Origin of the sequence: Rhizobium sp. NPDC090279, from assembly GCF_044769665.1 — a bacterium.
Lineage (GTDB): Bacteria > Pseudomonadota > Alphaproteobacteria > Rhizobiales > Rhizobiaceae > Rhizobium.
Map to the genome: position 1 here is coordinate 1 of NZ_JBIVYI010000009.1, position 54918 is coordinate 54918.

Consider the following 54918-nt stretch of genomic DNA (forward strand, 5'->3'; position numbering starts at 1 on the left):
CCTGAGCGTCCGATCGACCAGCCGTTCCTGATGCCGATCGAAGACGTGTTCTCGATCTCCGGCCGTGGTACGGTTGTGACGGGCCGCGTCGAGCGTGGTATCGTCAAGGTTGGCGAAGAAGTCGAGATCGTCGGCATCCGCGCGACGTCGAAGACGACGGTGACCGGCGTTGAAATGTTCCGCAAGCTGCTCGATCAGGGCCAGGCAGGCGACAACATCGGCGCGCTGATCCGCGGTGTTAACCGTGACGGCGTCGAGCGTGGTCAGATCCTGTGCAAGCCGGGTTCTGTGAAGCCGCACAAGAAGTTCATGGCCGAAGCCTACATCCTGACGAAGGAAGAAGGCGGCCGTCATACGCCGTTCTTCACGAACTACCGTCCGCAGTTCTACTTCCGTACGACTGACGTGACCGGCATCGTGACGCTTCCGGAAGGCACGGAAATGGTTATGCCAGGCGACAACGTCACCGTTGCCGTTGAGCTGATCGTTCCGATCGCGATGGAAGAAAAGCTTCGCTTCGCAATTCGCGAAGGCGGCCGTACCGTCGGCGCAGGCATCGTTGCCTCCATCGTCGAGTAATTCGAAGGCGGCCGCTCCATCGGAGTGGCCGATTCGATGACAATAATATGAAGCAAGCGGTAGTAGCCGCTTGCTTATGACATGGAAATGTTGCAAATGGCGCGCGAGCGCGATTTGCGCGCTGCTTCGGATGACGGAGCGGCCAGTGAGATTAACAATAAAGGTGGGCCGAAAGGTCTAAAGAGTGGATAGGGATGCCGTAGCCGGCGTCCCTCTCGATCTTTGAAACCGGTGGTCCGCCTTAGGAAAAAGAACAATCCGTGCCCTTTCTGAGCGGCACGCGAGATAACAAAACACAAGGATAACGTCGAATGAACGGCCAAAATATCCGCATTCGCCTGAAGGCGTTCGATCACCGGATTCTCGATGCTTCCACGCGCGAGATCGTGTCGACGGCGAAGCGCACCGGTGCTAGCGTCCGGGGCCCCGTTCCGCTTCCGACCCGTATCGAGAAGTTCACGGTTAACCGGTCCCCGCACATCGACAAGAAGAGCCGCGAGCAGTTCGAGATGCGCACGCATAAGCGCCTTCTCGACATCGTTGACCCGACCCCGCAGACGGTAGACGCGCTGATGAAGCTCGATCTCGCCGCCGGTGTCGATGTTGAGATCAAGCTCTGAGACCTCTGGTCCTCGAGCTGAGTGAGAAGGATTGAACCGATGCGTTCAGGTGTGATTGCACAGAAGGTGGGAATGACCCGCGTCTATAACGACGCCGGCGAGCATGTCCCGGTAACCGTATTGCGTTTGGATGGCTGCCAGGTCGTAGCCCAGCGCACAGTTGAAAAGAATGGCTACACCGCAGTTCAGCTCGGTGCCGGCCAGGCTAAAGTTAAGAACACGACGAAGGCCCTGCGCGGTCATTTCGCCGTTGCAAGCGTTGAGCCGAAGGCCAAACTCGTTGAATTCCGTGTTACGGACGACAACCTGCTTGAAGTCGGCACCGAGCTGAAGGCTGCTCACTTCACGGCGGGCCAGCTCGTCGACGTGACCGGCACGACGATCGGTAAGGGCTTTGCCGGCGCCATCAAGCGCCACGGCTTCGGCGGTCTGCGCGCCACGCACGGTGTGTCGGTTTCGCACCGTTCGCACGGTTCGACCGGCTCGCGCCAGGACCCGGGCAAGGTGTTCAAGAACAAGAAGATGGCTGGTCACATGGGCCAGACGCGCGTGACGACGCAGAACCTTGAAGTGGTTTCGACCGATGAAGATCGCGGTCTGATCCTCGTCAAGGGCGCGGTTCCCGGCTCCAAGGGTGCCTGGATCATCGTGCGCGACGCCGTCAAGTCGGCAGCGAAGTAAGGGAGCCAAACCAATGGAATTGAACGTCAAGACCCTTGAGGGCAAAGACGCTGGGAAGGTTTCCCTTTCTGACGCGATTTTCGGCCTCGAGCCGCGTGAAGACATTCTTGCCCGCGTCATTCGCTGGCAGCTTGCCAAGAAGCAGCAGGGCACGCACCAGGCAAAGGGCCGCGCGGACGTATCGCGCACCGGTGCCAAGATGTACAAGCAGAAGGGTACGGGCCGCGCTCGTCACCACTCGGCTCGCGCTCCGCAGTTCCGCGGCGGTGGTAAGGCTCACGGCCCGGTCGCCCGTAGCCATGAGCATGATCTGCCGAAGAAGGTTCGCGCCCTCGGCCTGCGTCACGCTCTCTCGGCCAAGTTCAAGGCTGAAGACGTGATCGTCATCGACGATCTCGTCGCAACCGAAGCCAAGACCAAGACACTCGCTGGTGCTTTCGAGACGCTCGGCCTGACGAACGCTCTGTTCATCGGCGGCGCTGAACTCGACAGCAACTTCAAGCTCGCAGCCAAGAACATCCCGAATATCGATGTTCTGCCGGTTCAGGGCATCAACGTTTACGACATCCTGCGTCGCGGCAAGCTCGTGCTGTCCAAGGCTGCAGTTGAAGCTCTAGAGGAGCGATTCAAGTGACGGATCTTCGCCATTATGATGTGATCGTTTCTCCTGCGATCACCGAAAAGTCCACGCTGCTTTCGGACAATAACCAGGTTGTTTTCAACGTTGCCAAGAACGCGACGAAGCCGGAAATCAAGGCTGCCGTTGAAGCGCTCTTCGGCGTCAAGGTTACGGCCGTAAACACTCTGCTGCGCCTCGGCAAGACCAAGCGGTTCAAGGGTCTCGTCGGCAAGCAGAAGGACGTGAAGAAGGCTGTTGTGACGCTCGCCGAAGGCCAGTCGATCGACGTCTCCACCGGTCTCTGAGGAATAAGAAAATGGCATTGAAAACATTCAATCCGACGACCCCGAGCCAGCGTCAGCTGGTCATCGTCGATCGCTCCTCGCTCTACAAGGGCAAGCCGGTCAAGACGCTGACGGAAGGCCTGTCCTCCAAGGGCGGCCGCAACAACACCGGCCGCATCACCGTGCGTTTCCAGGGTGGTGGTCACAAGCGCACCTACCGTCTGGTCGATTTCAAGCGTCGCAAGTTCGACGTCGAAGCGACTGTCGAGCGCATCGAATACGATCCGAACCGTACCGCTTACATCGCTTTGGTGAAGTACACGGACGGCGAACTGGCCTATATCCTCGCTCCGCAGCGTCTCGCTTCCGGCGACAAGGTCATCGCTTCGGAAAAGGCTGTGGACGTGAAGCCTGGCAACACCATGCCGCTTCAGTTCATCCCGGTCGGCTCCATCATCCACAACGTGGAAATGAAGCCGGGCAAGGGCGGCCAGATCGCTCGTTCGGCTGGCTCCTACGCTCAGCTTGTCGGTCGTGACCAGGGCATGGCGATCCTTCGCCTGAATTCCGGCGAACAGCGCCTCGTGCATGGCACCTGCCTTGCAACGATCGGTGCGGTTTCGAACCCGGATCACGGCAACATCAACGATGGCAAGGCCGGTCGTTCGCGTTGGCGTGGCAAGAAGCCGCATAACCGCGGTGTTGTCATGAACCCGGTCGACCATCCGCACGGCGGTGGTGAAGGCCGCACCTCTGGTGGTCGCCATCCGGTGACCCCGTGGGGCAAGCCGACCAAGGGCAAGCGTACGCGGTCGAACAAGTCGACCGACAAGATGATTATGCGCTCGCGCCATCAGCGCAAGAAGTAAGAGAGGAAGTCTCAAGTGGCTCGTTCAGTATGGAAAGGTCCGTTTGTTGACGGCTATCTTCTCAAGAAGGCTGAGAAGGTGCGCGAAGGCGGACGTAGTGAAGTAATCAAGATGTGGAGCCGTCGCTCCACCATCATGCCGCAGTTCGTTGGTCTCACCTTCGGCGTCTACAACGGCAGCAAGCACATTCCGGTCAGCGTCAATGAAGACATGGTCGGACACAAGTTCGGCGAGTTCGCCCCGACCCGTACCTATTATGGTCACGGTGCGGACAAGAAGGCGAAGAGGAAGTAACAATGGGCAAGGCAAAAACCGAACGCCGGCTGAAGGACAATGAGGCGCAGGCAGTTGCGCGCACGCTCCGTGTCAGCCCGCAGAAGCTCAACCTGGTCGCGGCTACGATCCGCGGCAAGAAGGTTGATCGCGCGCTCGCAGAGCTTGAATTCTCCCGCAAGCGTATCGCTGGCGCCGTGAAGAAGACGCTCGAATCTGCGATCGCCAATGCAGAAAACAACCACGATCTCGACGTTGACTCGCTGGTCGTAGCGGAAGCTTACGTCGGCAAGTCGATCGTCATGAAGCGTTTCCACGCTCGTGGCCGCGGCCGTGCGTCTCGTATCGAGCGCCCGTTCGCACACCTGACGATCGTCGTTCGCGAAGTGGAAGCTCAAGGGGAGGCCGCATAATGGGTCAGAAAATCAATCCGATCGGTTTTCGCCTCGGCATCAACCGTACCTGGGATAGCCGCTGGTTTGCGGACAATGCCGAGTATGGCCAGCTTCTCCACGAAGACCTGAAGATGCGCAAGTTCGTCATGAACGAACTGAAGCAGGCTGGTATCTCCAAGGTGGTCATCGAGCGTCCGCACAAGAAGTGCCGCGTCACGATCCACTCGGCTCGTCCGGGCCTGATCATCGGCAAGAAGGGCGCTGACATCGACAAGCTCCGCAAGAAGCTGTCGGACATGACGAATTCCGAAACCCACCTCAACATCGTTGAAGTGCGCAAGCCGGAAATCGACGCGACGCTGGTTGCCCAGTCGATCGCTCAGCAGCTCGAGCGCCGTGTTGCTTTCCGTCGCGCCATGAAGCGCGCCGTTCAGTCCGCGATGCGTCTTGGCGCCGAAGGCATCAAGATCACCTGCGCCGGCCGTCTCGGCGGTGCGGAAATCGCTCGTACGGAATGGTACCGCGAAGGTCGCGTGCCGCTGCATACGCTGCGCGCCGACATCGACTACGGTACGGCTGAAGCAGAAACCGCTTTCGGCATCTGCGGCATCAAGGTTTGGATCTTCAAGGGCGAAATCCTTGAGCACGATCCGATGGCCTCCGAACGCCGCGCGCTCGAGGGCGACGCCCAGGGTCCGGCTAGCCGCGATCGCGATAGAGACCGTCGCCGCGACAACGCTTGATAGCGTACGTGGCAGATAAGTTCGGAGAATAAGAAAATGTTGCAGCCAAAGCGTACGAAGTACCGTAAGCAATTCAAGGGTCGCATCAAGGGCGTCGCCAAGGGTGGCTCTGATCTGGCTTTCGGTGAATTCGGTCTGAAGGCGCAGGAACCCAACCGCGTCAACGCTCGCGAGATCGAAGCGGCTCGCCGCGCGATCACGCGTTACATGAAGCGTGCCGGCCGTGTATGGATTCGGGTGTTCCCGGATGTTCCGGTCACCAAAAAGCCGACCGAAGTCCGTATGGGTAAAGGTAAGGGCTCTGTCGAATACTGGGCATGCAAGGTCAAGCCCGGCCGCATGATGTTCGAGATCGATGGCGTAAGCGAAGAAATCGCTCGTGAGGCTCTGCGCCTCGGGTCCGCCAAGCTCTCAGTCAAGACGCGCTTCGTGCAGCGCATTGCAGAGTAAGGAAGAAGCTCATGAAAGCCGCAGATGTTCGCGCCCTGAGCGCCGACCAACTCAAGGACGAGCTTGCCAAGCTGAAGAAGGAGCAGTTCAACCTGCGCTTTCAGAAGGCGACTGGCCAGCTTGAAAAGTCCTCGCGCATCAACGAAGTCCGCAAGGACATCGCTCGCGTAAAAACCATTGCCCGCCAGAAGGCGGCAGAAGCAAAGGCCTAAAGGAAAAATAACATGCCGAAGCGCATTCTGCAGGGCGTCGTGGTCAGCGACAAGAACGAGAAGACTGTAGTCGTCCGCGTTGAGCGTCGTTTCGCTCACCCGCTGCTCCAGAAGACCGTTCGTCGTTCCAAGAAGTACAAGGCTCACGACGAGAACAATCAGTACAAGGTCGGCGACGCCGTTTCCATCGAGGAATGCGCGCCGATCTCCAAGGACAAGACCTGGACGGTTGTTTCCGCCCAGACCAAGTAACAGAATTTCGCTCAGGCCCTTGCGCTTGGGCGAAATATCTGTATGAAGCACGAGCTTGGAAGCAGGACGCTCGAATTCGAGCGTTCTTTTGCTTTGTTGATGGCTGGTAAGGGTGACTCAAGCGGTCCCGGAACCCGGCAAAATCAGACAAGAGACTAGTCCATAAGCCGGGGTAGGGGGTCGATTGACCCAACCATTCCGGTAACAACAAGAAGGCGACCTGACATGATTCAGATGCAAACAAACCTCGACGTGGCGGATAATTCCGGCGCACGTCGTGTCATGTGCATCAAGGTGCTGGGCGGCTCGAAGCGCAAGTATGCTTCCATCGGCGACGTCATCGTCGTTTCGATCAAGGAAGCTATTCCGCGCGGCCGTGTGAAGAAAGGTGACGTGATGAAGGCGGTCGTCGTTCGTACCGCCAAGGACATCCGTCGTCCGGATGGCAGCGTCATCCGCTTCGATACCAACGCAGCAGTCCTCATCGACAACAAGAAAGAGCCGATCGGCACCCGTATCTTCGGACCGGTTCCGCGCGAACTTCGCGCCAAGAACCACATGAAGATCATCTCGCTGGCTCCAGAAGTACTGTAAGGAGCGGAGCGATGCAGAAGATCCGTAAAGGCGACAAGGTCGTCGTATTGACCGGTAAGGACAAGGGCCGTACCGGCGAAGTCGTTCAAGTGCTGCCGAAGGAAGACCGTGCGGTCGTTCGTGGCGTCAACGTCATCAAGCGCCATCAGCGCCAGACGCAGACCCAGGAAGCCGGCATCATCAGCAAGGAAGCCCCGCTTCACCTGTCCAACATTGCGATCGTCGACAAGGACGGCAAGCCGACCCGCGTCGGTTTCAAGGTTGTGGATGGCAAGAAGGTCCGTGTGGCCAAGACCTCGGGAGAAGTGATCGATGGCTGAGGCAAAGTACGAGCCGCGGCTCAAGAAGGAATACGTTGCTCGCATCCGTGCAGCCATGCAGGAGAAGTTCTCCTACGCTAACGAGATGCAGATCCCGAAGCTGGACAAGATCGTGATCAACATGGGCGTTGGCGAAGCTACGGCTGATTCGAAGAAGCCGACCGTTGCTGCTGCCGACCTCGCAGCGATCGCCGGCCAGAAGCCGGTTATCACACGCGCACGCAACTCCATCGCTGGCTTCAAGGTCCGCGAACAGATGCCGATTGGCGCCAAGGTCACCCTGCGTGGCGCCCGCATGTACGAGTTCCTGGATCGCCTAGTCAACATCGCGCTTCCGCGCGTTCGCGACTTCCGCGGCCTGAACCCGAAGAGCTTTGACGGTCGTGGCAATTTTGCCATGGGCATCAAGGAACACATTGTGTTCCCTGAGATCAACTACGACAAGGTTGATCAGATGTGGGGCATGGACATCATCGTTTGCACGACGGCGCCGACCGACGACGAAGCACGGGCTCTTTTGAAAGAGTTCAACTTCCCGTTCCGTCAATAACCGTAACGACGAGCGTAGAAAAGGAACCCTGATATGGCGAAGACAAGCGCAGTTGAAAAGAACAAGCGCCGCCGCAATACGGTTGCCAACCAGGCCGCGAAGCGGGCTGCTCTCAAGGCAATCATCATGAACCAGTCTCTTTCGATCGAAGACCGGTTCAAGGCCACCCTGAAGCTGGCATCGCTGCCGCGCGATGGATCGAAGACCCGTATTCGCAACCGTTGCGAAGTGTCTGGCCGTCCGCGCGCCTACTACCGCAAACTGCGCATGTCGCGTATCGCGCTGCGTGAACTCGGCAATCTCGGCAAGGTGCCGGGCATCGTCAAGTCCAGCTGGTAAGGAGCAGATTAGATGTCTATGACTGATCCTTTGGGCGATATGCTCACCCGCATCCGCAATGGCGCTTCGCGTCGCAAGTCGTCGGTTTCGACGCCTGCTTCCAAGCTCCGTGCACGCGTTCTCGATGTTCTCCAGGCTGAAGGCTACATCCGTGGCTACTCCGTCGTCGATTTCGGCAACGGCAAGTCCGAGCTCAACATCGAGCTGAAGTACTACGAAGGCTCGTCGGTGATCCGTGAGATCGGCCGCGTGTCCAAGCCGGGCCGCCGGGTTTATGTCTCGGTCAAGTCCATTCCGCAGGTCGCGAACGGTCTCGGCATCACCATCCTTTCGACTCCGAAGGGCGTGATGGCTGATCACCAGGCTCGTGAACAGAATGTTGGTGGCGAGGTTCTCTGCTCGGTCTTCTAAGATCGAACAGGGATCTCCTTCGAAACAGACAGGTTTGAAAAATGTCTCGTATCGGTAAGAAGCCCGTTCAGGTACCTGCAGGGATCACGGCCTCGGTTGATGGCCAAAAAGTGACCGCCAAGGGCCCCAAGGGCGAGCTGTTTTTCGTCGCTAACGACGAAATCGGTCTCAAGCTGGAAAATAATGCAATCGTCGTGACGCCGCTCAACGACTCCAAGGATGCTCGCGCAAAGTGGGGCATGTCCCGCACGATGATCGAGAACATCTTCAAGGGTGTTAAGGACGGCTACGAGCGCAAGCTCGAAATCAACGGCGTCGGCTATCGCGCGTCCATGCAGGGCAAGAACCTGCAGCTGGCGCTCGGCTTCAGCCACGACGTGGTTTACGAGCCGCCGCAGGGTATCTCGATCGCTGTGCCGAAGCCGACGGAAATCGTCGTCACCGGCATCAACAAGCAGCAGGTCGGCCAGGTTGCCGCGGAAATCCGCGAATACCGCGGTCCCGAGCCCTACAAGGGCAAGGGTGTTAAGTATGCTGACGAGCGGATCGTCCGCAAAGAAGGCAAGAAGAAGTAAGGATCACGCGAAATGGCTAGCAGGAAAGAAGCACTTGCGCGTCGCGCCAACCGCGTGCGCCGCCAAATCAAGTCGGTGGCCAATGGCCGTCCGCGCCTGTCGGTTCATCGCTCGTCGAAGAACATCTACGCCCAGGTCATCGATGACGTGGCTGGCAAGACGCTTGCGGCTGCCTCCACTCTCGACAAGGATCTGCGCGGTTCTCTGAAGACCGGTGCCGATACCGCCGCCGCAGCCCTGGTTGGCAAGCTCGTTGCAGAGCGCGCCTCCAAGGCAGGCGTGAAGGAAGTCGTGTTCGATCGCGGCGCCTTCATCTACCACGGCCGCATCAAGGCTCTCGCCGATGCGGCTCGCGAAGGCGGCTTGACCTTCTGATCAAGTTTCCGGCCGGTAGCCTGTAGGCGCCGGCCGGATTTCACCGGACCGCAAATCTCCTATTTGGAGGTTGATGCGGTCTTTGTTGTTTGCCGATTGCACCCGGAAAAGAAAAAGGAAGAGGACAATGGCACAGGAAAAGAGAGGCTCGCGGGATGACCGTCAGAGCCGTGAAGAGCGCGATAGCGAATTCGTCGACAAGCTGGTCGCGATCAACCGCGTCGCCAAGGTTGTTAAGGGTGGCCGTCGCTTCGGCTTCGCCGCTCTCGTCGTCGTTGGCGACCAGAAGGGCCGCGTAGGCTTCGGCCATGGCAAGGCACGCGAAGTGCCGGAAGCCATCCGCAAGGCAACCGAAAGCGCCAAGCGCGACATGATTTTCGTACCGCTGCGCGACGGCCGTACGCTGCATCACGACGTCCATGGCCGTCATGGCGCAGGCAAGGTTCTGCTGCGTTCGGCCAAGGTCGGTACCGGTATCATCGCCGGTGGTCCGATGCGCGCCGTTTTCGAAACGCTCGGCGTTCATGACGTTGTTGCCAAGTCGACCGGTTCGTCGAACCCGTACAACATGGTTCGCGCCACGTTCGACGCCCTGAAGCACCAGGTTCACCCGAAGGACATCGCAGCTCAGCGCGGCATCAAGTATGCCACTCTGCAGGCTCGTCGTACCGCTTCGGGCAACGCCTCCGAAGAATAAGGGAGTTTGACCTATGGCCAAGACGACCAAGAAGGCTGAAGCCAAGACCGTTACGGTCGAGCAGGTTGGCAGCCCGATCCGCCGTCCGGACGTTCAGCAGAAGACGCTGATCGGTCTCGGACTGAACAAGATGCACCGTCGCCGCACGCTGGAAGATACCCCGGCCGTTCGTGGCATGATCCGTGCTGTCCAGCATCTCGTTCGCGTTGTCGACGAGAAGTGAGCCGGAGGTAAATCGTTATGAAACTGAATGAGATCAAGGATAACGAAGGCTCGACCCACAGCCGCAAGCGCCTCGGCCGCGGCATCGGCTCCGGCTCCGGCAAGACCGGTGGCCGTGGTGTGAAGGGTCAGAAGTCCCGTTCGGGTGTTGCGATCAACGGCTTCGAAGGTGGTCAGATGCCCATCTATCGTCGCCTGCCGAAGCGCGGCTTCAACAACATCTTCGCCGCCGATTACGTTGTCGTATCGCTGGCTCGCATCCAGGCTGCCGTCGATGCCGGCAAGCTCGATGCCAAGAAGACTGTTGATGCTGCTGCCCTCAAGGCTGCCGGCGTAATTCGCCGCGTCAAGGATGGCGTTCGTGTCCTCTCCGACGGCGAACTGAAGGCAAAGATTGTGCTTGAAGTTGCAGGCGCTTCCAAGCCGGCGGTCGAAAAGATCGAAAAGGCTGGCGGCTCCATCAAGCTGCTCGCTTCTGCCGCAGAAGCTCCTGCCGCAGAATAATCTTATCAATGATCGCCCGAGGTGCTTCACTTCGGGCGATTTTTCTCCCATATGTGAGCCTCACGAACCTGAACGACGCAACAGTGTCTTTCCGGTTGACAACGGGAACCAAGGGTGAGGCGCCCGATTGCATGGCAATCCGTCCGAAGCCCGAATTTTGAACAATTTACTTACTGATTCCGGACCCGGCCGATTATGCCGGAATTGGTAATGCGGAGATTTGCATGGCTTCTGCAGCGGAACAACTGGCGTCCAATCTCAATTTCTCGACTTTTGCCAAGGCTGAGGATCTCAAGAAGCGCTTGTGGTTTACGCTCGGCGCGCTCCTCGTCTATAGACTCGGCACCCACATTCCGCTTCCCGGCCTCAATCCCGCCGCTTATGCCCAGGCTTTCCAGAATCAGTCGGGCGGCATTCTCGGCCTCTTCAACATGTTTTCCGGCGGCGCTGTTCAGCGCATGGCGATCTTCGCGCTCGGCATCATGCCCTATATCTCGGCCTCGATCATCGTTCAGCTGATGACGTCGGTCGTGCCTTCGCTTGAGAACCTGAAGAAGGAAGGCGAGCAGGGCCGTAAGATCATCAACCAGTACACCCGCTACGGTACGGTGCTGCTCGGCGCGTTGCAGGCCTATGGCATTGCGATCGGCCTGGAGCACGGCAACGGCGTCGTCATTGATCCGGGCTGGTTCTTCCGCATTTCCACCGTGATCACGCTGCTCGGCGGCACCATGTTCCTGATGTGGCTCGGCGAGCAGGTGACGTCGCGCGGTATCGGCAACGGTATCTCGCTGATCATCTTCGCCGGCATTGCTGCCGGTCTTCCGACGGCTCTTGCCGGCACGCTCGAACTCGGCCGCACCGGCGCGCTTTCGACGGGCCTGATTCTCGCCGTACTGGTCGTTGCCATCCTGGTCATCGCGCTCATCGTTTTCGTCGAGCGCGCCCAGCGCCGGCTGCTGATCCAGTATCCGAAGCGTCAGGTCGGCACGCGTATGTTCCAGGGCGATACGTCGCACCTGCCGCTGAAGCTCAACACCTCGGGCGTCATTCCGGCAATCTTCGCCTCCTCGCTGCTGCTGCTGCCGGCAACTGCCGCTGGTCTCGGCAACAACACGGCGCTTCCGACCTGGGTGACATCAATCGTTGCGGCACTTGGCCACGGCCAGCCTATCTACATGGTGCTCTACGCCGCGTTGATTGCCTTCTTCGCCTTCTTCTACACGGCTCTGGTCTTCAATCCGAAGGACACGGCCGACAATCTGAAGAAGCATGGCGGCTTCATTCCGGGTATCCGTCCGGGTGAGCGCACAGCGGAGTATATCGATTACGTGCTGACCCGCATCACGGTCATCGGCGCGATCTACCTTGTCTTCGTCTGCATTCTGCCCGAAATTCTCGTGTCCCAGACCGGTATTCCGCTGTCGCTGGGTGGCACTTCGCTTCTGATCGTGGTTAGCGTAACGCTGGATACGGTGGCGCAGATTCAGGGTCACCTGATCGCACAGCAATATGAAGGCCTGATCAAGAAATCGAAGCTGCGTGGAGGAAAGAGGGGGCGATGAGACTTATACTTTTAGGGCCGCCGGGAGCAGGTAAGGGGACCCAGGCCCAGCGCATTGTGGAAAAGCACGGCATTCCGCAGCTTTCCACAGGCGATATGCTGCGCGCGGCCGTTCAGGCCGGCACCGAAGTCGGCAAGCGCGCCAAGGCTGTTATGGACGCCGGCAAGCTCGTTTCTGATGAGATCGTCAACGCCATCGTTTCCGAGCGCATCGACCAGCCGGATTGCGCCAAGGGTTTCATTCTCGACGGTTTCCCGCGCACCTTGGTACAGGCTGATGCTACCGAGCGCATGCTCAATGCGAAGGGCCTGGAGCTCTCCGTCGTCATCGAGCTGAAGGTCGATGATGCAGAACTGATTCGCCGTGTCTCCGGCCGCTATTCCTGCTCGAACTGCGGTAGCGTCTATCACGACACGGACAAGGTTCCGGCAACGGCTGGTGTTTGCGACAAATGCGGTTCGACGCATTTCAAGCGCCGTCCGGACGACAATGCCGAAACCATGGCGACTCGTCTCCAAGTCTATTACAAAGAGACCTCGCCGCTGATCGGTTACTACTACGCGAAGGGCAAGCTGCAGAGTATCGACGGCATGGCCGATATCGAGCATGTGACCGACAGCATAGAGGCTATCCTGGCTAAGCTTTAGATAGCCTAAAATAAACTTGCCGGAGCGGTTGCTTTTTTGCGCTGATTCCGCTAAACACCGCGCCAACTCGCGACATGCTATGCGATCGGCGCGGATTTCCAACGGGAAGTCCGAGTACGGTCGTTTTGACATGTGGCGGACACAAATCGAACAAGCAGCTCCCGGGCTGCATAACAAGACCCTTTGCCAAGGCAAAAGGAATGCAAGGAGAACAGGCGTGGCTCGTATCGCTGGCGTCAACATCCCGACTGCAAAGCGCGTAGTTATTGCGCTTCGCTACATTCACGGGATCGGACCGAAGTTTGCACAGGAAATCTGCGAGAAGGTCGGTATCCCGGCCGAGCGTCGCGTCAACCAGTTGACGGATGCCGAAGTTCTGCAGATCCGCGAAACCATCGATCGCGATTATCAGGTCGAAGGCGACCTGCGTCGTGACACCTCGATGAACATCAAGCGTCTGATGGACCTGGGCAGCTACCGCGGCCTGCGTCATCGTCGCGGCCTGCCGGTTCGCGGCCAGCGTACCCACACCAATGCTCGTACCCGCAAGGGCCCGGCAAAGGCGATTGCTGGTAAGAAGAAGTAATTTCCGGGAAACCGGAATGGGGAGGCTGGCGGTCCGCCGGCCTCTTTTGAGTTTGGAGTGGGGCTCAACGAGCGTCACTCCGGTGTAGCCGCTGGCATTACGGCGGTGCAGAGATCCAAGAAAGGACTACCATGGCCAAGGAAGCCGTACGTGTTCGCCGTCGCGAACGCAAAAACATCTCGTCGGGCGTCGCACACGTCAACTCGACCTTCAACAACACGATGATCACTATCACCGACGCACAGGGCAACGCGATTGCCTGGTCGTCCGCTGGTGCCAAGGGCTTCAAGGGTTCGCGCAAGTCGACCCCGTTCGCTGCCCAGATCGCTGCCGAAGACTGCGCTAAGAAGGCTCAGGAACACGGCATGAAGTCGCTGGAAGTCGAAGTTTGCGGTCCGGGCTCCGGTCGTGAATCCGCTCTGCGCGCCCTCCAGGCTGCTGGTTTCATGATCACGTCGATCCGCGATGTGACCCCGATCCCGCACAATGGTTGCCGCCCGCGCAAGAAGCGTCGCGTCTGATCATCGCCACTCACGACACCGGCCGGGGTAGATGCGCCCGGCTCGGTGTTACTCAAGCTCGGTTGTCACGATTGGATGGTGGCAACGAACGGAAGGCAAAAACATGATTCAGAAAAACTGGCAGGAACTGATCAAGCCCAACAAGGTCGAGTTCACCTCGAGCGGCCGCACCAAGGCAACGCTCGTGGCCGAACCGCTGGAGCGTGGCTTTGGTCTCACCCTCGGCAACGCGCTGCGTCGCGTTCTGCTGTCTTCTCTGCGTGGCGCCGCTGTGACGGCCGTGCAGATCGACGGCGTGCTGCATGAGTTCTCCTCTATCCCGGGCGTCCGGGAAGACGTGACGGACATCGTGCTGAACATCAAGGAAATCGCCATCAAGATGGATGGCGATGACGCCAAGCGCATGGTTGTCCGCAAGCAGGGCCCGGGCGTGGTAACGGCTGGTGATATTCAGACGGTCGGCGATATCGAAATCCTCAACCCCGAGCATGTCATCTGCACGCTCGACGAGGGCGCCGAAATCCGCATGGAATTCACCGTCAACAACGGCAAGGGCTATGTCCCGGCCGAGCGCAATCGCGCGGAAGATGCTCCGATCGGCCTCATCCCGGTCGACAGCCTCTATTCGCCGGTCAAGAAGGTGTCCTACAAGGTTGAAAATACCCGTGAAGGACAGGTTCTCGACTACGACAAGCTGAGCATGTCGCTCGAAACCGATGGTTCGATCAGCGGTGAAGATGCTGTCGCGTTTGCGGCTCGCATCCTGCAGGATCAGCTTGGCGTGTTCGTCAACTTCGACGAGCCGCAGAAGGAAACCGAAGAGGAAGCAGTTACCGAACTCGCTTTCAACCCGGCGCTCCTCAAGAAGGTAGACGAACTGGAACTGTCCGTTCGCTCGGCAAACTGCCTGAAGAACGACAACATCGTCTACATCGGCGACCTCATTCAGAAGACCGAAGCAGAAATGCTCCGCACGCCGAATTTTGGTCGCAAGTCGCTGAACGAAATCAAGGAAGTTCTCGCTTCCATGGGCCTGCACCTCGGCATGGAAGTGCCGGCATGGCCGCCCGAGAACATCGAAGATCTCGCCAAGCGATACGAAGACCAATACTAACGTTTCAAACGGCAGGCGAACGATGCCTGCAAGTGAAGGAGAATAGCAATGCGCCACGGTAAAGCCGGCCGCAAGCTGAATAGAACCGCTAGCCATCGTAAGGCGATGTTCGCCAACATGGCAGCTTCGCTCATCACCCATGAGCAGATCGTCACCACGCTCCCGAAGGCGAAGGAAATTCGTCCGATCGTCGAGAAGCTGGTAACCCTCGGTAAGCGCGGCGACCTGCACGCTCGTCGTCAGGCCATCTCGCAGATCCGCGACGCTGTTGTCGTCGCCAAGCTGTTCGATGCGATTGCAACGCGCTACGCCACCCGCAACGGCGGCTACCTGCGTATCATGAAGGCCGGCTTCCGCCAGGGCGACAATGCCGCTCTCGCTGTTGTCGAGTTCGTCGATCGCGACGTCAATGCCAAGGGCGCGGCCGACAAGGCTCGCGTTGCCGCTGAAGAAGAAGCCGCAGCCGCTTAAGGCTAAACCTCGGATAGAACATAAAGGGCCGGATGAGCGATCATCCGGCCTTTTGGCGTTGCGGTTTGACCGGGCTGTAGAGCCGTACTCGTTCGCTAGAGGGATGACCATTGAACAGGCAGCAACAGTTCACGCGAAACAGAGCCCTTCTGCTTGCGGTGTTGCTGCTGACCATAGGCTGTGGCCTGTCGCTTCGACGGTTTGGATATGCTGCCGATCTTCCCTTTACGGTCGTGAAATATGGCGGTTCGATATTGTGGGGAGCGATGGTCTATTGGCTTCTCGCTGTGACATTTGCCGGTGTCAGAGGCCTGAGGATCGCCTCTGCCGCGCTGATCGTTGCCGTGGCCGTCGAGTTCTTCAGGCTATGGCATACGCCGACGCTGGACGCCTTTCGATTGACCACGGCCGGAGCCTTGTTGCTGGGAAGAGTGTTCTCGCTGTGGAATATCGTGGCCTATGCCGCTGGTATCGCGGCGGCGCTGGCGCTTGATCGTGTCTTGTCGCGAACCAAGCACGTGGTTTGATGCCTGCCATAAATTTGACAGCCAGGTCCTGCGCCAAAACGGCCGGACATCTATCATTCGGCTTGCCGCATCCTTGCCGCCAGAGTAGCACGGAGAGCGCAACTACAGGGTAAAGTCGAGTTCGTTGCGTTATGTGGGGCAGACTGGGGACCAGGGGGAGAAGAGATGGCGAGTCCGGAAAAAACGTCATTGCAGCCGCGCGCAGCACGTCTGGTGTTGGTGACGCCTGACGGCATGGTGGTTGGCTGTCTGCCGCCGATCCCTGTCGAAGTTCCCTGGTGGCAGGAGGTCCAGTCTGTCGTGCGTGCCGCGCGCGAACGCCATGGCATCGACGTCACGATCCTGCGCCTGCTGGAAGCAGCGCGCGACCGCGCGCCTGGTGGCGAAGTCACCTATCTGGCCGAGATCGCAGCGCCTGTGCCGGCAGAGCCTTGGGCCGGGAAGATAGAAGCCCATCCGCTGCGCCAGGCCTATGCTGAGCCCGGCGGTCCCGCCGCCGATCTCGATTGGGCAGTGCGGGTGCTTGCCGGGCACGGCCTGACACCCACCGTCAAGCCCGTCCAGGTTCGCACCTGGAATCTTTCCAGCGTCTGGCGCATCCCCATCGGTAGCCAATCGGCCTGGCTGAAAGTCGTGCCGCCGTTTCTGGCGCATGAAGGCCGCGTCATCACGGCGCTCGCCGGTCACGATGTTCCGACATTGTATGGTCACGATGAACACGGGCGCGTTCTAATTGAGGAAATCCCGGGCGACGACTTGTTTGAAGCCGCGCTGCCGCAACTACTCGCTATGGTCACGCTGCTTGTCGAGATACAGGCTTCGTGGATCGGCCGCGTCGAGGAACTGCGCGCGATGCGATTGCCAGATTGGAGCGGTCCGAGCTTGTGCTTCGAGATCGCCGAGGTCGTGCGACGGACAGGCGATGAATTGTCGGAAGACGAACGCGCGACGCTGCGGCGTTTCGTGGAAGATCTGCCGACGCTGTTTGCCGAGGTCGACGCCTGCGGTTTGCCGGATACGCTTGTCCATGGCGACTGCCATCCCGGCAATTTTCGCGGCACGGAGCGAGAGATTACATTGATCGATTGGGGCGACAGCGGCATTGGCCACCCCTTGCTCGACCAGTCCGCCTTCCTCGACGGGCTGCCGCCGGAATACATCGAGACGATCAAGGGTCACTGGAATCGCGAATGGTTGACGAGAGTGCCCGGTTCTGACCCTGCACGCGCTGCCGAACTGCTCGCGCCGATCGCCATGGCCAGACGCGCGGTGATCTATCAGCGTTTCCTCGACAATATCGAACCATCGGAGCGGATCTATCACCGCGACGATCCGGCCGGCTGGCTCCGCGACACGGTGGCGCTGCTGAAAAAATCGTATTGAACGCGAGGCCGCGTTCACATTACTCCGCGCCGTCCTCGCGCATGGCCCATCGTTGCACGCATAGCTGCATTTCGTATTTCAGATGGCGCTTTGAGTCATAATAATTTGAATCCTAATTAGTTTAGTGCTAATAGAATCCCATGAACTCGTCAAACGCCCTGCAACGCATATTCACCGCCAATCTGCTCACGACCGGCCGCCAGTGGCGCCGGGTCGTCGATATCACGCTGAGCTCTCATGGGATATCCGAGGCCGTGGCTGCGCCGCTGCTTTGGATCAGCCGCCTGGGCGGCGGTGTGCGGCAGGTGGTGCTCGCCACGTATGTCGGTATCGAAGGCCCGTCTCTGGTGCGCCTGCTCGATCAGCTCGAAAGCATGGATCTTGTCATCCGCAAGGATGATCCGACGGATCGGCGCGCGAAGGGCCTCTGGCTGACGCCGGAAGGCGAAAAGCTGGCCGCCCGCATGGAGGACGCCCTCGACGAGCTGCGCGGCAAGATCCTTGCCAATGTCGACCCTGCGGACATCGAAGCTGCGGTTCGCGTCCTGAAGGCTTTCGAGGAATTCGAAGCATCGAATGTGACCGAACTGGAGCCGGAGAAGGTCCTATGAGCATTCCATCCTGGCGTGAATGGTTGTTTTCGGTCAAAGCCTTCATTGCGGCGATCATGGCGCTGTTCATCGCGTTATCGCTGGATCTGCCGCGTCCCTATTGGGCGATGGCGGCCGTCTATGTGGTTGCCAATCCTCTTGCTGGCGCAACCAGTTCCAAGGGGCTTTATCGCGCGCTCGGCACGCTTATCGGTGCCACCGCGTCGGTCATTCTCATCCCGCTCTTCGTCAATGCGCCGGAACTGCTTTCCATTGTCGTCGCGCTCTGGACTGGAACTCTGCTGTTCCTGTCGATGCTCGACCGCACCTCGCGCAGCTATGTTTTCATGCTGGCCGGCTATACGTTGCCGCTGATCGCGCTGCCGACTGTCGGCTCGCCCGAAACGATTTTCGATGTGGCGCTTGCCCGTTCCGAGGAGATCATCATCGGCATCGTCTGCGCAAGCGTCGTCAGCGCGATCGTCTTTCCAAACAGCGTCGGCACTTTGCTCGGTCAGCGCATCGGCTCATGGCTGGATGATGCCGGAACCTGGGCGGATGAGATCCTGCGCGGCGAGGGCGCGTCTCCCGCGACGCCCCTGAAGCGCCAGAAGCTCGCCGCCGACGTTTCCGGCCTCGATCTCGTCATCAGCCAGCTCAAATATGATGCCGGCAGTCGCGACATCGTCAGGCATTCGCGCGAGCTGCGCGGCCGTCTGTTGATGTTGCTGCCGCTCTTCTCCTCCCTGGCCGACCGCCTGCACGCCCTGAAGGCCAGTGGCAAGCCGTTGCCGCAGGAGCTAGTCGTTGTTCTGAACGAGGTAGCCGATTGGCTCGGGCAGGGTGGTCGTGGCAAGGTCGATGAAACCGCTGAGGCCTTGTCGAGGAAGATCGAGGCGCTGCAGGAGAATGATCTCGACCTCGGTTGGGATGATCTCGTCCGGTCGAGCGCTCTCGCACGTCTCAAGGAAATCGTAGACTTGTGGCAGGATTGCCTGACGCTGCGCGCGCAGATCGTCTCCGGGCAGCAGGTCGGCACTTGGCGCCCCGCCTTCCGCCATCGCAACGTCGTCGGTCAAATCCGGCACTATGATTACACCCTGCTCGCCTTCTCGGCCGGCGGCGTCATCGCCGGCATCGCGGTTGCCTGCTTCTTCTGGATCTATTCCGGATGGGAAGATGGCGCCGGCTTCGTCGCCATGGCGGCTGTTGCCTGCTCGTTTTTTGCCGCGCTCGATCGCCCTGCGCCCTTCATCACCACCATGTTCATCTGGACGGCGGTCAGCCTGATCATCGCCTGCGTCTATATCTTCGGTGTGCTGCCGTCCATCTCCGGCTTCGAGATGCTGGTGCTGGTCTTTGCTCCGCCCTTCCTGGTGATGGGCCTTCTGATTACCCGCCCGCAGACGAACATGCTCGGCATGTTGTTGGCCGTGAATGGCGCAAGTTTCATCGCGCTGCAGGATCGTTACGCGGCCGATTTCGCCAGCTTCACCAATAGCGCGATCGCGGCTCTGGCGGGCGTTGGCTTCGCCCTGGTCTGGACCTTGCTCACACGCCCGTTCGGCGCCGAACTGGCCGCCTGGCGGCTGGTCAGGGCCGGTTGGACCGATCTTGCCGAGACCGCCGCCGGCATCCGTCGCGCCGATCACGAGCGTCTCTCCGGTCGTATTCTGGATCGTCTCGGCCAGCTCGTGCCACGCCTTGCAGGCATCGAGGACCGTGAGCTCAAGAAGGTCGACGGTTACGCCGATGTCCGCCTCGGCTTCAACGTTCTGATGCTGCAAAAGGAACGTGGCCAATTGAAGCCGTCTGCCGCCGCATCCATCAGCGAAGTGCTGATCGGCGTATCGGATTTCTATCGCTCGCGGCTGAAAGCCAAGCGTGCCGTCGATCCCTCCGACGAACTACGCGTGTCGATCGACCACAGCCTTGAGGCTGTCGCACAGGAAAAGCGGCAGCCAGGCCGTGCGAGCCTCGATGCGCTTGTCGGCCTTCGCCGGGCGCTCTTCCCGCATGCCGAGCCGCCGGCGAGCTGGCGGCCGCCTCTATCGGATACAACTCAACCTCTTCCCATTGCCGCAGAGTAACATCATGCCCGCAGAATTCGATCTTTATGGCGTCTACATTCCGCGCCTTCTCGTTCTCATGCTGGTGACGCTGTTTGCCGTCATCGTCGTTCGACGCCTGCTCGCATGGATCGGAGCCTACACTCTGGTCTGGCATCGCGGTCTTTTCGATCTCGCGCTCTACGTCTTGTTGCTCGGCGCCGTCTCCTCTGTCTCTCGTTGGTACTTCACATGAACGCGTTAAAACTCATCGGCCGCGTGGCCGTCACCCTCATATTCGTCGTCGCTGCCATCTATGTCGGCCGCCAACTCTGGGGCCACTATATGGACGAGCCCTGGACGCGCGATGCGCGCCTCAGGGCCGACGTTGTCGGCATCGCGCCTGACGTCTCTGGTCTCGTCAGCGAGGTGCTCGTCAAGGACAACCAGACCGTCAAGAAGGGCGATGTCCTCTTCCGTGTCGATCGCGACCGCTTCGCCATCGCCCTTGAACAGGCGGATGCAGCCCTTGCAAGCAGCAATGCCGCTCTCGAGCAGGCCCAGCGCGAAAGCGCGCGGCAGGCTCGCCTCGGCGATGCTGCCTCTTTGCAGCAGAAGGAGCAGGCGCTAACCACCGTGCAGCAGGATGAAGCCGCCGTTCGTCAGGCGACCGCCAATCGCGAGCTTGCCCAGCTGAACCTCGACCGTTCCGAAGTGCGCGCCACCGTCAACGGCACGATTTCGAACCTCAGCCTGCGTCCGGGCGATTACGTCTCCGCCGGTACCGCCAAGGTGGCGCTGATCGACAGCGATTCCCTTCGCGTCGAGGGCTATTTCGAGGAAACCAAGTTGCCGCGCATCCATGTCGGCGACGAAGTTCATATCCACCTGATGGGGCAGGCCGAGAAGCTGACCGGCCATGTCGAAAGTATCGCCTACGGCATCGAGGACCGCGAGCGCACCTCCGGCAGCCTGCTTGCCAACATCACGCCGACCTTCAGCTGGGTGCGGCTGGCGCAGCGCGTGCCGGTGCGCATCGCCCTCGACAAGGTGCCCGACGGCACGAAGCTGATCGCCGGCCTGACGGCAACCGTCGAGGTGCAGGAGCAGGGCCAGGCGAAAATCGCCAGCGCCGCGGAATGAACATCGCGTGAGAGGGTAGAGCGGCCGAGTTCAGGCCGCTCTGGAATTGGAAGCCGCAACCGGCCTACGTGCCGCCCGGCGTCTCTCCATCATGATCGGCCTGTAGGATCTGTAGAGGATCATGGCGATCAGCAGGCCGATATAGATGAACTGCTCCATCGACAGGATCTTCGTCGACAGCGCGAAATGCAGCGCGCCGCAGGCAGCGACAATATAGACGAGGCGATGCAGCCAGATCCACTTCTTGCCGAGACGCTTGATCGAGAAATTGTTCGAGGTGACGGCCAGCGCCAGCAGCATGACGAGCCCTGCCATGCCGAACATGATGAACGGCCGCTTCAGCACGTCGTCGATCACAGCCTGCACATCCAGCGCCTGATCGAGCACCATGTAGACGGTCAGGTGCATCAGCGCATAGTAGAAACAGAGCAGGCCGAGCGCGCGGCGATAGCGCAGATAGTTCCAGCCGAAGAGATCCCGAAGCGGCGTGACCGCAAGCGTCAGCAGCAGGAAGCGGATCGCCCAAAGTCCCAGGAAAAGCTCGAAAGTCTTGACGGCGTCGGCACCAAGCTGGTCCGTCGCGCCGAGATAGAATTCCCAGGCGGCCGGCAAAAGCCCGACGATGTAGAGCGCCCAGACGGAGGCGGGCTGCCAGCGCTTGGGCAGGGCGAAAGAGACAGCCATCAGAAATTCACCCTGAGGTCCATGCCTGTGTAGAGGCTGGCGACCTGATCGGCATAGCCGTTGAAGGGCAGGGTGGGGTGGCGGTTTGAGCCGAAGAAGCCGCCTTCGCCGATACGCCGTTCGGTGGCCTGGCTCCAGCGCGGATGATCGACGGCCGGATTGACGTTGGCATAGAAGCCGTATTCCTGGCCGTTGGTCGCCTGCCAGGTGTTCACAGGCTGCTTGTCGGTAAGCGTGATGCGGACGATCGACTTGATGCCCTTGAAGCCATATTTCCACGGCACGACGAGCCGGATCGGCGCACCGTTCTGGTTGGGCAGGGTCTCACCATAGAGGCCGACGGCAAGCAGCGTCAGCGGATTGCGCGCCTCGTCGAGCCGCAGGCCCTCGACATAGGGCCAATCGAGGGATTGCAGCAGGCCGGATTGTCCCGGCATTTCCGCCGGCCGCACCACCGTCTCGAAAGCCACGAACTTGGCGCTGCCCTGCGGCTCCACCTTGTCGAGCAGGGCCGAGAGCGGAAAGCCGTCCCAGGGAATGACCATCGACCACGCCTCGACACAGCGCATGCGATAGACGCGCTCTTCCGGCGGAAATTCCTTGATCAGCGCATCGACATCGAAGGTGCCGGGCTTGTTGACCATGCCGTCGACCTTAATCGTCCAAGGCCGCGGCTTGAACTTGCCGGAGAGGTTGGCCGGGTCTGCCTTGTCGAGGCCGAATTCGTAGAAGTTGTTGTAGGTGGTGACGTCCTTGATCGGCGTCAGCTTTTCATTGACCGTATAATTGCTCTTGGTCGCCGTCAGCGCTTCCGCCATTGCCGCCTTGCCGCCAACGGCCGCCATGCCGATACCGGCTGCCGCCACCGTCAGGAAATCGCGGCGTTTCAGATAGACGGAACGGGGCGTGACCTCGGAGGGTGCGATTTTCGGCGGACGGTAGGAGGCCATGGAACAATTCCTCTATGCGGGTAGCAGCTTCGATATTAGCCATACGCAACGGACACCGATTTTGTTACACTCTTAGGCTGGCATTTCTTTGGAAGTGAAAGCAACTTTTTGTGTGTGCTTGTGATTGGGCCGCCGCATTCCCAATTCTGGTCGAACCACTTGTTTGCCCGGACGCCGCGTTTGCCCGGCAGCGTACCGGATTCGCTTGAGTTGATAGTGACAGTATTGCACGATTGGATTAGGACAATTCCAAAAAGCGGAGTTGCCGGCGTTCCCTTCGCCCGAAACCATGGGCCCTGCCGACGCCGCACAAATTCCAGGATGACGAGGAAGACACCATGCCAGCTTATCGTTCCAGAACCACCACCCACGGCCGCAACATGGCCGGCGCGCGCGGCCTTTGGCGCGCGACGGGTATGAAGGACAGCGATTTCGGCAAGCCCATCATTGCAGTGGTCAACTCCTTCACCCAGTTCGTGCCCGGCCACGTTCACCTCAAGGATCTCGGCCAGCTCGTCGCGCGTGAAATCGAAGCGGCCGGCGGCGTCGCCAAGGAATTCAACACCATCGCCGTCGACGACGGCATCGCCATGGGCCATGACGGCATGCTCTATTCGCTGCCGTCGCGCGAGCTCATCGCCGACAGTGTTGAATACATGGTCAATGCCCATTGCGCCGACGCCATGGTCTGCATCTCCAACTGCGACAAGATCACACCCGGCATGCTGATGGCATCGCTGCGCCTGAACATTCCCACGGTCTTCGTGTCCGGCGGCCCGATGGAAGCCGGCAAGGTCATCCTGCATGGCAAGAAGGTCGCCCTCGATCTCGTCGACGCCATGGTTGCCGCTGCCGACGACAAGATCAGCGACGAAGATGTCGCCACTATCGAGCGTTCGGCTTGCCCGACCTGCGGCTCCTGCTCGGGCATGTTCACGGCCAATTCGATGAACTGTCTGACCGAAGCTCTCGGCCTGTCCTTGCCGGGTAACGGCTCGACGCTGGCAACCCATTCGGATCGCAAGGAACTCTTCCTCGAAGCCGGTCGACGTGTCGTTGCTCTGGCGAAGCGCTATTACGAGCAGGACGATTTGACCGCGCTGCCGCGGACGATCGCCAGCAAGGGTGCTTTCGAGAACGCCATGGCGCTCGATATCGCAATGGGCGGCTCGACCAACACCGTGCTGCATATCCTGGCGGCGGCGCATGAAGGTGAAATCGATTTCACCATGGATGACATCGATCGCCTGTCACGGCGCGTTCCCTGCCTTTCCAAGGTGGCTCCGGCAAAGTCCGATGTTCACATGGAAGACGTGCATCGCGCCGGCGGCATCATGGCCATCCTCGGCGAACTCAATCGTGCTGGATTGCTGAACGTCGATCTGCCGACCGTTCACGCCCCGACGCTGGGCGAGGCGCTGGCACAGTGGGATATCGCCGTCACCGACAACAAGGCTGCCCTAGAGCTCTTCAGCGCCGCTCCAGGCGGTGTCCCGACACAGGTGGCCTTCAGCCAGAGCGCCCGTTGGGAAGAGCTTGATCTCGATCGTGAAAAGGGTGTCATCCGCGACGCCCAGCATCCCTTCTCGAAGGATGGCGGTCTTGCCGTCCTCAAGGGTAACCTGGCTGTCGACGGCTGCATCGTGAAGACGGCCGGCGTCGATGAATCGATCCTGAAGTTCTCCGGCCCGGCCAAGGTCTTTGAAAGCCAGGACGCAGCCGTCAAGGGCATCCTCAGCAACGAGGTTGTGGCTGGCGACGTCGTCGTGATCCGCTACGAAGGCCCGAAGGGCGGTCCCGGCATGCAGGAAATGCTCTATCCGACGAGCTATCTGAAGTCGAAGGGCCTCGGCAAGGCCTGCGCGCTCATCACCGACGGCCGCTTCTCCGGCGGCACCTCGGGCCTCTCCATCGGTCACGCATCGCCGGAAGCGGCAAACGGCGGCACGATCGGCCTGGTGCGCGAGGGCGATATGATCGACATCGACATCCCGAACCGCACCATCAGCCTGCGTGTCGATGAGACTGAACTTGCCGCTCGCCGCGAAGCTCAGAACGCTAGGGGTTGGCATCCGGCCGAGCCGCGCAAGCGCAACGTCACAACGGCGTTGAAGGCCTATGCCGCTTTTGCCACGAGCGCCGACCGCGGCGCCGTTCGCGACCTGGGCGGAAAATAATGCGCATGTCAAAATAAGTTCGAGACAAAGGGCCACGCTACTTGCAGGCCCTTTGACATTCTAAGAGTATTTTTGTCAGCTTATCAGGTCTTTAAGCGCTGTCATCAAATGTGGCTGCCAGCGCATGGAGTATGTCATTTGGGTGGTAGCCTTCCCAAACGAGTGAATAATGCAGCCGCGTCAATTTTCATTTTCCGCGCTATCTGGAAAATCATGTGCAGGTTTTCACCTTTTTCGGCGGGGCGATCCCTGGCAGTAGGGTCGGCAATGATTATCCTCTCCAGACGAGTCAGCAAATCATTGAAGCCGCTTGGCGAAAGCGTGTAGGCCGGAAGAGTATCGCGCACAGCACGAAGAACGCGCCAGCGGGCGGAGCCTCGAAGATCGAAGTTGTCGATCTGAGTGATCAGTTTTTCCATATAAAGCGGATCGCGCCTTATCTGTAAAATAACAGCCGCGGCAAAAATGGCTTCGCTGGTGCTTGCTTTAAATAGATCTTCGAGGACGTGGAGTCTGCGGAATGTGGGCGCTGCTCTTTTGATTGGACGAGCAATTTGTTGAAGTTTCACAGTTGGAACGCGAGAAAATTGGAGATAGGCATTTCTTAATTTTTCTACTGCTTCCCAAACTTCCTTTTGAAGCTTTTCTTCCATCGAGTCCGATGGCAGTATTCGCCGTGCCGTAAGATAGACATCGCCACGCATTTCGCCATAGAGCTCTGGCCTTGCTAAGCGTTCCCCAAGATGCCTTGAACTATTGAAGATGTCTGTCTGATCGGATGTCCATCCTACCAAATCAGTGATCGACAACAAACCATCGCCGTCTCGATCAGCGTCTTCGAAGCGATTCTCCAGCGCCAAACAAAGCATATGCGTTAGAAAACCAAGGCCAATTTCGGGTAGTTCTCTAGCGACAGCAGTTCTGCCGCATGCGGCCAGAATCAAACTTGCACCGTCTCGGGCTGCTGCCATGAGCGGCTCGCCCTGCGTTGCCTCGGCACTCTTATATATTTGCTCGGTTGCTGCGCCGCTGTGACAACAATCCAGAATCATCAGTCGCAATGATGCTCGTGTGTTTGCGAAAATGGATCTGATGCTCGAAATGGGGATAGCGGTACTGACCGGACGATCGAATTCGGTCTGCCCCCAAACTAGATAGAGCTGAGACTTTGATAATAATCCATGGCCTGTGAAATAGAATACAAGTGAATCTCCTGGCCCGCACGAAGAAGCGACACGCTCAAACTCCGCAATCACATCTGCAGGCCCATAGTCGCCAGAGGTTTGAATAACATCAAAGGCGGACCTAGGCGAAGAAAATGCCCTACTTACTGCCACTTGATCGTTGGCTGTGCATTCCAATGTGGAAAATGCCGATGTGCCTGGGCCGGGATTCCCGGTAACAAAAGCATATCGTTTCATTAGCTTTGCTTTGTATGAATTTCAGTTGTCGTCACACCGTTAGTAGTCGTCGTTTTGGTGGTTACTTCGACATGAGGAATCAGTCTCTGTATAAGTTCCTTCACTATTGGAACAACCATTGGAGATAATGCGGCAGTCGCTGCAATGACCGTCGCGACATCTTTGGTGGATGGCTTTCCGACCCTTGGAGCCAGTTTCAATTCAGGATTTTCAGCCAGAAGAGCTTCGTTGATATCGACGCCAATGTTGTTCAGATATTCTTTGGAGTAGTCATCTAGTAAAATTTCGAAAAAGGGCTCGCTCACCTTGCTCTCCTCCATTGGCTATAAACATTAACGGATGTTTTCTATAAGAATGCAACCTTAATTAGTTTCCACGACAGTTTATTTAAAGCGGCCGATTGATTTGCTTGTACGCCTCGTTCAGCTCCTTCAGACGGTCCTGATAAGATGTCGTGAGGCAGGCGACATCCGCGCCGCAGGCCTGCCGCTTCTTCAGCCATTCGGTCTGCTGGTCCTGCATCGTGCCGCGTGCCCCCATGGCGAGGAGCCCCGAGAGCAGGTCGAAGGTCGTTACCATCCTCACATCGGCATCGTTAAGGGCACGGACGTCGCATATCGTCTTCTCGTCAGGCTTCAGGTTCTGCGCCTCGCAATCGAAGCTGGCGGCATGGGAGATGCCGGCCATGCCCAGCGAGATGAGGAAAGTGGCCGCGGCAAGATGGTTCAATCGCATATCTGGTTCCCTTTTGACGATTCCCAACGCGAAATGCATGACAGCATGTTTTTGTTCATCGAGCCTGTTTTTTATCGTGGCAGGCCTCCATTTATGCTTCATGCTTCCGCCCTCTTTTCTTTCTAGCGTCGGGCGCTACAACGTTGTTTCAAGAGAATTAAAAAGGGAAACTTTCATGCATGTCCTCCTGAAGCGCACTGCCGTTTCGATGATTGCCCTCGTCATGGCGATGCCGCTTTCCGCTTGGGCTCAAACGGCAAAGACGCTGCCGGAAAGCCAGACGCAGATGCAGCTTTCCTTCGCGCCTTTGGTCAAGCAGACGTCCGGCGCCGTAGTGAACGTTTATGCCGAACGCGTCGTGCAGCGTCAGTCCCCCTTTGCCGGCGATCCCTTCTTCGAGCAGTTTTTCGGCCAGCGCATGCCGAATCGCACCGAGAAGCAGTCTTCGCTGGGTTCGGGCGTCATCGTCGAGGCGAATGGCACCGTCATCACCAACAATCACGTCGTCGACGGCGCCGACGATATCAAGATCGCGCTTTCGGACGGCCGCGAGTTTCCCTGCAAGGTCATTCTGAAGGACGATCGCGTCGATCTCGCCGTCCTGAAGATCCAGTCGAAGAACGAGAGTTTCCCCGTTCTGCCGCTCGGCAATTCCGATGGCATCGAGGTCGGCGATCTCGTTCTCGCGATCGGCAATCCCTTCGGCGTAGGTCAGACGGTCACGAGCGGCATCGTCTCCGCGCTCGCCCGCAACCAGGTGAAGAACGAAGTCGGCTTCTTCATCCAGACCGATGCTTCGATCAATCCCGGTAATTCGGGCGGCGCGCTCGTCAACATGACTGGCCAGTTGATCGGGCTGAACACGGCGATCTTCTCCCAGGGCGGCGGTTCGAACGGCATCGGCTTCGCCATCCCGGCCAATCTGGTCAAGGTCTTCCTTGCTGCTGCCGATCGCGGCGACAAGGCCTTCGAGCGCCCCTATATCGGCGCCTCCTTCGAGCCTGTTACATCCGACGTCGCCGAAGCGCTTGGCCTCGACAAGGTTCGCGGCGCGCTGGTGACCAAGGTGGTGGATGGCGGTCCGGCGGCCAAGGCCGGCCTGAAGCCCGGCGAAGTGATCACTGCGCTGAACAATATCTCCATCGAGCATCCCGATGCGCTCGGTTATCGCCTGACGACGGCAGGGCTCGGCGCCACCGTGTCATTGACGGTGCTCGATAACGGCAAGGAGCATCAGGCCACGATGACGCTTGCCGCAGCGCCCGAATCCACGCCGCGCGATGAGCGGGCAATCGAAGGCAACAATCCCTTCTCTGGCGCAACCGTTGCCAATCTCTCACCGCGTGTTGCCGACGATCTGCATATGCCCCCGGATTCCACAGGCGTCGTCATCGAGAGCCTGAAACAGAACTCGCCAGCCGACCGGCTTGGATTTGCCGCGCGCGATATCGTCATTTCCATCAATGGCGTTGCGATCAACACCACGGATATCCTTCAGAAGACCGTCACCTCCAACCCGAGCTTCTGGCGCGTCGAGATCGAACGCGACGGCCAGCGCATCCGGCAGTTCTTCCGATGAGCAATGATCTGTTTGCACCGCGGGTACCGGAGGAGGTCGCCAACAAGCGGCCTCTGGCCGATCGTCTGCGGCCGCAAACGCTGGCCGAAGTGACCGGCCAGGCGCATCTGACCGGCGAGGACGGCGTGCTTCGCCGGATGATCGAGGCGGGTTCGCTCGGATCGATGATCTTCTGGGGACCGCCCGGCACCGGCAAGACGACGGTCGCCAGACTGCTTTCGGGCGAAGCCGGTCTCGCCTTCGAGCAGATCTCGGCGATATTTTCCGGCGTCGCCGATCTGAAGAAGGTGTTCGAGGCCGCACGCCTGCGCCGCATGGACGGCCGCCAGACCCTGCTGTTCGTCGATGAGATCCATCGCTTCAATCGCGCGCAGCAGGACAGCTTCCTGCCTGTGATGGAGGACGGCACGGTCATCCTCGTCGGGGCGACGACCGAAAATCCATCCTTCGAGCTTAACGCCGCTCTTCTCTCCCGCGCCCGCGTCCTGACATTTCAATCGCATGACGAGGAAAGCCTGGAGGAATTGCTGCGGCGCGCCGAAGCGGTCGAAGGCAAGCCGCTGCCGCTGACCGAGGATGCGCGCGCCAGCCTGATCGGCATGGCCGATGGCGATGGCCGTTCGGTGCTGACGCTGGCGGAAGAGGTCTGGCGTGCCGCGCGCAAGGACGAGCTTTTCGATCCCGACATGCTGGTCAAGATCGTGCAGCGCCGCGCTCCGGTCTACGACAAGGCGCAGGATGGGCACTACAATCTGATATCGGCGCTGCACAAATCCGTGCGCGGCTCCGATCCCGATGCGGCGCTCTATTACCTCGCGCGCATGTTCGATGCCGGAGAAGACCCGCTCTATCTCGGCCGCCGGCTGGTGCGCATGGCTGTCGAAGATATCGGACTTGCCGATCCGCAGGCTCTGGTGATCTGCAATGCCGCCAAGGATGCCTATGATTATCTGGGGTCGCCGGAGGGTGAGTTGGCACTGGCGCAGGCTTGCGTCTATCTCGCCACCGCGCCGAAATCGAATGCCGTCTACACGGCCTTCAAGGCGGCGACGCAGGCCGCCAAGCAGAACGGCTCGCTTCTCCCGCCCAAGCATATCCTCAACGCGCCGACGAAGCTGATGCGCACCGAAGGATATGGCGACGGCTATCGCTACGATCACGACGAGCCGGATGCGTTTTCGGGCCAGAATTATTTTCCGGAAAAGATGGGCCGCCAGATCTTCTACGATCCGCCCGAGCGTGGTTTCGAGCGCGACATCCGCAAGCGGCTGGATTGGTGGGCAAAGCTGCGCAAGGAGCGTGGTGAACGCTAGGTCTGCGTCTCAGCGGCCGTTAGCGGTTTCCTGTGGCGCCTTCTGCATGCGGGGCGTGGGGAGCTTATCGACGATTTTGACGTTCGATTCCGCGAAACCGTTGTGACCTTCCATGTCGACGACGAGATGCCAATGACCGGATTCCGGAATGGTCAGCCGGATCGGCGATTTCTTGGCGACGCCGCCGAGAAACTGGTGCTTGAGGGTTTCCGTGAAGCGCTCGAAATTCGAGCCGTTCAGCAGCCTGACATTGGCGATGGCCGAGAGCGTGATTTCGATCACGGTCCCGGCGCGTTGTTCCTTGAGATCGTAGTGGCTGTAGCGAAAAGCAGGCTTCGACATTGTCTTCTATTCTTTGCGTATCTGGCCGAAAAGCTTACCTGATTGTGGGTTAAGGAAGCGTTCGGCCAGATGGCTGTCGAAGCCTGCACCCTGGCGGGGGTCTAACGCATGTCGCGCAAGAATGTGAGGCAGTTTGCGATCACGACATGCAAGGTGTGAAGAACCTGAAGCGCAAGGAGCGAATCTCAGCGATCGCGACGCGCCCTAGTGCAGATTGGAGGAGGTGGTTGCGATGCCATCCAGGTCGAGCACGGCGCCTTCGGGCGCATGGCAGATGTCGGCCGGATTGTGGTTGCATTCTTCCGCCGCGAAGTGCAGGGCGGCTGCCTCGTTGCGGAACAGGCCGCCGACGAGACCTTGCCGGTCCTGAACGATCCAGCTGCCGCGGCGGTCGCGTCCAATGATGAAGCGAGCCGGAGCCGGCGAGATCGGGCTGTGGGCCGAGCGGCGCTGAATATGCTGTGCGTTTGCCATTATGTTTTCCTCTTGGATCTCTTCGTTACTCTCAGTGCCCGGTCAGGCGCAGCACCATCTGCAAGGTACCGGCGATCAGGAGGACGAGGCCGAGGCGCGGCGCGACGGAGCGAAGTCCGTGCAGCAGTGCGTCCGAAGAGATGGACCACTCGCTTTTGGCGAGGGCCGCCGTGCGAGGGCGTTGGAGGGGGTCGGCGGATAGGCCGACATGCCTGTAGCGTGACATCATAGTTCCTTTCCAGTGTCACCAGCACCATCAGTCCGATTGGATCGTTTCCGGTGCCACGCTGCTGAATCTATGGGTGATTTGCTAGGATTTCCATTTGCCTCAAATGGCAAAAATATAAAAATCTCATAGAGATGGAGCGATCTCACAATCCCAGCCGAAAGGTTTTGCGGGAGGCAAAGCGGCCGCTGCCATCAAGCTGAAAGGGCGTGACGGCAGCCTGGATCGCCGCGGCGGTTTCATTGGTGACATCAACCAACGGCAGGCGGACATCGGCTCCGATATGCCGCACCAGCGACAGGGCATGCTTGACCGTCGCCGGCTCGCTCTCGCGCGACAATGCCTGAAACAAGGGCTGCAGGCGTTCGTCGATGGATCGCGCCGCGCTGAGGTGGCCGCAGGCCGCCGAGTGCTGCATGGACTGGAACAGCCGCGGGACGATATTGGCTGCATTCGAGAAGCAGCCGTTGCCGCCCGCGACGGTAAAGGCGAGCGCATTGACGTCGCTCGAGGTATAAAGGCCGAAGCGCTCCGGCAGCAGCGATCGCCAAAGATCGATGCGCGAGATATCGCCGGTGCCATCGGCAATCCCGACGATACCGGGAATCTCGGCCAAATGTGCGACCGTCGCCGGTGCAAGGTCGATTGCCGTATGCGATGGCTGATTGTGGACGATGATGGGCAGCTCCGTCAGTGCCGCAAGCTGCTCGAAGTGATGAAGCACGCCCTTCTGGGTCGGCTTCGAATAATAAGGGAGCGTGACGAAGACGGCATCGGCACCAAGCCGCTGCGCCTGTACTGTCTCCTCTATGGTCGTTGCCGTGTCGTTGGTACCGGTCGCGACGATGACGGGCACCCTGTCTTCGGACAGTTCGATGCAGATTTCGATGGCGCGGATTCGTTCCGCCTCGGTCAGCGTCGGTCCTTCGCCCGCTACGGAGCAGACGAGTAGTCCGTCGACGCCGCTCAGTAACTGCCATTCGATATGAGCCATCATGTCGACGCTGTCGAAAACGCCATCGCGAAATGGCGTGACGAGGGCGGTCATCGCACCGCCGATGCGTCTTGGAAAAGTCGTCCTGTTCATGTCAGCGGCATCTCAAAGATAATGCAGCACGATGAACAGCTCCAGGCCGCCGAGCAGCAGGCCGAAGGCGAACATGGCCTGAAAGGTCCGCTTCTCGTGAACCTGGCGATTTTGAGACTGGCGCTTTGGCCGCCTCTTTAGGCTTGAAGCCGGTGCCGCAATGCGGTGATGCCTCTCATCGCTGTTGTGAATGAGGACGCGGATGGATTCCGTTAGATTGGGTGCGTGCGTGTCGAGCATGGCGTCGATCTCCATATTCCGACGCAAGCGTAACGCCGGCCCCCATAGGAAATCCATTCGCGGCGAAAGACGAAGAAGTAAGTGAGATATAAAGAGCCGCCATCCTCGGATTCGACCCGGTAACTGTCTTCATTGACCGTTGCTTGCAGATAGAGCTTCGCTTAGCCGGCATCCTGCTGGTTCTTGCGGTCGAGCTGCGTCACCAGCGCCAGGATGGTCGCCGAGACCGGCGTCGGGACATTCGCGAGCCTTCCGAGCGACACGACGATGCCGACGAGAGGCGTGATTTCCAGCGTCTTGCCGGCAAGCAGATCCTGCAGCATCGACGTGCGTACCGGTCCGATTTGACGCGAGCGTTCGAGGCGTTCTTCGATGGACATGGGGACCTGCGATCCCAGCGCCTCGGCGACGGCCTTCACTTCGCCCATCACCTGGCCGACCATTGCCGAAAGGGCGGAATCGTCCATGATATCGGACATCAATCCGCGGGTGAGCGCGCTGATCGGATTGAAGGCGGCATTGCCCATCAGCTTGCTCCAGATATCGTCGCGAATGCGTGGGGAAATGGAGATCTTCACGCCCGCCTGCTGCAACAGCGCCGCGATCGCCTCGATATCGGCCGTCGTCTCGCCGGAAGGCTCGCCAAGGATGAAGTGGCCGCTGTTGCTGAGTTTGATCTCGCCGGGCGCGGCAACTTCCGCTCCCTGATAGGCGACGCAGCCGATGACGCGCTCCGGCCCGATCAGGCGCCAGAGATCGCCGTTCGGATCGAGCTCCTCCATCTGGTGCTCGGCATGGCCGCTCTGCCTGTCCCGGTGGAAATACCACCACGGCACGCCGTTGAGGATCATGACGACGCGGGTGCCGGAATGCAGCAGTTTCGCAATGCCGGGGACGGCCGCGGCAAGCTGGTGACCCTTGAGCCCGGTGATGACGAGATCCTGCGGCGGCAACTCGCCCGCATCGGCCGTTGCCGTCATATGCGCCACAAGGGGATTGTCGGCGCCGGCTTCCCACAGGCGTATGCCGCCGGCGCGAATGGCCTCCAGATGGGCTCCACGCGCAATGACCGAAATCTGCGTCTGCACCCCCTTGGCGGATGCAAGCTTCGCGGCGATCGCGCCACCGAGCGCGCCGGCGCCGTAGATACAGATGTTCTTGTAGGGGGAGGGCGTCATGGCTTGATGCTCCGAATGGGATCACGAGCCCTCGAAAGACTTATCGAGCCCGTGAATTAGCGAGTGGTTTATCAGATTGTCGGCAATTGGAATTGAAAATTGCCAAACCTTCCGACACACTACAGTCTTATGGAAATTTCACCATACTCGTCCGAGCACGAACGGGTTGGCGGGTAACGGAAATACCTTTTCAGTCGCCGCTGCTGCGCACGGATTTTATGAACGGGACTATGTTTTCACTACAAGCATTTGGCGGCTTGAAGCTTCTGAACAGCGACGGTTGCGAGGTCTCCTTTCCTGAAAAAGGTCTGCTGATCCTGATCTATCTGATGCTGGAGCCGACGTCGCACGCATCACGCAGCACGATCGCCAGGCTTCTATGGGGAGACGACAATGGCAGCGCGCAGGTCAATCTGCGCAAGCTGGTTTCGCGGATAAGGGGACGCCAGGAAGCGCTCGGCAGGTCGTTTCTTCGTTTCAGCGAGACGATCGTCGAACTCGACGCGCCTCCAACAACCTCCGACCTCCCGTTCTCACGTTCAGACGACGGCAGCCCCCTCTTTGCAAGATTGAAGTTGCTGGCAAGAACGTTCGAAGCAGAGTTCCTGCAGGCGGTCGATTGTCAAAGCGTTGTTTTCTCTCATTGGCGAGATGTCCAGAGACACAGGCATCTCTCGCTGTTGAAGGAGGTATTGGGTGCCGCTGCCGCACAAGCGCATGCGACGGACGATATCGCGCTTGTAAAGGAGGTGGTGCTTCTGGTTCTCGGTCTCGATCCTGAGGATCGGGATATTCATCGCATCCTGTTGCGGATATTCGATGCCGAAGGCGAGATCGCGCACTTCAGGCGGATCTTCGAACAGCGGGCCGCGCGGCTGGCCTCATGGTCGGCACATCGGCATGGCATTTCCGAAATTCTGGCCGAGGATGCCATCCCCCGTCATGAAAGGCATCCTGGCGCGCGGACGAGAGTGCGGATACCCCTCCTGCTCCTGCCCTCCACGGAGAGGCAGGGCGCGGATTATGACGCCTCGTCCCTTGTGAACGATATTACAATCGGTTTCTGCGCGCTCGACAGTCTCGAAATCGTAGAGCGCCGCACCGCGGTCCGGGTCGGCAGGGTGGGAGAGCGTGCCGTCGCGACTTTCGATCAATGGGACCGCTCTTATATTCTCGAGATGCGGCTCAGCGTTCGCGATGACGGACCGCTGCTGTTCTTGCAACTGGTCGACGCTGCGAGCGACGAAATCATCTGGGCCGAGCGCATCAGCCTTGGGCAGTCCTCTCCGGAAGAGCGGAGGCAGACGGTCGGGCGTCATATCGTGCTGTTGCTTGCGGGACAAATCGAGCGCCGGGAGATGATGCGGTCCCACTTTGAGGAAACCCCGGCAGCCCATCAACGCTACCTCGCCGGCAAGCGTTATCTCGAGCGCCTCTCGGTGCCAAATCTTCAAAAGGCCCGTGGAGAGCTTGAGGCGGCGTTGCGCAGCAGCCGCCATTTCGCCCCCGCCTTAAGCTCGGTCGCCCGCACCTATTCCAAGCAATGGGTGCTGACTTCGGGAAGCGATGCAGCCTTGCTGGGCGAGGCGGAGAACTATGCGATGCAGGCCATTGCGGCCCGGCGCGACATCGCCGACGGCTATCGCGAGCTTGGCATGGCGAAGATGTTCCAGAAGGAGAGTGACGAGGGCATAGAGGCATTGAAGCTGGCTGAAGCCCTCAATCCCTGCCACGCCGGCATCATTGCCGACCATGCCGAAGCGCTGCTTCATTCATCCCGGCCGGACCTGGCTTTGACGAAGATCGAAAGCGCCTTCGCGCTCAATCCGGTCAGCCCCGACACCTATCTTTGGACCGCTTCCGTGGCGAGCTACACGCTCGGCCGCTTTGAGGCCGCCCTCGATTATATCGGCCGGATGGCGGACGCACGCTTGGCCGACCGGATCTCCGCGGCAAGCTGGGCAATGCTCGGAGACGCGGAGAGGGCGGGATTCTTCGTTCGGCGCGTTCACAAGACCAATCCGGATTTCGATGTCGAACGCTGGGTTTCCGTCGTGCCATTCAAGGAGCAATGGCAGCGCGATATTTATCGCGAGGGATTGCGTCGGGCCGGTTTCTGGAGAGCTACCCCGAATACGATCGGGGCATAGCAGCGGTCTCTCGTCAGCATGGTGATGACGCCGCAAGCAAGCGAGTGTTTTCCAATCGCCACAGGCTCGGGCTAGTCTTTACCACAATCGCATCCTAACCTTGTCACATCGCTCTGGACCGTGGACAACCAGTGCGGTATCGATTTCTCAAGTGTCCTTTCTAAGTTGATGAATTTGCCGGGGAAGATCGTTGCGTTTCGAAGCCCTCAACCGCCTCTGGGACAGCGTTCGGGAGACCAGCCATGATTTCCGCGCCTCGACGGATGTTTTTCCCGTCGTCGATATCGAGAAGCTAGGCACGACTCTCGACCTGAAGGAAAAAGCCGCTGCCGCCGGTCGACAGAACCGACCGCCACCGGATGCGCAATCGCATGACGAGACGGAACAACGCGTCGTCGCCTGGGTCGAGGCGGAGAAGAAGAGCTCCTACCAGATCCTCGAAGACCAGCTCCAGACCTTCGACAGCCGCCTGCGCAACCTCGATTTCGAAGGCCAGTTCGGCCTGATCCGCCAGGCGAATGCCTCCAGCGTCTCGGATTTCAAGGCGGAGGTGGCAAGCGGCGTCGACGAGCTGCACGGGTTGCGCCGCAACCTGAAAACCGCCGAGGACGAGATGGTGGGCTTCAAGGCCCGGCACAAGCTGCAGCGCGCCGCGAAGGTTTCCAGCAGGGCGGCATGGGGCTTCAAGGTCGCGCTTATCGTCTTTCTGGTGCTCATCGAAATGGTGATGAACGGCAGTTTTCTCGCAAAGGGAAGCGAACAGGGCATTGTCGGCGGGGTAACGGAGGCAGCTGCCTTCGCCTTCCTGAATATCGGCACGGCGCTGATGTTTTCCTTCTTCTGCGTCCGCTTCCTGGTGCATCGGTCCTTTGCGCTGAAGCTGCTCGGCCTGCTGGGGCTTGTTGCCTATGTCGCGGTTGCCTTGGGTATCAACATTGCGCTCGCGCACTATCGCGAGGTCTCGGCGACGATTCTGAGCGGGGCCGGTGCCGAGGTGATACAGCGCTTGAAAGCGGCGCCGCTCGGATTGCAGGAACTGAATTCCTGGATGCTTTTTGCCATTGGCCTGATGTTTTCGCTCGTCGCCTTCATCGACGGCTGCTATCTGACCGACCCCTATCCGGGCTTCGCCGGCGTGCAGAAGCGTCTCGATGCGGCGAGAGACAATTATATCGACCGCAAGCTCGATCTGATCGAGGACCTGCGCGTGATCCGCGACGAGCACAACGGCAAGATCGAGGAGATCATCCGCGACCTGTCGCTGCGCCGGCAGGAGACGGCTGCCATTATCGCCCATCGCGCCAGGACTGCGGGTCTTTTCGCCGAACACCAGAACCATCTCGAGCGCGCGGCCAATGTGCTGCTTACCTCCTATCGCGATGCCAACCGGAATGCTCGCACCGAGGCCGCCCCGGCCTATTTCAACGCTACTTATAAAATGGAGCGCCTGACGCCCGTCATCCGCAGCGAAGAGGAATGGGACGACAAGGTGCTGGGCTCGCGCATCCAAGGCGCCCAGGCGGAATTGTCGGAGCAGATCAAGCGGATCGGCGACGAATTCGAGCGGGCCATCGAGAAATATCACCAGCTCGACAATCTTTTCCCGGAGAGCATCCTTGGCGCGACGCAAGCGGCGTAGTCGGCGCGGCGGGTCCGCCGGTCTCATCATCGCAACGGTTTGTCTTGCGGTTCTGTCGCTCGGGATCGTCGGCGCTTATGGCTGGCTGCGCTACAAGGCAAGCGGCAATGTCGCCGTCGACCAGGCGTCTCTCTGCCCGGTGGATGGCCCGAAGGCGGAAACGGCCATCCTGCTCGATGTCACCGATCCGATCGCCGATACGACGGCGCTGGATCTGCGCAACCAGTTCCAGAAGATCGTCGCGGATGTGCCGATTGGCGGCGCGATCGATATCTATGCGCTGACCGAGAAAGAGGGCGAACTGATCCAGACCTTCCACGGCTGCAACCCGGGAAGCGGTGCCAATGTCGATGAATGGACCAGCAATCCGCGCCTGGCACAGGCACGCTGGGAGAAGGGCTTCCAGAAGCCGCTCGCCGATATCGCCGGCAAATTGACCGAAGGGGAATCCGGCAGGCTGTCGCCGATCATGGCGGCCATCCAGAAGATCAATCTGGAAGTCTTTGCCAATGGGCCGGCCGGGATGCCGAAGCGCCTCTACATCGCCTCCGACATGATCGAGCACACCTCCGCCTTCTCGAACTATCGCGATGGCGTCTCCTATCAGAAATACCAGCACAGCCCGGCCAACGACCGCTTCCGCACCTCGCTGGATGGCGTCAAGGTCAAGGTCCTCGCCTTTCAAAGGCCGAACATGAAGTTCAGCATGGAGGAGCTGGCGAACTTCTGGGCGCAGTGGATCAAGGATAACAACGGCTATTTCGACGGTTTCGTGCGGCTGGAGGGGATACGCTGATGGCTGGCACCGATGCAAGATATCTGATCCGCGATTACGGGCCGATGGTGCTTTTCGCATCCATCACCGTCGGCGGCATGATCTTCATCTGGTCGTCGAAGCTTATGGATTGGTCGCTGCCGATCGTAACCGGCGTGCCGTTGCTGTTGATGGGCATCTACTTCGTCGTGTCGCTGGCGGTCGCGGGGTTCCGGCTGCACAACGAGCAGGCGGGCGACAATCTCTACTACATGGGTTTCCTCTTCACCCTGTCGAGTCTCGGCGTTTCGCTCTATCTCTTTGCCGGCGAAACATCGATCGAGACCATCGTCCGTAATTTCGGCATTGCCGTCACTTCGACCATTGCTGGGGTGACGTTGCGCATTCTCTTCAACCAGATGCGGCGCGACCCGATCGATATCGAGCGCAGCGTGCGCCATGAACTTGCCGAGATGACGCGACGGGTGCGCACCGAGCTCGATTCCTCCTCGCGTGAATTCTCGCATTACCGTCGCGTCAGCAACCAGATGCTATCGGAGGGATTCGAGGAGATCGCCCGGCAGGCGGAGCGCAATGGCCAGGAGATCAACAAGATCCTGGAAATGCTGGCAAAGCAGGCGGTGACCCCGATCAACGATGCGGCCGCGCAGCTGACGGCGACGACATCGCAGCTTTCGGAGATCATTGGCGCCTTCGGCGCGGCCGTCGAAAATGTCGGCAAGAAGCTGGAGGAAATCCGCTCGCCGGAAGATGTCGTGCGCGCCGAGCTGGCACCGGCGATTAGCGCCATCAGGGAGATGTCGGAGGCGCAATTGCAGCCGCTGCGCAACATCGAAGCGACGCTCGGGCGCATGGCGGAAACGATGGGGCAGGCGCCGCTGCCGAAGCCGAGAGCTGATGATGGCATCGTTGCGGAGCCCGAGGCCATGCCACGAAAACGCTGGTGGCATCTATGGTAGCAGGAGGCTCGGACAGCACGCCGAAACTGGAGCACAGGGGCTACAATCGCGGCCTGATCCTTGGCCTGACGATGGCCGAATCCATGCTGCTCCTTGTCTTCTGCCTGCTGCTCGTGGCCGCCGCCTTGATTTCGGCGGAGAGACACAAGCGCTATGAAGTCGAGCGCAAGCTAGAGAAGGCCGAGCAGCAGCTCGCCGTGCTGGAGAAGAAGCGTTCGGAGCAGGCGGCCGAGATCGTCCTGCTGCAGTCCAAGGTCGTCTCCGGCAATCTCTCCGCCGCCGACAAGGCCGTGGTGGACAAGCAATGGCGGGAGCTGGTGCTCGCAAAGGAGACGCTTGACAGCATGGCGGACCAGGGCGCGACATCGACCGATCTGCAATCGCTTTCCAAGGTTGCCGCCGTTCTGAAGGAACATGGCGTCTCTCTGGCGGCAGCACCCGATGAGGTCAATAAGCTTCTGGCCGGCAACGGCGGCGGGAAGGGCATGCACGACTGGCCGCCCATCATCAATCTCGACGATGCCAAGAAGAACTATTTCCAATCGGGAAGCGCCGAGCTTACCGGCACCTTCGCCCAATTGCTGAGCACGACGATAACAGACGAAATCGCCAGCAACCTCAGCCTCTATGGCGCCAATATCGTCGAGGTGATCGGCCACACGGACGAGCAGCCGGTGGCACGCGAAAAATCCAATCTCGACGATACGATCATCGGCGCGATGGACGGCAAGTTGCCGGTATCGGCGCTGCTGCCCGCCGACAATGCCGGACTTGGGCTTGCCCGCGCCATTGCCGTTGCCAACGTGCTCAGAGCCAATCCCAAGCTGAAGGATGCCACCATCCTGCCGATGTCGGCCGCGCAGCTCATCCTGCCTGGCGATACCGTCACCTCAGGTCAGCGCGGCGCCGTCGAAGCACGCCGCCGCATCGAAATCCGCGTGCGCGGCAGGACAGCGCCCGTTGCCGTGATCAACGCCGGGGCTGCGCCCTCGACCAACACGCAATAGCGCCGGTTCGGCGGACGGTCAGCTTCTGAGGCCGGGTGCCTCATAGCCTGTGCGCTCGACATATTCCGTATAGCCGCCTGTATACTGGTGGACACCTTCCGGCGTCAGCTCGAGCACGCGGTTGGAGAGCTCCGCAAGAAAATGTCGGTCGTGCGAGACGAAGAGCATGGTGCCTTCGTATTGCGACAGCGCCTGGATGAGCATTTCCTTGGTGTCGAGATCGAGATGGTTGGTCGGCTCATCGAGCACGAGGAGGTTCGGCGGGTTGAAGAGCATGATAGCCATGACAAGCCGCGCTTTCTCGCCGCCCGACAGCACCCGGCATTTCTTCTCGACATCGTCGCCGGAGAAGCCGAAGCATCCGGCAAGCGCGCGCAGCGGGCCTTGGCCCGCCTGCGGGAAATCGTGTTCGAGCTGCTGAAACACGGTGCGTTCGCCGTCGAGAAGATCCATGGCGTGCTGCGCAAAATAACCCATCTTGACGCTGGCGCCCAAGGCTACGCTGCCTTCGTCCGGCTGCGTCGAGCCCGCCACCAGCTTCAGCAGGGTGGACTTGCCGGCGCCGTTGATACCCATGATGCACCAGCGCTCCTTGCGCCGCACGACGAAATCCAGCCCCTCATAGATGCTGCGGCTACCATACTTCTTATGGACGTTCTTCAGGTTGACCACGTCTTCGCCGGAGCGTGGCGCCGGCTGGAACTCGAAGGCGACGGTCTGGCGGCGCTTCGGCGGCTCGACGCGATCGATCTTTTCCAGCTTCTTCACGCGGCTCTGCACCTGCGAGGCATGCGAGGCGCGGGCCTTGAAGCGCTCGATGAACTTGATTTCCTTGGCGAGCATGGCCTGCTGGCGCTCGAACTGCGCCTGCTGCTGCTTCTCGTTCTGCGCGCGCTGCTGCTCGTAGAACTCATAGTCGCCCGAATAGCTCGTCAGGTTGCCGCCATCAATCTCGACGATCTTGGTGACGATACGGTTCATGAACTCACGGTCATGCGAGGTCATCAGAAGCGCGCCCTCGTAGCCCTTCAGGAAGGCTTCCAGCCAGATCAGGCTTTCGAGGTCGAGGTGGTTGCTCGGTTCGTCGAGCAGCATGACATCGGGGCGCATCAACAGGATGCGGGCGAGCGCCACGCGCATCTTCCAGCCGCCCGAAAGCGCGCCGACATCGCCGTCCATCATCTCCTGGGTGAAGCTCAGGCCGTCAAGCACTTCACGGGCGCGGCCCTCGAGCGCATACCCGTCGAGCTCCTCATAGCGCGCCTGCACCTCGCCGTAGCGCTCGATGATCTCATCCATCCTGTCGGCCTGGTCCGGATCGCTCATCGCGGCTTCCAGCTCGCGAAGCTCGGCGGCAACCGCGCTGACCGGGCCGGCGCCCTCCATCACTTCCGAGACGGCGCTACGACCTGACATGTCGCCGACATCCTGGCTGAAGTAGCCGATGCTGACGCCCTTATCGACGGAAACCTGCCCTTCGTCGGGCAGCTCCTGTCCGGTAATCATTCGGAAAAGCGTCGTCTTTCCCGCGCCGTTCGGGCCGACGAGCCCGACGCTCTCGCCTCTGTTGAGTGCCGCGGACGCCTCGATGAAGAGGATGCGATGGCTGTTCTGCTTGCTGATATTCTCGATACGAATCATGATTACACGAGGCCTGAAGAAAGTTTGGGCGCCTTATGCCAAGGGTCGTGCGCTCTGTCGCAGCTTTTGGCATTCGGTGCAAGCTCCATGGTTTTGCTGACGGGCTGATGGAATTCCGAGCCGATCGGACTTCTTTCGAAGATGTGCCGCGCGCGTCCCAATTCGTACAGGCCGGGCGGTTTCCGGCTGGCATCCTCATTGAGCCACGCGGATATTGTGCCCGCCAGTGTCGTGTCTGGTTGGAGGCGGGATGCTGGGAAACCGAACGATGGGAGCCTCGATCAAGGCACCTATTGGTCTGCAGTTCGTGTGCAGTAAGGGGGCACATATGCCAATGGTTGCGGTAGTGGGTGAAAGCGAAGTTGATGTCCTGGATGCAACTTTAAGAAGAGAATGGGGCGAGGTACATGGATGGGTTGGTGATAGAATTCCGCATATCCTGAAGTTCGTTCGTGAAATGCACGATATTGAAGACGTGAAGGGCGACATTCTGGAGATCGGCGTCCATCACGGCAAACTTTTCTTCCTTCTATCTGCGGCATCCCGGGACAACGAACGCTGCGTCGCGGTCGACCTGTTCGAAGATCAGCAGAAGAACCTCGATCATAGCGGCAAGGGATCGCTCGATATATTCAACCGGCATCTGCGGGAGCTTTTTCCTGATTATGTCTCGAGGGTGACGGCGATCTCGGCCGATAGTATGTCATTGACGCCGGTCACGGCGCGGCAACGACTTGGCGTTGCCGGCGTGCGCCTGATGTCCGTGGATGGGGGGCATACCGTTGCCCACGTCATGAATGACATGCAGATCGCCCAGGAGCTGCTTGTTACCGGCGGCGTCGTGCTGCTCGACGACTTTCTGGGCCCGCATTGGCCGACGGTGACGGAGGGGTTTTACAGATACATGCAGATTGCCAATCGGCGACTGGCCCCGTTTCTGATCTTCCAGAACAAGCTGTTTCTGACGACTTTTTCCGAACAGCCGGAAATACTGACGAGATTGCGTGGCTTCCTGGATCGCACATTGCCGCATGAAATCCATTCCGGACACTGGCGTTACACGACGGTCGCCGACCACAAGGTTCTCTCCTGTGCATAGCTTTGGCAGCCAGTTGGGCAATGTGGAGCCTTCCGGCTGGCGCTCTGGCAAAAGCAGCCTGTCACGTATCGGTGACGTCTCGAATGCTGCACGCAGAAAAGAGAGGTGTTTTCATGAGAGAGATGCGTCTGCGGAGCAGCTTGGCCTATGCTGTGGCTCTTCTTTGCATGTGCGGGATAGCCGTTTGTTCCGCTCAGGAACTGGGTAAGACAAAGAGAGAGCGAAGCGGAGCCGCGCTGTCATCTGCTGTTCTTCCCGTCCCTCTGGGCGTGATCAATGCACTGGATTACGGCCTTGTAGATGATCCTTCCTGCTCGATCGATGCAACCACATCGCTCAATGCGGCCATCACTGCGGCGGCGGGCAGAAAGCTTATTATACCTTCGGGCACTTTTTGCCTGAATACGGCGGCAAGTACCTTGAAAATTGCGTCCACCACGGAAATTCAGGGACAGGGCGCAACGACCATCATCCAATGGAATGCGCCGACAGGCTCTCCCGGGAGCCCTGTCATTGACGTGCTGGCGTCTGCGCCCGGAACGATCATCCGTGATCTAAGTATAGATGCGCTGCCAGCTGGGGCATCCTATACAACGCCGACATATTTTGGCGCCAATCCCTGGGGTGGTGTTGCATTCGTAATCGAAGCCGATCGATTTCGCGGGTCGAATCTTTGGGTTAGCGAAGGATACAACAATTGCATCGGCATCGGTGGCATGAATGGTGATCAACCCATCACCGGAAGGCCGAACTTCGTAATCCTGGATAATATCTACACAAGCAAATGTGGTTCCGGCGACGAAACAAGCGGCCCCATCCTTGGCCATAACGGAGCAGGGATCGACAACGGCACCGGCGGCGGCGCAATCATCTCCAATGCAGTCGATGTTCAGTCCTACTTCGGCTTCATAAACGATATAGGCGGCGGAGCCTTCGGCTCGTGGAGCAATATTTCATCGTTCAATGCAAAGAGCGATCCACGCAATAGCCCTCTCGACCAATCAGGAATTGGCTTTGCGGCGTTCTCTCCAGGCTCGATCTATACGAATATCGCCGTCTACGACGCCGAGAATTATGGAATATGGAGCGACTTCTACGCTTATGCTTCCGTGTGGTCGAACGTGCTGGTCAAGAACCCGCAAAAATACTGCGTCAAATTCAAAGGGCCTGCTACATTCAACAACCTGCAATGCATGGACCCAAGCGCCGCCGGCCTGGGCGCCTATCCGGCGCTATCGATCGATACGTCAGGCGGAGTATGGCCGCAAAGCCTGACGGTGAACAACTACAACCTCTCGGGCCAGAATCACAGCTTTGCAGTGCAGGCAACTGGCCAGAACAACATGACGGGCTTGATCACGGCTGGCCCGATGACCGGCGTTAATGCCGCCTATTATATTGGCAGTTCAATCTCCGGCCTGCAGATCGTCAGCCTGTCGAGCAAGGGGGTCGGATACGGAAGCCCGGCCGCAAGCTATCCTTGGGATTTCCTGGGCACATTTAGAGCTCAAGCCTCTGTCGGCAACGGATCGTGGAAAAATTGCCCCTATGGCGACAACATCTGCCCCAACGGTGGCAATGTCTATATTGCCGACTTTGCATCTCCCGGAAAACGCCTTGGTATGGGATATGATCCGGTGAATGACCTCTTTGTTCTCCAGAGCATACAGGCAGGCGTTTTACCAAAGCCGTTAGCGCTCAATCCGTCGGGAGGCAGTGTCCAGCTGGGGCAGCAGTCATTACCCAGCAATGCTTCCAGCGGCTTTCCCTATATTCCTGCGACGAATGGCGCTCCGACGGGCGTGCCGACGCCGGTGACAGGCATGGTGCCCATGCAATACGATGCGACCAGCCATAAATTCTGGATATATGACGGCGGCTGGAAGGGGGTCACCGTTAACTGACCAAATTTTCGTCAAGCCACCTGTTCTGCCCGCCGGCGATTCATAATTGAGATCGTTGTGGCTCCGCTATCGGCATGGATGAGGATTTTCCGGCAATGCGACGGATTCCGGTTCGCTTTGACGTTTATGGAAGCGTCGTTATAAAGATCAGCAACGCCCGATCCTGCCAAGGAAATCCTGAGACCTCAATCGAAAGCTTAGGTAGTCAATGATGCTATCCGTCTCAATCGGCGTCCGGCCAAGCTTGTTCAAGGACGTTCGGCGCCGTATCAAAGATCGGACCCATATTCTGCTGCTTGGGGCGGCGCTGATTGCTGCCGGCGCGTCATCCGAAGCATGGTCTGCGAATTCAACCTCCCAACACGCGCGGCTCAACGAACCTGTCAAGGAGGTCGCGGACCAGCGCCTGCTCCTCGACACGCCTGAGGGGAAGGGGGAGCTGCCCGTCTACGCGGATCACGCGATCGAAGCGGCATCGCCTGACGTGACCAAGGTGTTGATCGTGATCCATGGCACGCTTAGAAACGCCGATGCCTACTATGCAGCCGGTCAGGAGTTGCTCGCAAAGGCAGGCGATCTCGCCGACGGTACGATGGTGGTCGCGCCGCAATTCCTGATAAGACCTGATGTCGACGCCTTCTCGCTGTCGACGCAGACGCTGGCCTGGACACAGAACGGCTGGAAAGGCGGGGAACCCGCGCGCCAGCCGGCGCCGATCAGTTCCTTCACAGCGCTCGATACCCTGCTGCAGCATTTCGCCGATCGCCGCCTGTATCCTTCGCTGAAGACCATCGTCGTGATGGGCCACTCGGCGGGAGCCCAGCTGGTCCAGCGCTATGCCGTCGTCGGAAGGGAGGCGGAAGATTTGACGAGCGCCGGCATCTCCGTGCGCTATCTCGTCGCCAATCCGTCGAGCTATCTCTATTTCGACGATGAACGACCGGCCTTGCCGGATCAGCAGGCGGGACTGGCTTCATGCCCGCAGGCGACGCAATGGCGATATGGGCTGGCCAGCACACCGCCCTACGTGTCCTCGCAGGACCCGAAGCTACTCGAAAGCAGATATGCCGCGCGCAATGTCGTCTATCTGCTGGGGCAGGCCGACACCAATCCCTACACCCATTTCATCGATCGCTCCTGCGGGGCAATGGCGCAGGGGCCGTACCGGCTCGCGCGCGGGCTGACCTATTTCGACTATATGAAGAAGCGGCATCCGTCCGATCTCAATCAGAAGGTCGTCGAAGTGCCCGGCGTGGGGCATGACGACGAGGCGATGTTCACCTCGAATTGCGGCATTGCCGTCCTGTTCGATCAACCGGTACCGCAATCCTGCCCGGTCATCGACGGGACCGCAAAACTATCCGGAGCGGTGCCGAAACCCTGATGCGTGGGTCTGCCGCCATCCGGTCTCATGCGTCAACCGCGATAGGCGGGTCGCGGACGCGATGATCGCATTTTCCACTGTATCGGGCGCTCGATGCACAAACAACAGACGGTGGCAAAGGCCAGCGAACCCACTGCGATCAACACAGGCTGCATGCCGTGCGGCACCCCGACGCGCAAAAGCAGGGCCGTGACAAGAATGCCGGTCAGCACGTGCCAAACATAGATCGAATAGGAGGCATCCCCGAGGAAATGCAGGAATGCCAGCTGTGGAACACCTCGCTCCCGCTCTGCGAAAACGGCGCCCGACAAGAGCAACACTGCCGGTATGCCCCAGCGGACAGCCCGTTCCAAATGGATGAGCGGGTCACTCGCCACAAGCAGCACGGCCCCAACGATCATCAAGCCGACGGCGACGGGAAAGGGTAGCCTAAAACCTTGTTTCCACAGGCGCCCGATGATGATGCCGGCCGCGAATTCCAGGATGACCGGCTGGGTGAAAACGCTGAGATAGCCGACAGGCAGCAGGTAATGCACGATGACGATGGTCACCAGGGTCGCCATCAGGAACCAGAGCCGTCTGAATTCCGGCAGCAGCAGAGAAATCGAAAAGATGAGATAGAAGAACATCTCGTAGGAAAGCGTCCATCCCTGCTCGACGACGGGATGCAGTGCTTCGTCCTTCATGAAGGGCACGAAGAATAGCGAGCCGATCAAGTTCTCAATGCTCGAATTCGTGTCGAAGAAGAATTGCGGTTTCAGCACGGCGACGACGAAGGTTGCCGCCGTCGCAATCCAGTAGAGCGGCACGATCCTGATGAGCCGTCGCCAGATGAATTCCTGCGGGCCGATCGATCTTCCATCGGTCGTGACCCACATGATGAAGCCGCTGATGACGAAGAATATATCGACCCCCGCCGCTCCGGCCTTGAAATCAAGGCCGTATGTCTCGCTGACATGGAAACAAAGAACGGAAATTGCGGCGATGGCCCGCAGATATTGAATGCTCGTGATGTCGCTGCCGATTTTCAAAGCGGTGCCTCACACGATCGAACTGCCAACTCCGATGCCACAAGGGTCGGATTCAGCGATAAAATGCGTCGAAAGGCCGGGCACCGTGCATCACGGCTTTGAGGCTCGGCAGACCGAATATTGCTGCATATTGCTGCAGCAACAATTCCAATGAAAATGGATCATTTCCCGCCGGTTTCGTGTCCGAAATCGGGCATTTGGGATGAAGGGCATTAGCACTGATAAAGTCAGGCATTCAGCCATGTAGGCATTTCTTCATGAACCGCCGCGCTGACGGATACTTTTCGGTCCATGGGGAGTATTGCTCCGGCACTGACAGCCTGAGGCTGCCATCGCGCCATTTGGGGAATGCGCAGCTTCAGTCCGATTGCGAAACACCTTGCCATTTCAAAAAAAACGGGGCGATTGCTCGCCCCGTTGATGCATCAGCTAAGAGTACGATAAATAATCAAGAGCAGCCGCTCGTTGCGCCACACGTGTCGCACTTCTCGCAGGTGCCGTTGCGGACCATCGTGAAGTTCTGGCACTCCGTGCACATGTTGCCGGTGTAGCCCTGCATGATGGAGCGGGCGCGGCGTTCGGATTCCAGCTTCTTGGCGTCCGTCTTGGCCGTCGCCGCATCGCTGGCGGCCTTGTCGGTGAAGAGGCCAGTGGTTTCTGCGGTTTCGCTTGCCAGTTCCTCGGCGATCTCCTCGGCCAGTTCCTTTGCACGCTCTTCGTAATCGCGCTTGAAGGCGACGACTTCGGAGGTGGAGATGGCGCTGGTCGGCTCCAGCTTGCGCACTGTGTTGCCGGCAAATGCCGTCACCGTCGCAATCGAGGCTGCTCGTGCCGGAGCGGCCGTGGCCGTACCCTTGACCTGCTCGCCGCTGGTTGGAACCAGCGTCGGCTTGTAGCCGCGGGTCAGGCCCTTGGAGACGACATCGGCCTTGCCTTCGGAAACACCGCGGCCGAGCGCCGTGTTGCTGAAGTCCGAGGTGTCGACATGGGCGAGATCGTGGCGGCCGAGATAGGAGATGGCCAGTTCACGGAACACATAGTCGAGGATCGACGTGGCGTTCTTGATGGCGTCGTTGCCGGTGACGATGCCGGCCGGCTCGAACTTGGTGAAGGTGAAGGCGTCGACATATTCTTCGAGCGGCACGCCGTACTGCAGGCCGAGCGAAACCGAGATCGCGAAGTTGTTGATGAAGGCGCGCAGGGCAGAGCCTTCCTTGTTCATGTCAAGGAAGATTTCGCCAAGGCGGCCATCGTCATATTCGCCGGTGCGCAGGAAGATGGTGTGCCCGCCGATCTTGGCCTTCTGGGTGTAGCCCTTGCGGCGGCCCGGCAGCTTTTCCTGCGTGCGCACGACCTTCTCGATGACGCGCTCGATGATCTTCTCGGTGATGGTGACGGCCTGAGCCGCGGCGGGAGCCTGCAGGAATTCCTCGAGAGCGTCCTCGTCGCCGTCGTCTTCGATCAGCGAGGCGTTCAGCGGCTGGCTGAGCTTGGAGCCGTCGCGATAGAGCGCATTCGCCTTGAGGCCGAGCTTCCACGAAAGCATGTAGGCGTTCTTGCAATCCTCGACGGTCGCTTCGTTGGCCATATTGATCGTCTTGGAGATGGCGCCCGAGATGAACGGCTGGGCAGCCGCCATCATACGGATGTGGCTCTCGACCGAGAGGTAGCGCTTGCCGATCTTGCCGCAGGGATTGGCGCAATCGAAGACGGCGAGATGCTCGTTCTTGAGGAACGGCGCGCCTTCCAGCGTCATCGCACCGCAAACGTGGATGTTCGCAGCCTCGATGTCCTTCTTCGAGAAGCCGAGATGGTCGAGCAGGTTGAAGCTCATATCGGCCATCTGCTCGTCGGATACCTTCAGCGTGCCCTTCAGGAAGTCGGCGCCGAGCGTCCACTGATTGAAGACGAACTTGATGTCGAAGGCGCTCTTCAGAGCAGCGTTGACGGCATCGACCTTTTCGGCGGTAAAGCCCTTGGCCTTGAGCGTCGACGGGTTGATGGCCGGCGCCTGATTCAGGTTGCCGTGGCCGACGGCATAGGCCTCGATCTCGGCAATCTGGCTTTCGGAATAGCCGAGCGTGCGCAGCGCTTCCGGAACGGCACGGTTGATGATCTTGAAATAGCCGCCGCCGGCAAGCTTCTTGAACTTCACCAGGGCGAAGTCCGGCTCGATACCGGTCGTGTCGCAATCCATGACGAGGCCGATCGTGCCGGTCGGCGCAATCACGGTTGCCTGGGCGTTGCGGTAGCCGTGCTTCTCGCCGAGTTCCAGCGCCTTGTCCCAGGCAGCCTTGGCATGGGCAACGAGATCCTTGTCCGGATTGTCGGAATGGATCAGCGCCACCGGATTGACCGACAGGCTCTCATAGCCCGAAGTCTCGCCGTAGGCGGCGCGGCGATGGTTGCGGATGACGCGCAGCATGTTCTCGCGGTTCGGCTTGAACATCGGGAAAGTCCCGAGTTCGGAGGCCATTTCCGCCGAGGTCGCATAGGCGATACCGGTCATGATCGCGGTCAGCGAGCCGGCGATGGCGCGGGCTTCGTCGCTGTCATAGGGGATGCCCGACGACATCAGCAAGCCGCCGATATTGGCGTAGCCAAGGCCGAGCGTGCGGTATTCGTAGGAAAGTTCGGCGATGCGGCGCGACGGGAACTGCGCCATCATCACGGAGACTTCGAGAACGACGGTCCAGAGGCGGACGGCGTGTTCGTAATCGGCGATGTTGATGCGCTTCGTCGCTGCGTCCTTGAAGGTCATGAGGTTCAGCGAGGCGAGGTTGCAGGCCGTGTCGTCCAGGAACATGTATTCCGAGCACGGGTTGGATGCGCGGATCGGGCCGGCAGCCGGGCTGGTGTGCCAGTCGTTCATCGTCGTGTTGAAGTGCAGGCCCGGATCGGCCGATGCCCAGGCGGCGTAGGAGATGGATTCCCAGAGGTCGCGGGCCTTCAGCGTCTTCACGACCTTGCCGTCCTTGCGGGCGGTCAGGTTCCAGTCGCCATCATTTTCGACGGCGCGCAAGAAGTCGTCCTTGATCGAGACCGAGTTGTTGGAATTCTGGCCGGATACGGTGAGATAGGCTTCCGAATCCCAGTCCGTGTCGTAGGTCTTGAATTCGAGATCCTTGTAGCCCTGGCGAGCGAACTGGATGACGCGCTGAACATAGTTTTCCGGAACCTGATCCTTCTTGGCAGCACGGATCTCGCGCTTCAGGGCAGGGTTCTTGGCCGGGTCGAAGCAATCGTCATTGTCGCCTTCGCAATTGACCGTCGCCTTCATGATCGCCTTCAGATGCTTGGCGACGATCTTCGAGCCGGTGACGAGGGCTGCGACCTTCTGCTCTTCCTTGACCTTCCAGTTGATGTAGTCCTCGATATCCGGGTGGTCGATGTCGACGACGACCATCTTGGCGGCGCGGCGGGTCGTGCCGCCTGACTTGATGGCGCCGGCGGCGCGGTCGCCGATCTTCAGGAAGCTCATCAGGCCGGAGGAACGGCCACCGCCGGAAAGCTTTTCGCCCTCGGCGCGCAGCATCGAGAAGTTGGAGCCGGTGCCGGAGCCATACTTGAAGAGGCGAGCTTCGCGAACCCACAGGTCCATGATGCCGCCTTCGTTGACGAGGTCGTCCTCGACCGACTGGATGAAGCAGGCATGCGGCTGCGGATGCTCATAGGCAGACTTGGACTTGGTGAGCTTGCCGGTGAACGGGTCGACGTAATAATGGCCCTGGCCGGGACCGTCGATGCCGTAGGCCCAGTGCATGCCGGTGTTGAACCATTGTGGCGAGTTCGGCGCGACGCGCTGGGTGGCGAGCATGTAGGCAAGCTCGTCGCGGAAGGCGGAGGCATCTTCTTCGGAGGAGAAGTAGCCGCCCTTCCAGCCCCAATAGGTCCAGGTGCCGGCAAGGCGGTCGAAGACCTGGCGCGCATCGGTTTCGGAGCCGGTCTGCTGATCCTTGGGCAGATCCTTCATGGCCGCATCGTCGGGCACGGAGCGCCACAGGAAGGAAGGAACGTCGTTTTCCTCAACGCGTCTGAGCTTGGCGGGCACGCCGGCCTTACGGAAATACTTCTGCGCCAGAATGTCGGCGGCGACCTGCGAGAACTGCGCGGGCACGTCGATATTTTCGAGGCGGAAAACGATCGATCCGTCGGGATTCTTGATCTCGCTCGTCGCCTTGCGGAATTCGATATCCGCGTAGGCTGACTGGCCTGCCTTCGTAAAGCGACGTTCGATGCGCATGGTCCCAATCCTCATTCGTTGGTGCGCGCCCGCATGAAAGCAGGGCGCAAAAATTCTCATTCCGGCATCGCGAATTCAACGCGCAGCCAGCTTCCGATCCGCTTTCTGACAGGAGGTGTCATCCGGAGATGTCTTTCCTGTATCTTGTGGTGATGGTGGCTGCAAACACTAAATATAGTATTAACAGCTTATTGCCGCCAGTCCCCGCATCTATTTTTTCGGCAGCATCGACATCGGCACAAAACCGCCCGAAGCAGCCACCGGCAAAGGTGAACTGCCTTGAATCCGAACCCGATTTCGAATTGAGAACCAGTCCTCGTAAACCCGCCTGGTCCAGTCGCCGCCGCAACGTCGTCCATTAACTTTGAAAGACCCGATTCCGTCAAGGGGTGGTTTGCTAGGGATTGTTAACCACAATATCTTGTGGGCTTAGCTGTGGAAACTGGGGAAACGCCAGTAGGGTAGAAGAATCAAGAGCTTGAGGCGTGCGGCTCGCCCTTCGTACGACCGCTGGCGAGGCAATCGTCATCAACGCCGGAGTCAAAAACGACAAAAATGTGACCGTGGCCCTGATGCCATTGGCAGCACGGCGAAATCATGCCGTAGCGCATCATGATTCGGGCGGAAACCCTTGAATCCCGCCCATTCTCGCCACAATCATGTCCACTAAATCTAGTGGGCGCCGCAGCGCCCACCTCTATTACCGTCATTCGAATCGCGTTTCCCCACAGGCGCGCATCGTGACTGATTCGCACCGCCGGTAACTGGAGATCAGCCGCGATGACCCTTGGCGATCGGCTCCTGATAGGTGAAGCCCATGTCCCAAGGGAAGTAGATCCAGGTATCCTGGCTGACTTCCGTGATGAAGGTGTCGATCGTGGGAACGCCGGTCGGCTTGGCGTAGACGCAGGCGAAATGCGCCTTCGGCAGCAGGGCGCGAACTTCGAGAGCCGTCTTGCCGGTATCGGTGAGATCGTCGACGACGAGCACCCCTTCGCCACCATTGGCCGACAGTTCCGGGGCGATGCCCTTGAGCAGGTTCATTTCGCCCTGGCTGGAATAGTCGTGATAGGAGGCGACACAGACCGTCTCGATCAAGCGAATATTGAGCTCGCGCGAGATGATGGCGGCCGGCACGAGGCCGCCACGGGTGATACAGACGATGGCCTTGAAATCTCGATTGAGGCCGGCAAGCCGCCAGGCAAGCGCGCGCGCATCGCGATGGAACTGATCCCAGGATACGGGGAAGGCTTTATCGGGCAGGGACATGGCAGAAGCTCCGGGGCATGGAATAACGACACACCGGCAGCGCCGGCGACCCTGAGCAGACCCCGCACCGGGCGCGGACCATGAACCAAATCCGGAACGCGATTCGCTTGCTATCTGCCTGAACAGGATCTCATCCGGGAAAAGCCTATGCTTTTCGGGACCATGCTCCTTCGACCGCGCGAACGGTTCCCTGGCGGGAATTCTGTCATCGGTCGCTGCTTTCTGCTGGATTTACTGGCAAAAGGCAATAGCGGCAAACCTGGCAACCGGTGCAGATTTGCACCGGTTGCCACAGGATCTGAGCTCCCAGCTGTTTCCCGGCCGTTCAGCGGGCCAGCAAAGTCATCGCCGTCATCGATTGCAGCAGGGTGCGCGTCGTGCCGCCGAAGATCATCTGCCACAGCCAGGAATGCGTGTAGGCCCCCATGACCAGCAGGTCGATGCTGTCGTCCGCCAGCCGGTTTTCGATGACCTGCGACGGCGTCGACTTGTTGGCGCAGGCTGCCGTCTCGAACCTGGCACGAACGCCGTGGCGCGTCAGCGCGGCCGCGATCTGGACGCCGGTTTCCTTGGACGGATGCGGGTCCTTCTCCGATGTGCTGACCGAGAGGATCTCGACTGAATCCGCAGCCTTGAGGAAGGGCAGCGCATCGAAAGTGGCGCGCGCCACTTCCTTGGAGCCGTTCCAGGCGATCAGCACGCGGCGGACGGGTTTCGGCTCCTTCAGAATGTAGGGGATCAGCAGGACCGGCCGACCGCTGTCGAACAGGAAGGTTTCGACATCGACCTGCGTGTCGCCATATTTCGACGGGTCCGGCTGCACGGCAACCAGGAGATCGGCGCTGCGGGCGCTCTCGATCAGAGGCTCGGTGCCGTAGCCGATCGTGCTGGCAAAGCTGCGCCATTCGTAATCGAGGCCGGCAGCTTCCATCTTCGTGCGGAACAGACGCTCGATGTCGACTGCCTGATTATGGGCGACATCCTGAAGCGCCTGAACCGCAACGGGGTCCGGAATCTCCATCGGTGCCACCAGCGGCACGGTCGAGACGATTTCCGCATGAAGTCCGATGACATGGGCGCCATGTTCCTTTGCGAGCGCTGCCGAAAACTCGGCCGCAACGCGCGTGTTGCCGGGATTGTCAAGAACGGTCACTATCGTTTTGTAGGACATGAAGAGATCTCCCATGCGGAAGGGTTGGATCGGATCATGATATCAGCATTCCGCTATAAGATAATGCCCGGAATGCCCCAGGGTTCCCCGCAAAACGCACGCCTTCGTTGAATATCAGGCTTCAGCCGACTGATTTTCCGTACAGCGCCGCGCGTCACATGTGACGCGCAAAGGTCGCTGTAACACTCTAGATCTGCTGCATAATTTCATCCTTAAATCGATCCCGATTTAAGGAACTATGCAGTAGCTTTCGACTGCCGGATGGTTTCGATCATCGCGCGCACTTCCGCTGCGACATTTTCAACCAGCTCGGCGGATCGGCCCCTGACGACAATTTCCGTCGAGAAGAACTGGCCGACATAGCGCGGGTAGGAGCCGATGCTGGTATCGGGATGCGCCTTCTGGATGAGGCCGAGCGGCGTGCCTATCTCGCCCTCGCCATAGGGGCAGGAAATGGCGGTCGACAAAATATGCGCGCCGGTCCTGAGCGTCGGGATGACATTGTCGAGCATCGCCTGGAAAACCTGCGGCACGCCAGCCATGACGTAGACGTTGCCGATGTTAAAGCCAGGCGCCGTCGAGACCGGATTGACGATATGCTTCGATCCCACGGGCATGCGCGCCATGCGCTGGCGGGCCTCGGTGAACTCCATCTCGCGCCGCGCATACATTTCACCCATGATCCGCATGGCTTCCGCGTCGTGCTGGCAGGGTACGCCGAAGGCCTTGGCAATGGCATCGGCGGTAATGTCGTCATGGGTCGGGCCGATGCCGCCTGATGTGAAAACGTAATCATATTGGCCGCGCAAGGCATTCAGCGCCGATACGATCGCATCCTCGTCGTCGGCGACGATCCGAACTTCCTTCAGGTCGATGCCAGCCAGCAGCAGCACATCGGCGAGATGGCCGATATTCTTGTCCTTCGTGCGGCCGGAGAGCAGTTCGTCGCCGATGGCCAGCATAGCGGCTGTGACAATGGTTTCGTTCGACATGAAGACATCCAGGAAAATGCGCAATCGGCGCGTTCGAAAAAGGTTTGAGATAGGTAGCGCTGTTTGCGGCGAATGCAAACGCTCGTTTT

At 59.5% G+C, this 54918-nt stretch carries 62 protein-coding genes; 45 read left to right on the plus strand and 17 right to left on the minus strand.

What is annotated here, in order from left to right:
• The 34 genes from ACIQWP_RS21950 to ACIQWP_RS22115 form a co-directional block, all read left to right on the plus strand.
• A partial coding sequence (locus tag ACIQWP_RS21950; RefSeq protein WP_402792112.1) for an EF-Tu/IF-2/RF-3 family GTPase occupies positions 1-579 on the plus strand: 579 nt, incomplete at its 5' end.
• 311 nt (positions 580-890) lie between these two features.
• Positions 891-1199, plus strand: coding sequence for a 30S ribosomal protein S10 (gene rpsJ / locus ACIQWP_RS21955; protein WP_003547547.1), 309 nt, complete (start codon positions 891-893; stop codon positions 1197-1199).
• Positions 1200-1238: 39 nt separating this feature from the next.
• Entirely contained in the window at positions 1239-1880 is a 642-nt protein-coding gene (gene rplC, locus ACIQWP_RS21960; RefSeq protein WP_028753974.1) for a 50S ribosomal protein L3, read from the plus strand.
• 13 nt (positions 1881-1893) lie between these two features.
• Positions 1894-2514: a 50S ribosomal protein L4 gene (rplD, locus tag ACIQWP_RS21965; RefSeq protein ID WP_402792117.1), complete on the plus strand. Its 621-nt coding sequence runs from the start codon at positions 1894-1896 to the stop codon at positions 2512-2514.
• On the plus strand, positions 2511-2804 hold the full coding sequence (locus ACIQWP_RS21970) for a 50S ribosomal protein L23 (protein WP_047634801.1): 294 nt from the start codon (positions 2511-2513) through the stop codon (positions 2802-2804). Before rplD ends, ACIQWP_RS21970 begins: the two co-directional genes overlap by 4 nt.
• Positions 2805-2815: 11 nt before the next feature.
• Positions 2816-3652 carry a 50S ribosomal protein L2 gene (gene rplB / locus ACIQWP_RS21975; protein ID WP_402792121.1) on the plus strand — a complete coding sequence of 279 codons (837 nt, stop codon included), beginning with the start codon at positions 2816-2818 and terminating at the stop codon, positions 3650-3652.
• Positions 3653-3667: 15 nt separating this feature from the next.
• A complete protein-coding gene (rpsS, locus tag ACIQWP_RS21980; RefSeq protein ID WP_004118389.1) occupies positions 3668-3946 on the plus strand; it encodes a 30S ribosomal protein S19 in 279 nt (92 codons plus the stop codon).
• Between the two features lie 2 nt (positions 3947-3948).
• Positions 3949-4338: a 50S ribosomal protein L22 gene (gene rplV / locus ACIQWP_RS21985; RefSeq protein WP_402792124.1), complete on the plus strand. Its 390-nt coding sequence runs from the start codon at positions 3949-3951 to the stop codon at positions 4336-4338.
• Positions 4338-5063, plus strand: a complete 726-nt coding sequence (gene rpsC, locus ACIQWP_RS21990) for a 30S ribosomal protein S3 (RefSeq protein ID WP_004118393.1) — start codon at positions 4338-4340, stop codon at positions 5061-5063. The genes rplV and rpsC overlap by 1 nt, the downstream gene beginning before the upstream one ends.
• A gap of 36 nt (positions 5064-5099) precedes the next feature.
• Positions 5100-5513 carry a 50S ribosomal protein L16 gene (gene rplP, locus ACIQWP_RS21995; RefSeq protein WP_003547555.1) on the plus strand — a complete coding sequence of 138 codons (414 nt, stop codon included), beginning with the start codon at positions 5100-5102 and terminating at the stop codon, positions 5511-5513.
• Positions 5514-5524: 11 nt separating this feature from the next.
• The gene (rpmC, locus tag ACIQWP_RS22000; RefSeq protein ID WP_007690763.1) at positions 5525-5725 is read left to right on the plus strand and encodes a 50S ribosomal protein L29; all 201 of its coding nucleotides are present in this window, start codon (positions 5525-5527) and stop codon (positions 5723-5725) included.
• A gap of 12 nt (positions 5726-5737) precedes the next feature.
• Entirely contained in the window at positions 5738-5977 is a 240-nt protein-coding gene (gene rpsQ / locus ACIQWP_RS22005) for a 30S ribosomal protein S17 (protein WP_402792131.1), read from the plus strand.
• Between the two features lie 225 nt (positions 5978-6202).
• Entirely contained in the window at positions 6203-6571 is a 369-nt protein-coding gene (rplN, locus tag ACIQWP_RS22010; RefSeq protein WP_003573790.1) for a 50S ribosomal protein L14, read from the plus strand.
• Positions 6572-6582: 11 nt separating this feature from the next.
• Entirely contained in the window at positions 6583-6891 is a 309-nt protein-coding gene (rplX, locus tag ACIQWP_RS22015) for a 50S ribosomal protein L24 (RefSeq protein ID WP_402792135.1), read from the plus strand.
• The gene (rplE, locus tag ACIQWP_RS22020) at positions 6884-7441 is read left to right on the plus strand and encodes a 50S ribosomal protein L5 (protein WP_402792138.1); all 558 of its coding nucleotides are present in this window, start codon (positions 6884-6886) and stop codon (positions 7439-7441) included. The genes rplX and rplE overlap by 8 nt, the downstream gene beginning before the upstream one ends.
• Positions 7442-7474: 33 nt before the next feature.
• A complete protein-coding gene (gene rpsN, locus ACIQWP_RS22025) occupies positions 7475-7780 on the plus strand; it encodes a 30S ribosomal protein S14 (RefSeq protein WP_004118406.1) in 306 nt (101 codons plus the stop codon).
• A 12-nt stretch (positions 7781-7792) separates the two neighbouring features.
• Complete coding sequence (rpsH, locus tag ACIQWP_RS22030) at positions 7793-8191, plus strand: 30S ribosomal protein S8 (RefSeq protein ID WP_004118408.1); 399 nt, start codon at positions 7793-7795, stop codon at positions 8189-8191.
• Between the two features lie 41 nt (positions 8192-8232).
• Complete coding sequence (gene rplF / locus ACIQWP_RS22035) at positions 8233-8766, plus strand: 50S ribosomal protein L6 (protein ID WP_402792144.1); 534 nt, start codon at positions 8233-8235, stop codon at positions 8764-8766.
• A gap of 12 nt (positions 8767-8778) precedes the next feature.
• The gene (gene rplR / locus ACIQWP_RS22040) at positions 8779-9141 is read left to right on the plus strand and encodes a 50S ribosomal protein L18 (protein WP_168805817.1); all 363 of its coding nucleotides are present in this window, start codon (positions 8779-8781) and stop codon (positions 9139-9141) included.
• 127 nt (positions 9142-9268) lie between these two features.
• The gene (gene rpsE / locus ACIQWP_RS22045; protein WP_402792149.1) at positions 9269-9838 is read left to right on the plus strand and encodes a 30S ribosomal protein S5; all 570 of its coding nucleotides are present in this window, start codon (positions 9269-9271) and stop codon (positions 9836-9838) included.
• Between the two features lie 13 nt (positions 9839-9851).
• Positions 9852-10061, plus strand: a complete 210-nt coding sequence (gene rpmD / locus ACIQWP_RS22050; protein WP_034507370.1) for a 50S ribosomal protein L30 — start codon at positions 9852-9854, stop codon at positions 10059-10061.
• 17 nt (positions 10062-10078) lie between these two features.
• Positions 10079-10564 carry a 50S ribosomal protein L15 gene (gene rplO / locus ACIQWP_RS22055; RefSeq protein WP_402792153.1) on the plus strand — a complete coding sequence of 162 codons (486 nt, stop codon included), beginning with the start codon at positions 10079-10081 and terminating at the stop codon, positions 10562-10564.
• Positions 10565-10788: 224 nt separating this feature from the next.
• Positions 10789-12129, plus strand: coding sequence for a preprotein translocase subunit SecY (secY, locus tag ACIQWP_RS22060; protein ID WP_402792156.1), 1341 nt, complete (start codon positions 10789-10791; stop codon positions 12127-12129).
• A complete protein-coding gene (locus ACIQWP_RS22065; RefSeq protein ID WP_402792159.1) occupies positions 12126-12776 on the plus strand; it encodes an adenylate kinase in 651 nt (216 codons plus the stop codon). Before secY ends, ACIQWP_RS22065 begins: the two co-directional genes overlap by 4 nt.
• Before the next feature lie 217 nt (positions 12777-12993).
• Positions 12994-13362, plus strand: a complete 369-nt coding sequence (rpsM, locus tag ACIQWP_RS22070) for a 30S ribosomal protein S13 (protein ID WP_402792162.1) — start codon at positions 12994-12996, stop codon at positions 13360-13362.
• A gap of 131 nt (positions 13363-13493) precedes the next feature.
• Entirely contained in the window at positions 13494-13883 is a 390-nt protein-coding gene (rpsK, locus tag ACIQWP_RS22075) for a 30S ribosomal protein S11 (RefSeq protein WP_003547577.1), read from the plus strand.
• Between the two features lie 103 nt (positions 13884-13986).
• Positions 13987-14997, plus strand: a complete 1011-nt coding sequence (locus tag ACIQWP_RS22080) for a DNA-directed RNA polymerase subunit alpha (RefSeq protein ID WP_034507362.1) — start codon at positions 13987-13989, stop codon at positions 14995-14997.
• A 48-nt stretch (positions 14998-15045) separates the two neighbouring features.
• A complete protein-coding gene (gene rplQ / locus ACIQWP_RS22085) occupies positions 15046-15468 on the plus strand; it encodes a 50S ribosomal protein L17 (RefSeq protein ID WP_402792176.1) in 423 nt (140 codons plus the stop codon).
• Positions 15469-15578: 110 nt separating this feature from the next.
• Positions 15579-15995 carry a DUF2809 domain-containing protein gene (locus ACIQWP_RS22090; RefSeq protein WP_402792179.1) on the plus strand — a complete coding sequence of 139 codons (417 nt, stop codon included), beginning with the start codon at positions 15579-15581 and terminating at the stop codon, positions 15993-15995.
• Positions 15996-16160: 165 nt separating this feature from the next.
• Complete coding sequence (locus ACIQWP_RS22095) at positions 16161-17378, plus strand: phosphotransferase family protein (RefSeq protein ID WP_402792182.1); 1218 nt, start codon at positions 16161-16163, stop codon at positions 17376-17378.
• Positions 17379-17518: 140 nt separating this feature from the next.
• Positions 17519-17989, plus strand: coding sequence for a MarR family winged helix-turn-helix transcriptional regulator (locus ACIQWP_RS22100; protein ID WP_402792185.1), 471 nt, complete (start codon positions 17519-17521; stop codon positions 17987-17989).
• Complete coding sequence (locus ACIQWP_RS22105; protein ID WP_402792188.1) at positions 17986-20058, plus strand: FUSC family protein; 2073 nt, start codon at positions 17986-17988, stop codon at positions 20056-20058. The genes ACIQWP_RS22100 and ACIQWP_RS22105 overlap by 4 nt, the downstream gene beginning before the upstream one ends.
• Before the next feature lie 4 nt (positions 20059-20062).
• On the plus strand, positions 20063-20272 hold the full coding sequence (locus tag ACIQWP_RS22110) for a DUF1656 domain-containing protein (protein ID WP_402792191.1): 210 nt from the start codon (positions 20063-20065) through the stop codon (positions 20270-20272).
• Entirely contained in the window at positions 20269-21159 is an 891-nt protein-coding gene (locus ACIQWP_RS22115) for an efflux RND transporter periplasmic adaptor subunit (RefSeq protein ID WP_402792194.1), read from the plus strand. The genes ACIQWP_RS22110 and ACIQWP_RS22115 overlap by 4 nt, the downstream gene beginning before the upstream one ends.
• Positions 21160-21189: 30 nt before the next feature.
• Here ACIQWP_RS22115 and msrQ read toward each other — a convergent pair whose 3' ends face one another.
• Both msrQ and msrP read right to left on the minus strand, forming a co-directional pair.
• A complete protein-coding gene (msrQ, locus tag ACIQWP_RS22120) occupies positions 21190-21843 on the minus strand; it encodes a protein-methionine-sulfoxide reductase heme-binding subunit MsrQ (RefSeq protein ID WP_402792197.1) in 654 nt (217 codons plus the stop codon).
• The gene (gene msrP / locus ACIQWP_RS22125) at positions 21843-22793 is read right to left on the minus strand and encodes a protein-methionine-sulfoxide reductase catalytic subunit MsrP (RefSeq protein WP_402792200.1); all 951 of its coding nucleotides are present in this window, start codon (positions 22791-22793) and stop codon (positions 21843-21845) included. Before msrP ends, msrQ begins: the two co-directional genes overlap by 1 nt.
• A 338-nt stretch (positions 22794-23131) precedes the next feature.
• On the opposite strand from msrP, the gene ilvD reads away from it, so the two are divergent.
• Positions 23132-24970, plus strand: coding sequence for a dihydroxy-acid dehydratase (ilvD, locus tag ACIQWP_RS22130; protein WP_402792203.1), 1839 nt, complete (start codon positions 23132-23134; stop codon positions 24968-24970).
• A gap of 134 nt (positions 24971-25104) precedes the next feature.
• Here ilvD and ACIQWP_RS22135 read toward each other — a convergent pair whose 3' ends face one another.
• The 3 genes from ACIQWP_RS22135 to ACIQWP_RS22145 form a co-directional block, all read right to left on the minus strand.
• Positions 25105-26391 carry a caspase domain-containing protein gene (locus ACIQWP_RS22135; RefSeq protein ID WP_402792206.1) on the minus strand — a complete coding sequence of 429 codons (1287 nt, stop codon included), beginning with the start codon at positions 26389-26391 and terminating at the stop codon, positions 25105-25107.
• On the minus strand, positions 26391-26696 hold the full coding sequence (locus tag ACIQWP_RS22140) for a hypothetical protein (RefSeq protein WP_402792209.1): 306 nt from the start codon (positions 26694-26696) through the stop codon (positions 26391-26393). The genes ACIQWP_RS22135 and ACIQWP_RS22140 overlap by 1 nt, the downstream gene beginning before the upstream one ends.
• An 82-nt stretch (positions 26697-26778) precedes the next feature.
• Positions 26779-27126 carry a lysozyme inhibitor LprI family protein gene (locus tag ACIQWP_RS22145; protein ID WP_402792212.1) on the minus strand — a complete coding sequence of 116 codons (348 nt, stop codon included), beginning with the start codon at positions 27124-27126 and terminating at the stop codon, positions 26779-26781.
• Positions 27127-27301: 175 nt separating this feature from the next.
• On the opposite strand from ACIQWP_RS22145, the gene ACIQWP_RS22150 reads away from it, so the two are divergent.
• Together ACIQWP_RS22150 and ACIQWP_RS22155 are read left to right on the plus strand one after the other, a co-directional pair.
• Positions 27302-28705 (plus strand): DegQ family serine endoprotease, encoded by a 1404-nt coding sequence (locus tag ACIQWP_RS22150; protein ID WP_402792215.1) that lies wholly within the window; start codon positions 27302-27304, stop codon positions 28703-28705.
• Positions 28702-30018: a replication-associated recombination protein A gene (locus tag ACIQWP_RS22155; RefSeq protein WP_402792218.1), complete on the plus strand. Its 1317-nt coding sequence runs from the start codon at positions 28702-28704 to the stop codon at positions 30016-30018. The genes ACIQWP_RS22150 and ACIQWP_RS22155 overlap by 4 nt, the downstream gene beginning before the upstream one ends.
• 9 nt (positions 30019-30027) lie before the next feature.
• Here ACIQWP_RS22155 and ACIQWP_RS22160 read toward each other — a convergent pair whose 3' ends face one another.
• The 6 genes from ACIQWP_RS22160 to ACIQWP_RS22185 all read right to left on the minus strand — a co-directional run bounded on the left by ACIQWP_RS22160 (position 30028) and on the right by ACIQWP_RS22185 (position 33565).
• On the minus strand, positions 30028-30360 hold the full coding sequence (locus ACIQWP_RS22160) for a DUF1883 domain-containing protein (RefSeq protein ID WP_402792221.1): 333 nt from the start codon (positions 30358-30360) through the stop codon (positions 30028-30030).
• Between the two features lie 204 nt (positions 30361-30564).
• A complete protein-coding gene (locus ACIQWP_RS22165) occupies positions 30565-30834 on the minus strand; it encodes a hypothetical protein (protein ID WP_402792224.1) in 270 nt (89 codons plus the stop codon).
• Positions 30835-30865: 31 nt separating this feature from the next.
• On the minus strand, positions 30866-31063 hold the full coding sequence (locus ACIQWP_RS22170; RefSeq protein ID WP_402792227.1) for a hypothetical protein: 198 nt from the start codon (positions 31061-31063) through the stop codon (positions 30866-30868).
• Between the two features lie 142 nt (positions 31064-31205).
• Positions 31206-32147 carry a 4-hydroxy-tetrahydrodipicolinate synthase gene (gene dapA, locus ACIQWP_RS22175; protein WP_402792229.1) on the minus strand — a complete coding sequence of 314 codons (942 nt, stop codon included), beginning with the start codon at positions 32145-32147 and terminating at the stop codon, positions 31206-31208.
• Between the two features lie 12 nt (positions 32148-32159).
• Positions 32160-32387, minus strand: coding sequence for a hypothetical protein (locus ACIQWP_RS22180; protein WP_402792232.1), 228 nt, complete (start codon positions 32385-32387; stop codon positions 32160-32162).
• Between the two features lie 161 nt (positions 32388-32548).
• Positions 32549-33565, minus strand: a complete 1017-nt coding sequence (locus ACIQWP_RS22185) for a ketopantoate reductase family protein (protein WP_402792235.1) — start codon at positions 33563-33565, stop codon at positions 32549-32551.
• Between the two features lie 230 nt (positions 33566-33795).
• Between ACIQWP_RS22185 and ACIQWP_RS22190 the strand changes: the two genes are divergently transcribed.
• From ACIQWP_RS22190 to ACIQWP_RS22210, 5 genes are all read left to right on the plus strand, one after another.
• Positions 33796-35715 carry a hypothetical protein gene (locus ACIQWP_RS22190; protein ID WP_402792238.1) on the plus strand — a complete coding sequence of 640 codons (1920 nt, stop codon included), beginning with the start codon at positions 33796-33798 and terminating at the stop codon, positions 35713-35715.
• A gap of 190 nt (positions 35716-35905) precedes the next feature.
• A complete protein-coding gene (locus tag ACIQWP_RS22195; protein WP_402792241.1) occupies positions 35906-37354 on the plus strand; it encodes a hypothetical protein in 1449 nt (482 codons plus the stop codon).
• Entirely contained in the window at positions 37332-38150 is an 819-nt protein-coding gene (locus ACIQWP_RS22200) for a hypothetical protein (protein ID WP_402792244.1), read from the plus strand. Before ACIQWP_RS22195 ends, ACIQWP_RS22200 begins: the two co-directional genes overlap by 23 nt.
• Positions 38150-39088 (plus strand): hypothetical protein, encoded by a 939-nt coding sequence (locus tag ACIQWP_RS22205; RefSeq protein ID WP_402792247.1) that lies wholly within the window; start codon positions 38150-38152, stop codon positions 39086-39088. The genes ACIQWP_RS22200 and ACIQWP_RS22205 overlap by 1 nt, the downstream gene beginning before the upstream one ends.
• Positions 39082-40095, plus strand: a complete 1014-nt coding sequence (locus tag ACIQWP_RS22210) for a hypothetical protein (RefSeq protein WP_402792250.1) — start codon at positions 39082-39084, stop codon at positions 40093-40095. The genes ACIQWP_RS22205 and ACIQWP_RS22210 overlap by 7 nt, the downstream gene beginning before the upstream one ends.
• 18 nt (positions 40096-40113) lie before the next feature.
• On the opposite strand, the gene ACIQWP_RS22215 is transcribed toward ACIQWP_RS22210, so the two are convergent.
• Positions 40114-41736 (minus strand): ABC-F family ATP-binding cassette domain-containing protein, encoded by a 1623-nt coding sequence (locus ACIQWP_RS22215; protein WP_402792253.1) that lies wholly within the window; start codon positions 41734-41736, stop codon positions 40114-40116.
• 457 nt (positions 41737-42193) lie between these two features.
• On the opposite strand from ACIQWP_RS22215, the gene ACIQWP_RS22220 reads away from it, so the two are divergent.
• From ACIQWP_RS22220 to ACIQWP_RS22230, 3 genes are all read left to right on the plus strand, one after another.
• Positions 42194-42835: a class I SAM-dependent methyltransferase gene (locus tag ACIQWP_RS22220; RefSeq protein ID WP_402792256.1), complete on the plus strand. Its 642-nt coding sequence runs from the start codon at positions 42194-42196 to the stop codon at positions 42833-42835.
• Between the two features lie 113 nt (positions 42836-42948).
• Complete coding sequence (locus ACIQWP_RS22225; RefSeq protein ID WP_402792259.1) at positions 42949-44739, plus strand: hypothetical protein; 1791 nt, start codon at positions 42949-42951, stop codon at positions 44737-44739.
• A gap of 211 nt (positions 44740-44950) precedes the next feature.
• Entirely contained in the window at positions 44951-46123 is a 1173-nt protein-coding gene (locus ACIQWP_RS22230; protein ID WP_402792262.1) for an alpha/beta fold hydrolase, read from the plus strand.
• Positions 46124-46155: 32 nt separating this feature from the next.
• Here ACIQWP_RS22230 and ACIQWP_RS22235 read toward each other — a convergent pair whose 3' ends face one another.
• The 5 genes from ACIQWP_RS22235 to ACIQWP_RS22255 form a co-directional block, all read right to left on the minus strand.
• On the minus strand, positions 46156-47154 hold the full coding sequence (locus tag ACIQWP_RS22235; protein WP_402792265.1) for an acyltransferase family protein: 999 nt from the start codon (positions 47152-47154) through the stop codon (positions 46156-46158).
• A gap of 448 nt (positions 47155-47602) precedes the next feature.
• On the minus strand, positions 47603-51397 hold the full coding sequence (locus ACIQWP_RS22240; protein WP_402792267.1) for a vitamin B12-dependent ribonucleotide reductase: 3795 nt from the start codon (positions 51395-51397) through the stop codon (positions 47603-47605).
• 771 nt (positions 51398-52168) lie between these two features.
• Entirely contained in the window at positions 52169-52666 is a 498-nt protein-coding gene (gene gpt / locus ACIQWP_RS22245; protein ID WP_402792270.1) for a xanthine phosphoribosyltransferase, read from the minus strand.
• 325 nt (positions 52667-52991) lie between these two features.
• Positions 52992-53837, minus strand: a complete 846-nt coding sequence (locus tag ACIQWP_RS22250; protein WP_402792273.1) for a universal stress protein — start codon at positions 53835-53837, stop codon at positions 52992-52994.
• A gap of 236 nt (positions 53838-54073) precedes the next feature.
• The gene (locus ACIQWP_RS22255) at positions 54074-54829 is read right to left on the minus strand and encodes a competence/damage-inducible protein A (protein WP_402792275.1); all 756 of its coding nucleotides are present in this window, start codon (positions 54827-54829) and stop codon (positions 54074-54076) included.
• Between the last annotated feature and the right edge of the window lie 89 nt (positions 54830-54918).

Excerpts from the sequence above, each read along its gene's own strand:
- rpsJ (WP_003547547.1), top strand. The coding sequence starts at position 891 with ATGAACGGCCAAAATATCCGCATTCGCCTGAAGGCGTTCGATCACCGG.
- rplC (WP_028753974.1), top strand. The coding sequence starts at position 1,239 with ATGCGTTCAGGTGTGATTGCACAGAAGGTGGGAATGACCCGCGTCTAT.
- rplD (WP_402792117.1), top strand. The coding sequence starts at position 1,894 with ATGGAATTGAACGTCAAGACCCTTGAGGGCAAAGACGCTGGGAAGGTT.
- rplB (WP_402792121.1), top strand. The coding sequence starts at position 2,816 with ATGGCATTGAAAACATTCAATCCGACGACCCCGAGCCAGCGTCAGCTG.
- rplV (WP_402792124.1), top strand. The coding sequence starts at position 3,949 with ATGGGCAAGGCAAAAACCGAACGCCGGCTGAAGGACAATGAGGCGCAG.
- rpsC (WP_004118393.1), top strand. The coding sequence starts at position 4,338 with ATGGGTCAGAAAATCAATCCGATCGGTTTTCGCCTCGGCATCAACCGT.
- rplP (WP_003547555.1), top strand. The coding sequence starts at position 5,100 with ATGTTGCAGCCAAAGCGTACGAAGTACCGTAAGCAATTCAAGGGTCGC.
- rpmC (WP_007690763.1), top strand. The coding sequence starts at position 5,525 with ATGAAAGCCGCAGATGTTCGCGCCCTGAGCGCCGACCAACTCAAGGAC.
- rpsQ (WP_402792131.1), top strand. The coding sequence starts at position 5,738 with ATGCCGAAGCGCATTCTGCAGGGCGTCGTGGTCAGCGACAAGAACGAG.
- rplN (WP_003573790.1), top strand. The coding sequence starts at position 6,203 with ATGATTCAGATGCAAACAAACCTCGACGTGGCGGATAATTCCGGCGCA.
- rplX (WP_402792135.1), top strand. The coding sequence starts at position 6,583 with ATGCAGAAGATCCGTAAAGGCGACAAGGTCGTCGTATTGACCGGTAAG.
- rplE (WP_402792138.1), top strand. The coding sequence starts at position 6,884 with ATGGCTGAGGCAAAGTACGAGCCGCGGCTCAAGAAGGAATACGTTGCT.
- rpsN (WP_004118406.1), top strand. The coding sequence starts at position 7,475 with ATGGCGAAGACAAGCGCAGTTGAAAAGAACAAGCGCCGCCGCAATACG.
- rpsH (WP_004118408.1), top strand. The coding sequence starts at position 7,793 with ATGTCTATGACTGATCCTTTGGGCGATATGCTCACCCGCATCCGCAAT.
- rplF (WP_402792144.1), top strand. The coding sequence starts at position 8,233 with ATGTCTCGTATCGGTAAGAAGCCCGTTCAGGTACCTGCAGGGATCACG.
- rplR (WP_168805817.1), top strand. The coding sequence starts at position 8,779 with ATGGCTAGCAGGAAAGAAGCACTTGCGCGTCGCGCCAACCGCGTGCGC.
- rpsE (WP_402792149.1), top strand. The coding sequence starts at position 9,269 with ATGGCACAGGAAAAGAGAGGCTCGCGGGATGACCGTCAGAGCCGTGAA.
- rpmD (WP_034507370.1), top strand. The coding sequence starts at position 9,852 with ATGGCCAAGACGACCAAGAAGGCTGAAGCCAAGACCGTTACGGTCGAG.
- rplO (WP_402792153.1), top strand. The coding sequence starts at position 10,079 with ATGAAACTGAATGAGATCAAGGATAACGAAGGCTCGACCCACAGCCGC.
- secY (WP_402792156.1), top strand. The coding sequence starts at position 10,789 with ATGGCTTCTGCAGCGGAACAACTGGCGTCCAATCTCAATTTCTCGACT.
- ACIQWP_RS22065 (WP_402792159.1), top strand. The coding sequence starts at position 12,126 with ATGAGACTTATACTTTTAGGGCCGCCGGGAGCAGGTAAGGGGACCCAG.
- rpsK (WP_003547577.1), top strand. The coding sequence starts at position 13,494 with ATGGCCAAGGAAGCCGTACGTGTTCGCCGTCGCGAACGCAAAAACATC.
- ACIQWP_RS22080 (WP_034507362.1), top strand. The coding sequence starts at position 13,987 with ATGATTCAGAAAAACTGGCAGGAACTGATCAAGCCCAACAAGGTCGAG.
- rplQ (WP_402792176.1), top strand. The coding sequence starts at position 15,046 with ATGCGCCACGGTAAAGCCGGCCGCAAGCTGAATAGAACCGCTAGCCAT.
- ACIQWP_RS22095 (WP_402792182.1), top strand. The coding sequence starts at position 16,161 with ATGGCGAGTCCGGAAAAAACGTCATTGCAGCCGCGCGCAGCACGTCTG.
- ACIQWP_RS22100 (WP_402792185.1), top strand. The coding sequence starts at position 17,519 with ATGAACTCGTCAAACGCCCTGCAACGCATATTCACCGCCAATCTGCTC.
- ACIQWP_RS22105 (WP_402792188.1), top strand. The coding sequence starts at position 17,986 with ATGAGCATTCCATCCTGGCGTGAATGGTTGTTTTCGGTCAAAGCCTTC.
- ACIQWP_RS22110 (WP_402792191.1), top strand. The coding sequence starts at position 20,063 with ATGCCCGCAGAATTCGATCTTTATGGCGTCTACATTCCGCGCCTTCTC.
- ACIQWP_RS22115 (WP_402792194.1), top strand. The coding sequence starts at position 20,269 with ATGAACGCGTTAAAACTCATCGGCCGCGTGGCCGTCACCCTCATATTC.
- msrQ (WP_402792197.1), bottom strand. The coding sequence starts at position 21,843 with ATGGCTGTCTCTTTCGCCCTGCCCAAGCGCTGGCAGCCCGCCTCCGTC.
- msrP (WP_402792200.1), bottom strand. The coding sequence starts at position 22,793 with ATGGCCTCCTACCGTCCGCCGAAAATCGCACCCTCCGAGGTCACGCCC.
- ilvD (WP_402792203.1), top strand. The coding sequence starts at position 23,132 with ATGCCAGCTTATCGTTCCAGAACCACCACCCACGGCCGCAACATGGCC.
- ACIQWP_RS22135 (WP_402792206.1), bottom strand. The coding sequence starts at position 26,391 with ATGAAACGATATGCTTTTGTTACCGGGAATCCCGGCCCAGGCACATCG.
- ACIQWP_RS22145 (WP_402792212.1), bottom strand. The coding sequence starts at position 27,126 with ATGCGATTGAACCATCTTGCCGCGGCCACTTTCCTCATCTCGCTGGGC.
- ACIQWP_RS22150 (WP_402792215.1), top strand. The coding sequence starts at position 27,302 with ATGCATGTCCTCCTGAAGCGCACTGCCGTTTCGATGATTGCCCTCGTC.
- ACIQWP_RS22155 (WP_402792218.1), top strand. The coding sequence starts at position 28,702 with ATGAGCAATGATCTGTTTGCACCGCGGGTACCGGAGGAGGTCGCCAAC.
- ACIQWP_RS22160 (WP_402792221.1), bottom strand. The coding sequence starts at position 30,360 with ATGTCGAAGCCTGCTTTTCGCTACAGCCACTACGATCTCAAGGAACAA.
- ACIQWP_RS22165 (WP_402792224.1), bottom strand. The coding sequence starts at position 30,834 with ATGGCAAACGCACAGCATATTCAGCGCCGCTCGGCCCACAGCCCGATC.
- ACIQWP_RS22170 (WP_402792227.1), bottom strand. The coding sequence starts at position 31,063 with ATGATGTCACGCTACAGGCATGTCGGCCTATCCGCCGACCCCCTCCAA.
- dapA (WP_402792229.1), bottom strand. The coding sequence starts at position 32,147 with ATGAACAGGACGACTTTTCCAAGACGCATCGGCGGTGCGATGACCGCC.
- ACIQWP_RS22180 (WP_402792232.1), bottom strand. The coding sequence starts at position 32,387 with ATGCTCGACACGCACGCACCCAATCTAACGGAATCCATCCGCGTCCTC.
- ACIQWP_RS22185 (WP_402792235.1), bottom strand. The coding sequence starts at position 33,565 with ATGACGCCCTCCCCCTACAAGAACATCTGTATCTACGGCGCCGGCGCG.
- ACIQWP_RS22190 (WP_402792238.1), top strand. The coding sequence starts at position 33,796 with ATGTTTTCACTACAAGCATTTGGCGGCTTGAAGCTTCTGAACAGCGAC.
- ACIQWP_RS22205 (WP_402792247.1), top strand. The coding sequence starts at position 38,150 with ATGGCTGGCACCGATGCAAGATATCTGATCCGCGATTACGGGCCGATG.
- ACIQWP_RS22210 (WP_402792250.1), top strand. The coding sequence starts at position 39,082 with ATGGTAGCAGGAGGCTCGGACAGCACGCCGAAACTGGAGCACAGGGGC.
- ACIQWP_RS22215 (WP_402792253.1), bottom strand. The coding sequence starts at position 41,736 with ATGATTCGTATCGAGAATATCAGCAAGCAGAACAGCCATCGCATCCTC.
- ACIQWP_RS22220 (WP_402792256.1), top strand. The coding sequence starts at position 42,194 with ATGCACGATATTGAAGACGTGAAGGGCGACATTCTGGAGATCGGCGTC.
- ACIQWP_RS22225 (WP_402792259.1), top strand. The coding sequence starts at position 42,949 with ATGAGAGAGATGCGTCTGCGGAGCAGCTTGGCCTATGCTGTGGCTCTT.
- ACIQWP_RS22230 (WP_402792262.1), top strand. The coding sequence starts at position 44,951 with ATGCTATCCGTCTCAATCGGCGTCCGGCCAAGCTTGTTCAAGGACGTT.
- ACIQWP_RS22240 (WP_402792267.1), bottom strand. The coding sequence starts at position 51,397 with ATGCGCATCGAACGTCGCTTTACGAAGGCAGGCCAGTCAGCCTACGCG.
- gpt (WP_402792270.1), bottom strand. The coding sequence starts at position 52,666 with ATGTCCCTGCCCGATAAAGCCTTCCCCGTATCCTGGGATCAGTTCCAT.
- ACIQWP_RS22250 (WP_402792273.1), bottom strand. The coding sequence starts at position 53,837 with ATGTCCTACAAAACGATAGTGACCGTTCTTGACAATCCCGGCAACACG.
- ACIQWP_RS22255 (WP_402792275.1), bottom strand. The coding sequence starts at position 54,829 with ATGTCGAACGAAACCATTGTCACAGCCGCTATGCTGGCCATCGGCGAC.